The organism is Aminobacter sp. LjRoot7 (genome assembly GCF_964252895.1).
GTDB lineage: Bacteria > Pseudomonadota > Alphaproteobacteria > Rhizobiales > Rhizobiaceae > Aminobacter > Aminobacter aminovorans_B.
Genome location: NZ_CAXUPX020000006.1, coordinates 276457 through 331192, shown reverse-complemented (window position 1 = coordinate 331192; position 54736 = coordinate 276457). Strand labels below are relative to the sequence as shown.

Here is a 54736-nt window from a genome sequence, read left to right as displayed (position 1 = left end):
GGGCAAGCCCCCAACATTGAAGGCAATGGCAAGAAGTGGTGGCCATTAGGATGAGCATCCAGGGCACTTCTGTCTCGAGCGAACAGCGTGGCTATGGCCGAGGCCTCATCCTCGGCCTGACGATGGCCGAGTCTATGCTCCTCCTCGTGTTCTGCCTCCTGCTCGCGGCTGGTGCCATCATCATCAAAGAGCGCAAGGAAGCCGACAAAGCCCTGCTAACTGCCTCCGATAAACAGGCACTGGAAATCGCTTTGGCCGAGGAGAAGGCGCTAACCATCCAATTGTCCGAGAAACTCAAGCACCTAAGCAGTGCGACTCCCAAAGAGATCGACGAAAGCTGGCGTGAGTTGGAGATCGCCAAACGGGATATTGACCAGCTCAAGGCAACTGGTCTCACTCTTGACGAGGTCAACAAGCAGGCCCCAGTTATCATCGAACTCAGAAATGAGGATATTACGCCTGCCGAGGTGGTCGAAGCATCTGCCGTGATCGAAAAGCTCCAAGAGCAAAACTTGACGGTCCAAGAGATCGAAAAGTTGGCTCCAGCGATCAAAGTTCTCCGCGAGACAGTTGTTGTTTCCACGGAAGTTCCTGCGGAGGAGCAGCTCGCCGACGTCGTTAGGCAGGCTGAGGCCTTCAAAGCTACTGACGGGGACTCGAAACCGCACGAATGGCCGCCGATTATCAACCTCAGTGAAACCAAGGACTATTTCTTCAAGAGCGGCAGCGCTTTGCTCAGTCCTGGTTTCAGGAAGTTGCTAGCTGAAGACACATCACAACGCATCGCAGAAATTGCGACAAAGTACGAAGTCGATGTGATCGAAGTCATCGGCCATACCGATGAACAGAAGATCAATGGGGTCAGGTCAAACTTGGATGCCGAGATGAAAGGTATTCTCGATGGCACCACATCGGTCGGAAAGATGCGGCCAGGCGACAATGCCGGGCTTGGTCTTGCGCGAGCTATGGCCGTCGCCGGAGTGCTGGGTAGCGTCCCTGAGCTTCAAGGTCTTACGATCCTGCCGATGTCTGGCGCACAACTGATCCTACCTGGGGACAGACTGACTGACGGAGCCCAAACAGGCGATGTTCAGGATCGCCGAAGAATCGAGATCAGGGTACGGAAGCGAAACATACCAGAACCGTCGCAGCCATAACGATCCCCGCTCATCGCCAAGCGGGAGCTCTCCAGCCTGCATCCAGAGCTTCTCTCTCGCTGCAAAACCAGCGTTCGCCTTTGTCTACACTAACCTTCGTCCTTTTGTACCAAGGGCTCCAAGGCGCGTGGTAGATGTTCCCGTTGGAAGAAATGTTGCCTTTGATGGGGCAGCCCTTTGGAGCTTCTTGTGCTGCCACCTGCCACTTCATGTCGCGGTAGTCCCAAGGAGCCTGGGTCTCAGCTTGCCAGACACCTAGTCGCTGCCCACGGGCTGAAACCTCATCTGAAACGTAGTCTATCGAGTATTTTCGGAAAGCCCAAGCATATCCCTCTGCGACCAGGGTCTTATTGATGTCGGTCCCACTGGGGGTGAAACAGACTGCTAGGAGCCTGTCATAGCCGTCGTACTTTTTGCCTTTGCAGACAACGCCATTGGCTATCAGGTCACCAAGCCTATCCATGGCGGCATCGTCACAATCCCAGTTCTTGCCGTTTGACATCTTGCATCGCTGGCCAACCTCAGGCGCGTCGATGCCATGAAGCCTGATACTGATCAGGCCAACTTTAATCGTGTCGCCGTCGATAATTTTTGCGGGTCCAGCGAAATCGCCAGCAATTGCGGGAAGAGAAGAAGAAACAATAAGTACGGCCGTCTCAAAGAATTTACGCATCATCTTTCCAGCAACATTCCATCTTAAAATAAGCTTTTGTAATTTTGCAACTCACCCGAGTGGAGATAGATTTTGTCGTAAAAGTCAATAATTCGAAGCAGAACTTAACACTCAAATGCGGATCAAACCTGCCGTAAGGGTAGATCTAATAAAGAAATCGCACGCCTTCCCCCTAGCAGCCCAGGACACTATAACCGGCACCGGACTGGCTCAAGTCACTGGCGGGCGGACCGCCAGCCAGCTTGCTGCGCTTCCGCTTCTGAACAGAACCAGCGCTCGCCTTTTGCTGCAGTGACCTTTGTCTTCGCGTAAAATTTCTGGTCTGGCATGTGATAGATGCGATCGCCGTCGGCTGCGATGTTCCCCTTGATCCGACAGGACGACGACACCAAGCCATAGCTCGGCGGCGTCGTGGCCGGCTCCTCTGGTACATGGACAATCGCGGGTTCAGCAGTCTCGCCTCGTTGTTGGGCGCGCCAATCCCATGGTGGTTGGAATGAGCCCGACCAGACGCCAATGCGCTCTCTCTTTGCGGCGCTCTGATGAGATGCGTAGGCCCCATTGCTATACCGCGGCCAGTCAAGCGCGTGGCCGTTGCGGGCTAGCCATTCAGCGATGTCGTTGCCATCAGCGCGGCGGCAATTGCCGACAAAGCGGCCATAACGATCACGGTCGACGAATTCGCAACGGGACGGGGAGGATCGTTCGAGATACTTTGCAAGGGCTGCGGCTGCGACTGAGCCACAACGATAGTTCGCGCCCTTTGCATCCTTACAGATTTGGGCTGATTCCGGTGCGTCAATACCGTTGATACGGACGCGTTCACCACGGATTTCGATGGTGTCACCATCGACAATCGATGCTCGGCCGACAAGCGGCTGTGTAGGGATCTTGAGATGAGCAGGCGCCCCCTGATCAAATCCGAAATAGCCTGTCGCGGCCGACGCCAGCAACAGCAGACTCACTGTAGCTGTTGATCGGGCACGGGGCAGGCTCCACCGCGGTCGCTTCGAGGCGGATACCAATCGAAGGGGCGTTCGAGGCGACAAAGGCTCCTGCGATCGTTTCATACCCAATGCCTGGTTCCAGGGAAGACTACCCTTTGGTCTTTGCAATCTGGTGGAGGCGGATCGCCGTATTTTAGCGATCCTGCCTATTTCCCGACCTGAGAGCGTGCAGTTTTCCGTTCAACGGGTGGCTAGTTAGCGACGTGGCCACTGGCCGTGATCAAAGAGCGTGGGCACAACAACCGTCTGCCATCGACTATCTCTCGGATAAGAACCCGAGGCCCTCCGGGCCAAATTTCGGAAGGAGCTTGTCCTTGCAATAGCTTTTGCCGCTTCCCTCGAGAAAGCCGGCAGCGGTGGCGAGATAGGGCTCAATCTCTGTAGTGAACCTCGTGTGGTCGATACCGTGTTCCTCAAGATAGTCGACCAGCCGCGGCGCACTTAGTTCGTATCTGCACCGCTCGCCACCCTTAATTGTGAGGGCAGCATTGAACAGAGCTTCTTCCTCTGGCGATGTGGCAAGAGGATGGGAGGGTTTATCTGGTCCGTTGCGAACCGCCTTGGTTACCTCGTCGACCGATTTCTGTGCGCAAAGGGCAAGCCCGGCATCGATCACCGCATCGACGAGCTTGATATGTGTCCCGCGTTCGAGTTCTTCGATCGGTGCCACCTTGTCATTTGCCAACACGATGCCGTCGCCAGCCTTGTGGCGAACAAACTGCCGGGCCTTGCCATTGGCGGCAATGAAGCGCTCGCCGATGGTGAAGAAGACCGCGTTGTTGCCGTCGGCGAAGCAGATCACTTTGGTCGAGGGCTCCTGGAGCGACCAGGCACCCGCCGGGACATCCTGTTTGACCAGGACCTTGGTTCTCGGCTTGCGATAGCTCACCCGTTTGCCCAACGCCTTGTTGATGTGGGTCAGGCCGACAATTTCAGGGGCGGATGGGGTAGGAGGCGTAGTTGTGGTTGTTGTGGCAACGACATCGGTGGTTGCCAATGGCGAAGGCCCGGCATCTTCCGGCGGCCGACTTGCTGATTGAGGTTCTGGTGCAATTATAGAGCCGCCTTGGTCCCGAGGGGCAGGCGCCCAGCCCAAGGCGATTGCAATGACAAACGGCGCGATCAGGATGCCAGGCAGTCCCAGGAGGAATGCCTGGGTTCGCGATCGAAACGGCGGCACTGGCCTGAACAGGCTCGCCAAGACAAATATCAGTCCGAAGAGCCAGACGATGACGAGTAAGGCCGTCAGGTCGTTGGAAGCACCCATGATTCGTTCTCCAATGGCGTCCGGGCGTCTGGCCGGATCGTAGGCATCATTGGAGTGGACATTGGCGTACTATCGATACGATTTACAAGTCAATTCCGCAGGTTAGCTCGGTTCTAACTCCGAATGCCCGCATTCATGATACGGCTCATGGAGCTCAAACTGGCACTCGGACGACGGATCAAGACGCTGCGCGAGCTGCGTGGGCTGACGCAAAACGACTTCGCGGCCGAACTCGACCGCAGTGTCGATGCTGTCTCGATGATTGAACGGGGACTGAATTGGCCGTCAGTAGCCACGCTAGAGAGAATGGCTGCGGTGCTTAACGTGTCGACGACGGAACTGTTCAACGACCTGGGCACAACCGGCCCTGTCAACGGCCAGGATCTGGTGGTCGTTGCTCGAGAGCTGCTGGCGAAGCTCGGGCAGTCAGAGCTCGAGGTGGCCGTTGCGACACTTGAAGCGTTGGCTCGCAAATCAGCGGCAGCATCTACAGTTCGCCCATGAATGGGATCGGAGCCCGACCCGTATGACGGTTATCAGCGCCGATTGATGACGTCGCGCCTTTCGCGAACCCGCTTACCCATCACCGGATCGAATTTCGGCATACGATTGCCGAGGGCCTGCATGTAACGCAGGAATTGCTCCATACTATCAACCTGATCGTCGTGTCGCGAACCTGGGAAGGCCAACACCTCTTTCAGGAATTCATCGCGCCACAAGGCAGCTTCCGGGATGAGCACCCTGCCTTGCTCAATGAGAGAGGACACACCGGCGACACGGCTGACCTTGTCGCTGCGGGGGGTGCTCTTGGGGAGGTACGCGTCCCGATAGACTAGGGGTAGATCCTTGAGGAGCGCAAACCCTGTTCCAGCCCGCTCGATCAGAATGATGCCGGGCCGAAACTCTCGCGCTAGTCTTAGGGCCTCCTTGCGGAGATCGGGATACTCAAGCTTCTTGCGACACAGGTCGAGCAGGTAAAGTTGCTTACCTTTGACACCCCAGGTTGTACAAACGGAGAAGTCGTTTTGCTCCTCAGCGTTCGAAGCGGTGTCCCAGCTTTGGACGACCAGATCGAACTCTTGGCGTTCAGGCGGCGTCCGATAGCTCTTGAGCCAGTTACGTCGGATCAGATTGCCGGCCAGCGGGATCGGCTCTTGCTGATATTGTGCCGAGAACTGATGCGTACCGATGTCTTGTCTTAAGGCATCGAGATGGTCCTGGCCTTCTCGGTCTTGCTGGATCAGTTCGCCGGCCCGGCGGTGATAAGTACGGTTGTTGAGGCCATTGCCGGTACGGTAGATGGTATCGACTGTGGCAATCGCGGGGATATTCAGGATGGTCCAGCCATGGTCGTCACGCTCTGTCAGGTGACCCACCAGATCGTTTTCGTGGAGGCGTTGCATGACGATGACGATCGCGCCGTCCTTCTTGCTATCGAGGCGCGACACCACGGAATTGTGATACCAAGTGTTGACCGCCGTTCGTTCGGCGTCTGACATCACCGAGCCAGCCTTGATCGGGTCGTCGATGATGATGATGTCACCGCCTCTCCCGGTGAGTGTTCCATCGACTGATGTGGCATAACGAAACCCACCTGACGTGGTCTTTTGCTCGATCTCGGTGTTCTTGGTCTTGCTCAGCCGGGTCTTTGGAAAAAGACTGGCGTAGAGTGGGAGATCCAGAACACGCCTGAACTCATTCGAAAGGTTCTTCGTCAGGTCCTGCGAGTACGAGATCGATATCACCTTGCGCGCCGGATCTCGGCCCAAGACCCAAGCGGGGAAGGCAATCGATGCAGCGAACGACTTAAGGTGTCGTGGTGGAAGGGTAATGATAAGACGCTTAAGGGTACCACGTTCAACTTCCTCGAGATGCCATGCGATCGCGTCGATGTGCCAATTGGGCTGATAGCCATCGCCGTTGAGTTCGCCGAAGACACTTCCAACAAAGGCGCTGAGCGACCTCCGTCGCAGCTCTGCGAGAAACTGCGACGGGTTGTCTAGGGCGATGAGAGTCGGCTGAGCCCCACTCATCGAGCTAGTCCTTCCGCTTTCTGCTTTGAGGACCGATCGACATATCCAGTGCAGTGTCACCGAGAAGATGCCGGAGCTGGGCTTGGTCAGCGGGTGAAAGAGCCTGCTCATGAACGGGATTATCTGCAGGCTCGGCATCCTCGCCCGCGATCACGATCAGTGCCTTTATGGTATTGAGGTCGCCTTTGATGGCTTTCACCATCAACGACTTGATCAGGGCCTCTCGCTTGGTGATCTTGCGGGTTCCATCGCCGTCACGGATCTCAATCAACTGCTGTAGCTCTCGCTGAAGGATAGTCTTGAGCGACAGGCTTTCTTTCGGCCGACCTTTCGGGTTGCCGCTTTTTCCCGGTTTGAACTGCGCCGCCTTTGGCGGTTTGCCATAGCCGACATCATAAGGCTCGCTGGTGCTGTTACTGCTGCTTACGGATTGCGATGGTGCAGGCGGCGTGCTCGGCAGAGCCTTACAATAAGGACTGGGAGCTGCAGCCTGCGGCGGCGGCGGCCGACGTCGCCGCGGCGCTGCTGCATCATGAGATGATTGGACAGGATTGCCCGCGGGGGCGCTTCGCGAGGGCCCGCTCATACCCGACCTCCCTTGCTGGCAACAACGTCCGGCTCAATGAGCCAGGTCGGAACACGCCGGCGCCGCGGTACGGGAGCTTTGGACCCCGCCAAGCCAGCTTGCTGTACAGAGGCCGATATGACCGAAGAATCGTCGTAGAGAGGGCAAGTATCTAAGGTGTCGGTGCCGTCTGTCTGGCCAGAACTTTCGGCGCGACGCATCTCGCTCATCGCATGGAAGCCAAGGCCTGTCTCAGCGTGAAGCGCCTCGATGCCGAAGCGCTCTTCAAAGCGCCGTAGAGCGACATCGACATAAAGCGGATCGAGTTCGACACAGCGCGCAACACGGCCGGTTTTTTCTGCGGCGATCAGCATTGTGCCGGAGCCACAAAAACCGTCGATGACGATGTCGCCACGTTGCGAGGCATCCTTGATGATGTCGGCGATCAGCTCGACCGGCTTGACGGTGGGATGATCGGCAAGGCGTTTGTTGCGTTCTCGGCCAAAGCTGTTGAACCCAGGTACATCCCAGACATTTGTTCGATTGCGGCCATGACGACCGAGCTCGACGTTGTTGAGGTGGGAAGCGCCAGGTTTTTTGAACACGGCGCAGAGTTCATGGGCGGAGCGGTACAGACTTCCCATACCGCCCTTCATCTTGTTCCATACAGCGAGGTTGAGCAACTCGTAATCAAGCCCGCGTCCTGCCGCGAGCAAGATCTCGATGTGCTTCCAGTCCATGAAGGAATAGATCAGGCCGCCAGGCACGAGGTGCCCAGCCATTGCCGACAAGCTCGATGTGAGGAACTGCTCGAACTGCTCAGGAGACATCTCGCCTGAGGCCTCAGCAAACTCCCGGTACCGGGTCTCTCCGAGCCCCATGATGCTGGCGATCCCGACATTGTAGGGCGGGTCGATAGCAATAAGCCGTGCCCTCTCCCCGCGCAACAAAGTGGCATAGGTTGCCTGTAGCTTTGCGTCTCCACAGATCAGGCGGTGCTGTCCGACCTGCCAGACATCGCCGAGCCGAGACACCGCGACATCAGCGGGAGCAACATCCATCTGATCGGCCGGATCGCTGCCATCCCCGGCATCAAGCACAACATCGAGTTCGCCGGTTGAAAACCCGGTCAGCTCAAGCTCGAAGCTGGTGTCGAGCACCAGGATGTCTTCGAACTCCAAACGAAGCGCACTCTCGTCCCAGGCAACGCCTTCGGCGAGTTTGTTGTCAGCGATGCGATATGCCCTGATTTGAGCCTGGGTCAGGTGGTCAATCCGGATAACTGGCAGTTCCGAGTATCCGAGCCGCCGCGCCGCTTCGAGCCGGGCCAGGCCAGTGATAACCGTAAGGCCGGCGTCAACGACGATGGCGCCAATGAAACCGAATTGTTCGATGGACCGGACAACGGCTTCAACATGGCGCTCAGTTATCTTGCGCAAAGCTCGCTTGGGCTCGATCAACCGGTCGATCGCAACCATCTCGACCTCGGGATGGTTGGATCTGGCCTGAGCATCGTCAAAGCGACGTGTTCCTTGTGCGTTTAACATGGCAACGACCTCCTCGTTCCGCCGGAGAGATCCGGCGAGATTAGCAAGATTGAACTTTTCGAAAGGCCTGCCCGTCCGCACTACAGGTTGGGCCATCCCTCGGCGGGACAGCTAAATGTTGCCGATTCGGGCCTCAGAGAACAAGTATGGAGACAAGTATTTTTTCGCATGATTCACAACGGCCCGCGCCGTGACAAGAAATTGGTGAGGGGGTGAAAGCACAGGATAAAAAATAATCTGATATAATTATCACTAGTATGACGAATATTAAGAAAACAGATACACGTGCGAGCCGCCACCTCTATGATCAGGCGATCACCAGCAAGGTGCCCCAGGCTGTCATTGACCACCTTGAAACGGTCCAGGTCGATGAAAAGGACGGCGAATTCCTCCCCGCGACCGCGATTACGCCGCGCCAGGGCCTGGTTCAGTCGGTCGAGGAACAGAGCCCGGTTGGGAAGCCCGGGCGAATGCGAGATGGGAACTTCACAAGGGCAAGCATCGTTGTATGCGAAAATGAGGGTCTGATATAAACGTATCGGCACACCTTGGGTGTCGTCATGGTAGACGGTCGACGGAAACCACGAAGGGAACATAGTCCTTGGCGTGCTGGTCATGAATTAGAACTGGCACTGATAAGCGCGTTAGCAAATGGGGGGCTGCATGATCCAGGGAAGGTAGCCGGCACGACTAGTCCTTGGAAACATATTCCTCGTTCCGAGGGCTCAGCCGACCGGGAGTATCGGCCAGCCAACCGGCAGACAAGAAGCCCATGGTATCGACCCGCAAGCGAGCGGTAGACAGATCCGAAGGGGGTTCGTCGCGCATCCTAAGAACCCTGCGGTTGGCCGATAGTTGCAGACGGCGACCTTCCTCGTTTGGGCTTGGGAGGGTAATCGCCCCATCGAAACAACCCCAAATTGCGCTGTGCGTCCGGTTGGGGCGCTGTCGCTCCCGAGTGTGAGCAATTTTTCTGCTCGCCCTTAACGAAGCGATGGTGCCAGCCTCATCTGAGGCGGCGGAGTTGGCAATGCGCAGTCCGCACCTCGGTGAATGTAGGCACTGGCGAAATCGATCACCTGGCCAAGCGAAATAGGTTCACAAGGCTTCGTGACTGCTCCGATAGCACCGGCATAATCTAGCGGGATCTGGTCGGGGCTCCCGGTGACAAACACCACCAAGACGTGATGATCGTTTGCTAGCCGCTGAGCAATATGCGGCCCCGTGAGCCCGTCTTTCAGGTTGAGGTCGACAAGGGCCAGATCCGGAGCATGCATTCGAGCTAGCTCCAGCGCTCGCTTCGCATGATCCGCCATGCCGACCACGTCCAGTCCTAGTTCGAGCAATTGAAATTCCAAGTCCAGCGCGAGGAATACTTCGTCCTCAACGATGAGTACCTTTAGCGTTGGCTGACCAGATCGAACCACTGAAACGCCTGTCGCGCAAAGAAAATGTAGGCGTTCCGCGGTGCGCTGCCTGCCGCCTTTGTCGCAGCAACAAAAACCATGCTTAGCGGGAAAGGTTCCCTTGCCACGTAGAAGGGGGCGCTACGGACGCAAAGGTAGGCAACCTCTACTCAGGGTGCGTTTTGGCGCGACTGCTTTAGAGCGACCTTCGGCAATGGCGCCGATGGCTCGGTGCTGATCAGAACGCCGGCAATTCTGGCGAAGCTGACAAAGGCCTGTCGTGCCTGTTCAACGGACATTTGTCCGGCGATCGCCGCGTTGCAGCTTCTCTCGGCGCAGGTGAACACCGGCCCCCGACGACCTGTCGGCCAGTGCTTCAGGAACATCATCGCCTCCTGCACCGAGTCGATCTCGTGGACAGCGCCGTTTGTTTCAACCTGCACCGGAGCCAAGAAAGGGAGTTTTGCCATTCTTACCTCCTAACTTGTGGTTGTGTCCGGTGCCTCGGTCTGCTTTTCCGTGGCTCCCGGAGAAGCGATCGGACGTTTGGTCGAGGCCGTTCTGGCGGGGAATTCAGCACGGCATAGGCTAGGTTTTGCCTTTCAGCGAACGCTATGGCCGCTTCCTGGGTCGGAAAATCAAGCGTGACCTGGGTCAGCGTATCATCCCCTCCGGTGTAGCCCATCAAAGCGTCAATGAAGGGCGGCGTCCGCCGTTCAAACACCAGCCGCCACGGTTGAGCCCTGCCGCGGGCAGAGGTCATGACACAGCGGCCAGGCCGGAAAATCCGCGCCGAACTTTGCCCGCTCAGTGGTGGCCGCTTGGCGGGAAACATCATTGGAAGCTTGACGTTCGCCGTCCGCCCGCAATTCAACAGGATGCGGTCCGTCTCGACGTTTGGTGTCAGCGGCGCCGTCATCGACTCCTCCTCGCCTGAAGATGCCGGCCGGGACCTTGGGCCCGACCGGCCAGTCAGCCATCACTTGGTGGTATTGATCGCGATGCGCTTGGCGTTCGCCTGCGCCTTTTCCGTCTTGGGCAGGGTCACTGTGAGGACGCCGTTCTTGAATGCCGCCTCCACCCTGTCCTCATCAACCTCGCGGCCAAGAGCAAGGCGCCGCTCGAAACGCCCGTAATAGCGTTCGCTGAACTGACGATCCTTGTCTTCGGTTTCCGATTTCTTCTCGCCGCGAAGTGTGAGAACACCGTCGTCAAGCAGAACCTCGACGTCGTTCTCGTCAAGTCCGGGCATTTCCGCGACCACCCGGATTTCCTTGTCGTTCTCCGAGAATTCGACGCTTGGCCAGGCGCCGTTCCGAGGCGTCATGCGGCCAAACACCGACGGTGTGTCAAATCCCCGGAACACCTCGTCGAACAGCCGGTTGACGTTGCGATGCAGCGACATGAACGGATCCATGTCTTCGCTGCGATAGATCGTCGGAGCCTGGTTATTGCCACGGTTCCATGGAATCAGGTCACGCACACTCATTGTCGTTTCCTTTCGTCTTTCTTGTCCTTTCTCGTCAGGTCACGACGACACCCCACCCCAGATGGGGTGTCGCGCTGGCCGGTTCAGGTAAGATCATGCCGCTACGTTGCCTTCGATCCGCTTCGACGCAGACTTCTTGTCAGCGTCGGCGTTAATCGCGATCCGTCGCGGCTTCATCTCCTCAGGAATTTCCTTCTTGAGGTCGATGATTAGCAGGCCGTTCTCGAGCTTGGCACCCATGACACTGACATGGTCGGCGAGTTCGAAACGACGGTCAAAGGTCCTCATCGCCAGTCCATGGTGGAGATACAAAACCTCGCCATTTTCTGTCTTCGAGCCGTTGATGACGAGCAGGTTCGGCTCATGGGTGATCGAAAGCTCGTCTTCTGCGAACCCGGCTACAGCAAGCGCGATGCGATAGGTGTCTTCACCGAGCTTGACGATGTCATAGGGCGGCCAGTTGTCGGCCTGCGGTGAACTGGATTTCTCGAGCAGATCGAAAACCCGGTCAAAGCCGATGCTCGACCTGTAGAAGGGGGAGAAGTCCATATTTGTTCTCATAGCTACATCCTCCTTGGAGCAACATAGGTACGAGGAAGCGCCAAGAAGCCTGGCGCTCCCTGACCGTGCCGGCCCTTTGCAGCGGCCGACGAATTAAGAGTTGGGAAGCGATTTGCTCGACGTCAAGGGGCGAGCAATCGAGCCGACATTTTGACGGCGTGGTGGTGGATTCACAGGCCGGGGCGACTGGAAAGCGCTCCGTCCAATGCCCATCTAGTCCGCTGGCGAATCGATGGAGGTAAGCGATGACCATGACGCGGGAAGACGTTGTCTCGGTCCTCGGACCGGTGGACGACACAGTGATTGCAGAAGTGATCATGTCCGGCGCTTCGCTCGATGAACTCAGGGAGGCGTGGGGTTGGGCTTTCGGCGACGACGCGTTGATGGGGCAAGGCCGCCCACTTCCCGGAACGCGGGTTGCGGCACTGATTGACTTGATTGAGCCCGACGATGACGAGATAGAGGGCCCGGCCGCACCGGGCCCTGGTGCTCACTGAATCGTAAACACCCCGTCCACTGCTTGCCATTCCGCAGGTTTGATCAGGCGGTGATGGGCAACGCGCACTGAATGGAGCGCGCCTTCAAGTTCCTGTTCCCAGTAGCTGAGGAAACCTTTCAGCGTCGGGAATTCCGGTGCGAGGTCGTATTCCTGCCAGACAAAAAGTTGCAACAACCGCGGGTAATCAGGAAGGTGATAATGGATCTCCGCGGTCGTGAGGCCGTAACCCTCCATCTGCAACCGGAATTCTCTGCTGAGCACAAGCTTGTTCTCGGTCACCATCAAGCGTCCAATCTTTCCGGACGTTCGCGGTTGCCGCCCTGGTCGAATTTGGAGGCGGCGTCGGCGCGAATTTCATCGAGCCGGCGAAGCGCATCCATGACGGCATCGAAAGTCACCGGGGCCGCAACGCCTGGTGGCTTGCGCAGGGCCGGTATGGATTCGACCGCGCATGCATCCGATGCCCAGGAGGCAAGAATGGCACGCTTTTCCTGAATGTCGAGCTGATCGTCCGTCACCACATCGTCGGGATGGCCGAAGAACCGGGCCGGGAAAAGCAGACGGTCCAGTGACAGATCCGTGGTTTCAGGGGCGATCGAAGGGATAATCGTCGGGACGGTTCGTTCCATCGATGGTCCTCCGTTACAACAATCTCCTTTGGGTTGACGTTTCGACGGTGGTCCTAGGCGGACCATCGTCGGACAAAAACTTTGGAGGATTCGAACGAAATTTCAAGCCCCCTCAATCGCGCATTCGCGGCGGATAGCTGCATGAATTCAGCGCGCTAGCACTCGGCATGCCCGAGTGCCAAAATTTTTGCAGCCACCTCTTGAAACTCAAATACACCTCACCCAGATCGATTGCGTGCGATGCCGAAAAAGGGTCGCGCACCCCGCGCCGGATCCGCTTCGGATGCGGCGCGGAGGAACCTCAAAAATCTGTTTGTCCATGAGGAGAACGACATGACGTTCCGTCCATTGCACGACCGTATCTTGGTCCGCCGCATCGAGGCCGAGGAAAAAACGGCCGGCGGCATCATTATCCCCGAGACTGCCAAGGAAAAGCCGCAGGAAGGCGAGGTCATAGCCGTTGGTCCGGGCGCCCGCGACGACAGCGGCCAGTTGCTGTCGCTCGACGTCAAGGTTGGCGACCGCATCCTGTTCGGCAAATGGTCCGGCACCGAGATCAGACTCAATGGAGAGGATCTCCTGATCATGAAGGAGTCCGACGTGATGGGCGTGATCGATGCCGCGGCCCAGGCCAAGAAGGCCGCCTAAGGTGGCACCCGGCATTTAAGAAGGAGCAAGAAAAATGGCTGCTAAGGAAGTCAAATTCCATACCGAAGCCCGCGAGAAGATGCTGCGCGGTGTCGACATTCTCGCCAACGCTGTGAAGGTCACGCTCGGTCCCAAGGGCCGCAACGTTGTGATCGACAAGTCGTTCGGCGCCCCTCGCATCACCAAGGACGGTGTCACCGTCGCCAAGGAGATCGAGCTGGAGGACAAATTCGAGAACATGGGCGCGCAAATGGTGCGCGAAGTCGCGTCCAAGACCAGCGACATCGCCGGCGACGGGACCACAACGGCGACAGTGCTTGCCCAGGCGATTGTCAAGGAAGGTGCCAAAGCTGTCGCTTCCGGCATGAACCCGATGGACCTGAAGCGTGGCATAGACAAGGCGGTCGACGCCGTGGTCGCGGAACTCAAGGTCAATGCTCGCAAGGTCACCAAGAACGACGAAATCGCTCAAGTCGGAACGATTTCGGCCAATGGCGACGCCGAAATTGGCCGCTTCCTGGCCGAGGCGATGCAAAAAGTCGGCAACGAGGGTGTGATAACGGTCGAGGAGGCAAAAACCGCCGAAACCGAACTCGAAGTCGTCGAAGGCATGCAGTTCGATCGCGGTTACCTGTCCCCCTATTTCGTCACCAACCAGGACAAGATGCGCGTCGAGTTGGAAGAGCCTTATGTTCTGATCCACGAAAAGAAGCTGTCCAACCTGCAGGCTTTGCTTCCGGTTCTGGAGGCGGTGGTCCAGTCTTCCAAACCGCTGCTGATCATCGCAGAGGACGTCGAGGGCGAGGCGTTGGCTACCCTTGTCGTCAACAAGTTGCGAGGCGGCCTCAAGGTCGTTGCCGTCAAGGCGCCTGGCTTCGGCGATCGCCGCAAGGCGATGCTGGAAGACATCGCCATTCTGACCGGCGGCACGGCGATCTCGGAAGATCTCGGCATCAAGCTCGAAAACGTGACGCTGAACATGCTCGGCCGCGCCAAGAAGGTGGTTGTCGAGAAGGATAACACCACCATCGTTGACGGCGCTGGCTCCAAGACCGAGATCCAGGGGCGTGTTGCCCAGATCAAGACTCAGATCGAGGAGACCACCTCGGACTACGATCGTGAGAAGCTGCAGGAACGCCTGGCCAAGCTCGCCGGGGGTGTCGCCGTCATTCGCGTCGGCGGCTCGACCGAGGTCGAGGTGAAGGAGCGCAAGGATCGCGTCGATGACGCGATGCATGCAACTCGGGCGGCAGTTGAAGAAGGAGTGCTGCCGGGCGGCGGTGTTGCCCTGCTGCGCGCGGTAAAGGCGCTCGACAATGTCCAGGCCGACAACTCCGACCAGAAACACGGCGTTGAGATCGTGCGCCGCGCCCTCGAAGCCCCAGTGCGACAGATCGCGGAAAACGCTGGCGCCGAAGGCTCGATCATCGTCGGCAAGCTGCGCGACAAGGCCGAGTTCGGCTACGGCTGGAACGCACAAACCAACGAGTTTGGCGACCTCTACACACAGGGCGTCATCGATCCGGTGAAGGTGGTGCGCACCGCACTTCAGGACGCCGCGTCCGTCGCTGGCTTGCTGGTCACCACCGAGGCGATGGTGGCCGAGAAACCGAAGAAGGACGCGCCGCTGCCAGCGATGCCCGGCGGTGGCATGGACTTCTAAGAGACAGAGAGGCTGTGTCCGCGTCCATCCGGGCGCGGACACAGCCCCAGACGGGTGATGCCATGGATACGATCAACATCAACAAGATTGCGCCGCCGCAACGTGCGGCGACCGAAATGAATTATGAGGCCGATCTAAAAGCCGTGCTGGAGCCGGTGCTGACCGAGGTGCTCGACATGACTGAATCCGCAGGCTGGGACCGGCGGAAGGCAGCGTACACGGTGATGTTCTTGGCGGCGCGGCAGCTGTCGGACGGAAAAGCGAACCCGAAAACGGATGTTTGACGCGGTCGCAAACTGAAACTGGCGTTCGCCGGCAAATGAGAGGAACGGACAATATCGTCCGTTCACGGTAGACCCGATGGCCAGCCGGTGGCGTCGAAAGGAGAAATCTAGAGTTCGGGGCCGAAAAATGACTACGCGTTGGTCTAGCTATCTTGCGCTTTCGGCAGTCTTTCTTGTTCTGGCGCCGGCGCCCGCATTGGCAGCCGCACCGCAGCCCGTCATTAGCGCAAGCGCCGAGCGCCCTCTTCCCGATGTATTGCAAGAAGTGACACCGGCTGTCGTCAACATCTCAGTCACTTCCGGCTCCGCAGCCCAGACCAATCCGCTTTACAATGATCCCTTCTTTCGTCGCTATTTCAACATGCCCGATGCGCAGCCCAGATTGAGCGCCGGATCGGGCGTCATCGTGGACGCCGAAAAGGGGTTCATCCTCACCAACCATCACGTCGTCGCCGACGCCAGCGAGATCACGGTGACGCTGAAGGATCGACGCCGCTTCACAGCTGAATTGATCGGCAGCGATCAGGCGACCGACATCGCGTTGCTCAGGATCAAGGGCGACCGGCTTACGGCCCTCCGCCTTGGTGATTCCGATGCGCTTCGCGTCGGCGAACCGGTGGTGGCGATCGGCAATCCATTTGGTCTCGGCCAAACCGTTACCTCTGGTATCGTCAGTGCGCTTGGCCGCAGCGGCATCAACATCGAGGGCTACGAAGATTTTATCCAGACTGATGCCTCGATCAATCCGGGCAATTCCGGCGGCGCATTGGTGACACATGACGGGCGTTTGGTTGGCATCAACACTGCCATCATCGCGCCGGCCGGCGGCAATATCGGCATTGGTTTCGCTGTCCCGATCGCGATGGCGTCGACTGTGATGAAGCAACTCATTGAGCATGGCGAGGTGCGTCGGGGTCGTATCGGCATCGCCATCCAGGATTTGACGCCGGACCTCGCAGACGCGCTCAAACTCACCGAGAACTCCGGCGCCGTTGTCAGCAGCGTCGAAGACGGCTCGCCTGCTGCCCAAGCCGGGCTACTGGCCGGCGACGTGATCATCAGTGTCGATCAGCACCCGATCTCCGGCTCAGCCGATCTGCGAAACCGGGTTGGCCTGGCACCCGCCGGATCGGAGGTGGGCATCGAGTACCTGCGCGACGGCGCGCGAAAGTCTGTCACTGTGCGTATCGAACCTGAAAAGGGAGCAAAAACGGCGGCGCTGCCCGATCGTCTGGAGGGCGCGCAAATCGAAGATGCCGCTGGAAACGTGTTCGTTTCCCGCGTCGACGAAGGCAGCGCCGCAGCCCGTGCCGGCCTGCGAGCTGGGGACGTGATTGTCGCGGTCAACCGGCAGCCGGTCACAACCACGGTCGAACTGGCCACGGCACTGCGCAACACCGCCGGCACGATCGCGCTGGATCTGTTTCGTGGTGGGAACAAGCTCTTCCTGGTTATCCGCTAGGAGCATCCGAGTAGAGCAACGTGTTCATCGATTGGGAGAAGGAGATGAAAAAATCTGTTCGATGGATAATCGCCGCAGGAGCGGCCATTGCAGCGGCGTTGATCCCGGTTCCGGCGCTCGCGCAGGATCAACCAGCAAATCCTCAAGAGTTAACCGGCTTCTGGCTGACGACACCGCATCCTGACCTGGCGATCCGACCCGGCGAGACCGAGTCGATCCCGCTGACTTTGCGTAACCACAATCTGCCGCCTCAGCGTGCGTCGCTGGAGGTGTCAGGCATTCCCGATGGCTGGAAATGGTCGATCAAGGGTGGCAACCGCGAGGTTGGGGCCGTCATTGTGTCGCCCAATGCCACGGAAGAGGTCAAGCTCGAGCTGACGCCACCGGAGGGTGCGACCGGCACGAGCGTGCCGATCGACGTCAAGGCTCGCTACGGCAATCAAACGGCCGATTTGCCGATTACCGTGAAACTATCGGATGCATCCGAGGGCGGCTTGGAACTGAAACCGGAATTGCCGGCGCTGCGGGGTACTGCGCGCTCGACCTTCAGCTTCAAGGTCGAAGTGACCAACAACGGCGCCGAGGAAAGCTTGGTCAACCTGGCCGCCACTGCCCCCGAAGGCTTCCAGACACGCTTTAAGCGCGGGTATGGCTCGGAAGAAATCACCGGCTTGCCAATCGAAGCCGGCGCCACTCAAAACATTACGCTCGAGGTCACACCGGCACGCGCCGCGCCAGCTGGCAGCTATCCGATCGCCATGGAAGCTGCGGGTGGTGGCGCCAGCGCCGCGACAGAACTCAGCATTGAGGTGACGGGTCAACCGGAGGTCGCGTTGAGCGGCCCTCAGGAACGGCTTTCGGGCCAAGCGGTTGCCGGCAAGGAAACGACTTTCCCCTTTACGCTTGCCAACACTGGGACTGCGCCAGCGACGGATATCGAACTTTCGGCCTCGCCACCCACTGGCTGGAAGGTGGAATTCGAGCCGAAGACCGTTGGCACGCTTGCGCCGAACGCTACCAGCGAAGTCAACGTAAAAATCACACCGTCCGAGCGTGCTATCGCCGGCGACTACATGATCAATGTTCGCGCCAGCGGTGGAAGCGTGTCGGAATCGGCGCAGTTCCGCGTGACGGTCAATACATCGACATTGTGGGGTGTTGCCGGGCTCGGCGTCATTGCCGCGGCCGCAATCGTCCTCGGCATGGCTGTAATGAGGTATGGGCGGCGATGATGAACACCACAGTCATAACAGCAACTGGACTGGTCAAACGCTACGGCACGGCAACCGCGGTCGCAGGAATAGATCTGTCGGTTGAAGCAGGAGAAGTTGTCGGACTGCTTGGGCCGAACGGCGCGGGCAAGACAACCACAATCCTGATGCTGCTCGGCTTGACCGAGCCGAGTGAAGGCAGCGTACGCATCCTTGGCAAAGATCCTCTGCGCCAGCCCCTTGAGGTCAAAAGAGAGGTTGGCTACCTGCCGGACGCCGTCGGTTTCTACGATGCCATGTCCGGCCGCGAGAACCTGGCTTATACCTCCCGTCTCGCAGGCATGTCAAAGGATCTTGCTCGTGAACGGATCGCCGCGGCCCTCGAAAAGGTGCGACTGATTGAGGTCGCCGATCGGCAGGTCGGCACCTATTCCCGTGGCATGCGGCAGCGTCTTGGCATTGCAGAACTTCTCATGCGCAAATGCAGCGTTGCCATTCTCGACGAGCCGACTTCGGGTCTCGATCCCCAGTCGACCCAGGAATTGCTCGACCTGATCCAGGCATTGAGCCGCGACGGCATGACCATTTTGTTGTCGTCGCACATGCTCAACGTGGTTCAATCGATTTGCCATCGCATCGCACTGTTCAATAAAGGCAAGATCGGCTTTCTGGGCACGATAGAGGAGCTGGCAGCGCAAATTGGTGGCGGCGCCTTCATCGTAGACGTTGAGGCGGACGGCATCGATCTCGCCAAGGCGGCCGGGATGGCGCTGGGGGTACGATCTGTCGTCCCGGGACGACATGGACACTGGCTGGTCGAAGCGGAACGCGACGTGCGCCCGGAACTAGCTCGCTTCGTCGTTGAAGGCGGCGGAGCGTTGAAGAACCTCGACTTGCGTCAGGCAAGCCTCGACGAGGCGTACACTCGCTATTTCAGGGAGGTTGGCCATGATGCGTGAAGGCTCCCCCTTCAAAGGGGTCGCGACCATCGCCCTCAAGGAAGCGGCCGATCACATGACCAGCGCACGCATGCACCTGATCATGCTGCTTGTCCTGCTCACCGCCATCGGCGCTGTTTATGGCGCGATCGGTCGCATCAGCCAAACCACGGCTGAGGATCCCTACCTGTTCCTCAAGTTGTTGACCGTCGCTCAAGAGCCCCTACCGTCGTTCGCTGCATTCCTCGGCTTTCTGCTGCCCCTCGTGGCAATCGCGCTCGGCTTCGATGCCATCAACGGCGAGCACTCGCGCCGGACCATGAGTCGGCTCCTCTCGCAGCCGATCTATCGGGACGCTGTGCTCTTCGGAAAGTTCCTGGGTGGACTGCTGGTCATTGCGATCGCGCTGCTGACGCTATGGCTTCTCATGGTTGGCCTCGGCATCCTTTTCCTTGGCCTTCCGCCGTTGGCTGGAGACCTCGTTCGCGGCATCGCATATCTGGGGGTGACACTGGCATACGCTGGCGTCTGGTTGGCGCTTGCGATCACGTTTTCAACGGTCATTCGCTCGCCCGCCACTTCTGCGCTGGCGGCGCTGTCGGTCTGGCTGGTGCTGACAGTGTTCTGGGGAATGATCGCCCCGTTGATAGCAAATGCTTTCACTCCGATCGATCCGCTCGACCCGATGAGTGTCATCACGCAGTTTGAGACGCAGCAGGCTGTTGCAAGACTGTCGCCGCAGATGCTCTACGGTGAAGTGACAGCGATGCTGCTCGACCCAGCCGCCCGTTCCGTCGGTCCGCTGTTCTTCGATCAGGTCCAGGGTGCAATCGTCGGCGCGCCGCTACCCACAATGCAGAGCCTTCTGATCGTATGGCCACAGATCTCAGGGCTGGTCGCTGCAATGATCCTGCTCTTCACCATTGCCTATGTCGTCTTCCAACGCCAGGAGGTCAGGGCATGACGTCGACGCGTCTTAATCATTGCCTCGGCGCCCTCCGAAGGCGGGATACTGATCTCCCCGATGCCTCGGCCTACTGCATCGGGGAAGTAAGAACGTGGCTAGACGGTCGCGAGCATCCGCTATGCCTTGACGGCATGGCTCGAGGCACCGGTGAAGGCCTACAGCGCCTTGCCCCCGCTTCGCAACGTGCATGAAATATCCGAGCGCTGCGAGTTACAGACAATACCGCTTGCCAAAGCGTCCGATGAAGAAAGGAGGAAACCAATGGAACACAACCTGTTCGAACGTCCCGTCACCATCCTCGTCGGTCTCGGTTTCCCGACGGAGGTCAAGTCCGTGACTGAAGCCATCGCAGTTCTTTACGAATGGCCACCGTCAAGAAGGGATCCGGCGCATGTGATTGCTTTCCACGCCTGCAAGGCAGCGCTCGCCGGTGAGATCGAAGCGGAAACCGCCCGCGGCATGTTTGTCGCCTTTGCCCGGAGACATGACCTTCTTGCCCCACGATCCGAAAATGTAGCCCCAACCCCTTCGATTGGCGAATTCGGTGCGGCCACAATGCACTGAATGGCGGCCAAGCTCGGCGCGAGCGTGCCAACATGGTCCGCGAAGCAAACCTGATGGATAAAACGATGAACGATGTGCGCTTTCCAGATCCGGTTAAGCTGACGCTGAGGCCCTGGGGCGAACGTGTCGTTGCAAGTTCGTTGGAAGCGATCGAGTTTATGAACGAGCATTGGCCTGACTGGGCTCGCGGTCGCTCGTATCGAGCCGCTTATCGCGCATGCCGCGACGCTCTTGATGGCTGGCGAGCGCCGAAAGAGGCCCGAAAGGCTTTCATGAAAGCTGCAAGCCGTGCCGGTTTGATCTCGTCAACCAAGAGACGACAGCACCTCTGAAGGGTGTCGCGGCGGCTCAGACCATTATCCATCGCGCGGTTAAGGTGATACGGCATCTGCGCCACCTCGCCCGAAGCGATCAGCTCAACGACCGTGATCAGGCTCCGGTCGCGCGGCTTCACGTCCGGACGCAACGCGTTGAATGTCGTCCGACATGATGGGTGCCCTTTACTGAACAAGTGTAGGCCCGTCGGTAAGCCCGGCCATGATAGCAGCTGTGGCTATGCGTTTCATATGACATCCTTCCAAGTCTGCATCAGTAGCCGAACGATATTGGATGAACAAATCCGATAGGTTTCATGAATGTCACTCATAAAATGAAGGCAATCCCACGCTGACGGCACTTGAATGCTCAACGGCGGAGTTGCGCCGGACCTATTCATCGACCTCTATGCCAATTTGCGATGCGTCACCGCCGGCCAACTCCAGCAGGATGTCGCCAGCCAACAGCTCTTCCTTAGACAGCAGTCCCGCATCCTCAAGCGCTTCAAAATCCGGCAGATCGCGCAACGTGTCGAGCCCGAACTCAAGCAGGAATTCTTTCGTCGTGACATAGGTGTAGGGCGCTCCCGGCGTCGGGCAGCGCGGTCCGGAGGCGATAAAGCCGCATCTGCGCAACGTGCCGATCAGATCACGGCTGATCTCCTTGCCGAAGAAAGCGGAGAGCTCGGCGCGAGTGGATCGGCTGGAAATACGCCACGCACATCAGCACCAACGCCTCCGACTGCGAGAGGTCTATTGTGCGTTCATCGGCGCCGGTGCGAATGGCGTCGGCGTAGGCCGGCCGCGTCAGCTGCTTGCCGACGATGCGCGCAAGAACCTCGCGCGGAACGGGTTCGCTCGCCGCGAAGATGGTCGCCTCGACGCGGTTCATCCATTCGCGCCAACGAACTTCTGGGGGCGCTGATTCTACCTTTAATAGTGGCGGAGCCTGTCGCTCAAAGCCCTTCTCCGCCGCCCCACCCGTTCAAACAGATGGCATCCCGGCGGTTTGTCTTCACCCGATCGCCGGGCTTCCTCGGGATTAGCGACGAGGCGACTATGGTGCAGGCGCAATCCGCAACTGCGAACCATAGTGCCCTTCTGAACCCTGAAACTAAGTTCAGTTGAACGTCGGCACGATCCACGGGTTGATGTCGATACCGATCCGCGGCTCTTTCGTGCCGATCGAGTTGGTGGTCGCCGGGCCGCGATCGTCCCTGATCGAGCCCGTCGAACCGCAGTCGAGCTTTTTGCTGGATACGGTTTGGCTGCACACCGTGGGTTCGTGCGTCGTCTTGTTGGTGTCGTTTGCCAGCGCAAAATCGCTCGTCGCAGCGAGCGCCGCGAGTGCCAGAATAGTCCGTCGCATTGTCATCTCCTTGCGCATAAACAGATCAGGGGGGCGCTGCCCCCCTGCGTTCGTTGCATTGTCGGGAGTTGGCTAACTCCGGGAGCAGATCACAGCTGAGTTCAGCTCCAGAACTGATCACAATTCGTGACGGCAGTAGGGAGCTGCTTCTTGTCATTAGCGCTGCCGGTGTTGGAACCCGTCTGGCCATTTGCATTCTGTTTAGCAATGTTGTCGACGCAATTCGCGATTGCCTTCGCTTGGCCTTGGTCGTTATTAGGATTGGTATCACCTGCATTGAAGGCCAGCGCAAAAGTGCTGCCCATGGAAAGCGCGAGGGCAGTTGCGAGAAGTGTATTTGTCAGCTTCTTCATCATTTCCTCCATCTCACTTTACAGCCAATAGGTCTCCGGCCGATTCCGAATTCACATTCGCAATCGCGCTGATACAAGTCACCGGAAACGACGCCGAATGAACGCCCACTAATCGGCATTTGCAAGAGTTTTCAAGCATCCTTGACCCATCGAATCGATTGATTCTTTGTTATCTAGATCGTTAGATTGATCTAAAAGACAGTGACGTCCCCCAAGTGGGTCATGTTCTTGCCGCTGATATAGCTCCATTTACTTTCACGTATTCGGATTTGACGGCTTGACGAAGGTGAGCGTCTCCTGAACTTCTCTACCTTCCGCAACAGCTCGTTATGGAAACGCGCCTCGCATTGGAATAATGTGCTCGGATGGGCGATACCTCAAATGGAAGTCGATATGTAGCAGCTTGACGCAAAATGGCGGTACCGTGCTGTTTTGTCCGGCAAATGTGAGCTCAAATGAGAAAGCTGGTCGGATCCATCGCCATCATGCTGCTGGGTATCGGGGCCGTGTATGGCATGGCAAGCAGTGTCGGATGGCCTCCTTGGCGGGAGGCCGCAGCCGCGACGCGCTACATGACGGCACCCGTCGAACGAGGCGACGTGGTGCAAACCGTGTCCACGACCGGAACACTGAATGCCTTCGTCACGGTGGAGGTGGGGACGCAGCTTTCCGGACAAGTTGCGCGTCTTTTCGTCGATTTCAATACCAACGTAAAAGCTGGACAAGCGCTGGCGCAACTCGATCGCAAGAGTTTTGAGGCACGCCTCGCAGAATCCAAAGCCTCAACTGCTGTCGCTGAGGCCGCCGTAAAAATCCAACGCTCTAGATTGGAACGCGCCCGGATCGACCTTCGCAACGCTGAGGCACAGCGGGCAGTTCTCATGGCCCGACTGGACAATGCCCGAGCGCAATCCGAGGTCACAGGCAACACATTCGAACGGTCCACTTCGCTTCAGAAAATGGGCAACACATCCAAAAGTCAGACCGAACTGGCACGTGCGGCACGGGATTCAGCAGCTGCTGAAATGCGGGAGGCGGAGGAGATTGTGGCCGCGCACGAACTGGTTGTGGCCGGAGCGGCGGTTGATTTGGAACGGTCGCAAGCCGAACTCGATAGCGCACTTGAAACCGTGCGTCAGAAGGAGGCTATCGAGCACTCGATGGAGATTGACCTTGAGCGCACGACAATTCGTTCCCCTATCGACGGTACCGTCGTCGGTCGGAATGTCAGTGAGGGTCAGACGGTGGCGGCAAGCCTCGAAGCTCCCGTCTTGTTCACCATTGCTGGCGACCTTCAGCGCATGGACATCTATGCACGCGTGGACGAGTCGGACATCGGCAAGATACGTGTTGGCCAAGCGGCTCAGTTTTCTGTCGATGCCTATCCGGATCGGCGTTTTTCCGCGATGGTGCGTGACATTCGCAAGGCTCCGCAGGTCACGCAAAACGTTGTTACTTATACTGTCGTTCTTGGGACCACCAATCCTGGAGCACTTTTGCTTCCGGGGATGACCGCAACCGTCCATGTCGTCACATCACAAGCTAGGGATGTCCTCCGCATACCGATGACCGCTTTGCGCTTTGCGCCAAGTATGGTTGATGGGTCAAAGGAGCTCTCCCCCGGCAACGGCAACAATGGGGTGCAGACGACTGTGTGGACGCTTGACGGGACCCGGATTGCTGTCCCGGTAAGCGTCGTACTTGGCGACGATGATGGGAGCTACGCCGCGTTGGTCGTCGGAGACCTGAAGGAAGGGGACCAAATCGTCGTAGGCGAAGCGGAAGAGGCAGCGCGAGACCGATTGTTCGGCTTCCGGCTTGGGTTCTGAACATGCTCCTCAAAGCCATTTCCCTCTCGCGGAGCTACGACCATGATAGCACCACTACCGTTGCCCTGCGCGACGCGTCATTCGATCTGATGGATGGTGAGTTTGTGGCGATCATGGGACCTTCGGGCTCCGGTAAATCGACGCTCATGAATATCATCGGTTTACTTGACCGACCAACATCCGGCAGCCTGATTTTTGCGGGCGAGCATACTGCGAACCTGTCGCCCGATCACGCAGCGCGGTTGCGGAATTGTCGGATCGGCTTCGTGTTCCAGTCATATAATTTGCTGGGCCGCAACACGGCTTTGGAGAATGTAGAACTGCCCCTCGTTTACGCGGGCGTGCGTAGACGCGAGCGTGAGCTGCGTGCGGCGGAAGCATTGGACAAGGTGGGGCTTTCTGACAAAGCACAACGATGGCCGCTGCAGCTCTCAGGTGGCGAGCAGCAGCGCATAGCAATCGCCCGGGCGCTCGTAACAGACCCCGCGCTAATCCTTGCAGACGAGCCCACTGGAGCGCTTGATAGCCGGACGGGCAACGAAATCATGGCGCTCCTCCAGCATCTCAATGAGCAGGGACGTACCATCATCATGGTGACGCATGACGACATCGTCGGAAGTCATGCGTCACGCATCATAAGGCTGCAAGACGGCACGATCATCGGCGACCAGGACGTACCTGATCGCTTGCTGACCGGGCCGACTGGGCGCAAATTACGTGGATGGGGCGTGACCGGCTTCGGTTAGTTCCTCAAGTAGTGACTGGAGAGCGTTCGAGTGCGTGCACGGGTAGGTAGCAAGGCAGACGATGGCTGTCCCCCGCTTTTTGGGATCATGGACAGTTGCTCATTCAAGCTCACTTGACCGGGAGAATCTCGATCAGGTCAGGCGTCCCCTGTTAGCAGGAGCAGTGACTTGAACTGGTGGGAGGGGTTTCGCATCGCGCGCAGGGCGCTTTGGGTGAACAGGCTGCGCAGCTTTCTCACCATGCTCGGCATCGTTGTCGGGGTGGCCTCGGTCATCGCGATGGTCGCGCTGGGATCGGGCGCAAAAGCACAAGTCGAAGAACAGATCCGATCATTCGGGGCGAATGTCTTGGTGATCGAGCCGATCGCAGGCCAAAGCGGCGGCGGTGCCCGCCTGGGCACTCTGACCGAGCCCGACGCCCGAGGCATTGCCGGGCTCCCCCCCGTGCGGGCAGCCGCGCCTTCGGTTCGCGGCCACGCTCAGATCGTACGTGGCAATAGAAACTGGAGCACAACCGTCAATGGTACGACCGTAGATTATTTTGTGGTCCGTGATTGGCCACTTTCGGCTGGACGACAATTCTCCAGCAAAGAAGAAAGTAGTGCTGACAAGGTCGTGTTAATCGGACACACGGTCGCCCAAGAGCTGTTTCAGGGAGGCAATCCAATTGGAGCCGAAGTCCGGATTCTGAATGCACCTTTTCAGGTCATCGGTGTTCTAGCGGCCAAAGGCCAGTCCGGTGCGGGGACAAACCAAGACGACGTCGTATTTGTTCCGATTTCCACCGCAAAGAGGCGGCTCTTCGGGGGCGGCGACGATGGCGACCGCCAGTCTGTTGCCTACATTCTTGCCAAGATAGTAAGTGAAGAAAAAGTCGGACCGGCGGTCGCTCAAATCCAAGCACTGCTGCGCCAGCACCACCGCCTAGGGTCGGATCGCGACAGTGATTTCATTGTTATCAATCCGGCAGAGGCTATGGCACTGCGCAACGCCACGACAACGACATTTGCCTGGCTGCTGGCTTCGATCGCATCGGTGTCCCTGCTCGTTGGCGGCATCAGCATCATGAACATCATGCTGGTCTCGGTCACCGAACGCACTCGCGAGGTCGGAATCCGGCTTGCCATGGGCGCGCGACGCAAGGACATACGAACCCAGTTCCTGATGGAAGCCATTACGCTCTGCCTGCTCGGAGGGTTGATAGGCCTCGTTCTAGGCGCCGGGATCGCCATTGCAGCAGGCCGACTCGCCGGATGGCCCATTTTCATTGGGCTCAACGCGCCGGTGCTCGCCATCGTTTTCTCCGCCTCGGTCGGTTTGTTCTTCGGATGGTATCCGGCATCCAGAGCAGCTCGGCTTGAGCCGGTTGAAGCACTTCGCCATGAGTAATCGAGTGGCCTGCCGACCGTTTGTCGGCCTGTTGAGAGGGCCCAGCCAATCAGATGGTTGGCCATTGTGTTTCTCTTAGTTTTTGGGAACAATGCTTAGGTCGGTTTTCGCGGGGGCGTTAAGCCAGAGCGGCATCAATGAGTGAACGACCCGTTAGCGCAGGCGACCATGTCCTTGTGCGGCTTGAAGTGACCCACCGACTTAACGGCGGCTATTTGATCTTGGCTGGGCCTGGCGTCACACCGATAACCGTCCATGAGGACGAAATCCTAACATTTGCGGCAGTCCAACGAGAGGCACCTGAAGGGAACGCCTGCTCGCTTAGCTGCGGTTGAGTAACCCCCATCGTCCCACGACGATTTCACTGGCCGACGCTGCTGACTTGGCCGGGTTCCGCAATCGTCCACGACATCGGCGCTGGCGCCGCAAGAACCATCGGTGGCACTCTGACAATGGCATCCGCCGTGAGTGAAAATAGCAAGCAGATAACTTCCCGTCGTATAGGGCGCATCCGGTCTCGATGAAAAAGCCGAGCAACTATGTCCGCCTCGCGGCTTAGCCCAGATCGCCGACATCGTCGATTCAACCCGGCCAATCGTATTTCTGGGCAGCGCGAACCATTGCTGCGGTGGCCGGACTGAATTGCCTTCCCGGCACGGTTACAAGGGAAATGGTCCGCGTCACCGACGGCTCGACAAGCGGACGCTGCAGAAGTTCGGGCAACGTGACGGAGTATTCCGGCATGAAGGCGAAGCCAATTCTGGCGAGCACCATCGATTGCACCCAGTCTTCGCGCTCAGAGCGAAAACGGGCGTACAGGTTCACATTGGTCTGTCGACAAACATCCATCACCATGTCTCGCATCTCGCATGACAGGCGATCAACATACGGTTCGTCGGAGAGGTCGCTCAACCGGATGGCGTCAACGGCCGATAGCCGATGGTCGGGCGGGAATATGACGACATAGCGTTCCTTGTAGAGCTCTTGGACGCGGAAGAAATCGCCAAGGCCGTCGAGAGGATTGAGGACGGCCAGATCGAGTTCGCCGCTTTCGAGACGGCTTTTCAGATCGCCAACTTTTCCTTCGCTGACCTCAAGGTCTACTCCGTGGAATTCCTTCTGGAACCGGGCGAGAAATCGCGACAGCTTCACATGGCCGATGGTTGACATGATGCCAAGGCGAATGGGCACCTGATCTAGAAGCCTGAAATTGTCGGCGAGAGTCCGGGCCGCTTCCGCCTCCTGCTTGATGTGTTGCAAATGCGGGAGAAGCGACCGACCGAACTCACTCAGGAGAACACGCTTTCCTTCCCGGTGGAACAAGGCCGCGCCAAGTTCATCTTCGAGGGTCTTTATCGCCTTGGTCAGGGCGGGCTGCGACACATTGCATTGGGCGGCCGCCTTGGTGAAGTTCAAAGCTTCTATGGCCGCCAGCACATACCGGACCTGAGACATCTCCACGGTTGACCCCTCCCAGAGCTCCTCGGAACAGGATGATACCATACCGATCCATAGCCGTCGGTTATGGATCGATAGAAAACAAGTCGTTCCCAGCGGGCCCTGATCGTGGTCTGCTCTCCCCGCATGAAAAGAGGAGGACGAGATGAGCGTCTATATGGTGGAACGGGATCTCAAAGGGATCAGCATGGAAGCCCTTGGTGGCGCGCAGAAAGCTGCGATCAGCAAGGCAACTGAGATGTCAGCCGCAGGCACGGAGATCAAGTATCTTCGCTCAACCTTTGCGCCCGAGGACGGCCGCTGCATGTGCCTCTTCGACGCCAATTCCGATGCCGACGTTAAACGTCTGAACGACGATGCAGGCCTGCCCTACCACAAGATCGTCCCGGCACTTGATCTTACACCGTGACCGATGAGGCCGCCTTACAAAGGGCGAGCGCAACTCCGCCTACCCAACGTTGCCGTTTTGTTCCCCGGCGGCGTTTTGCTTTTGGCATAAGTCGACGGGCCGGATCGTGAAGGAAGTGCGTGCGGCGAGCGAGCCCGCAAGCGTTGATTGCGGCGCTGGCCTTGCTGCCAGATTGGTACTGTGAAACCCGCTCGCGCTTTGGACTGAACTTCAAATCACCGCGCGAGCTCATCCGTCTCAGTGCTTAAACCCAACCGCCGGCTGTCCGGCGAAACGGGGTCCACTCCAGCATCCAGAGAGTCGCTGTCGCCGTACCGGACCCTCGGATCGATCAGGTGCGCAGGCGCTTCTTCAACAGATTGAACGATGACACCTTCTACAGCCATGGCTCGGGATCGTCCCTGAGCGGCGGCCTTACCGGACTCTGACGCTGCACAGGAAAGCGCCACGCATAGGGGCGTCATACCTTGCCGAAGTGAAGGGCCTTTTCTGGGCGTGCTCAATCGGGCGGGCTCAGTCACAAGCACCATGCGAGGGTCGTTGGGGTCAATATCAACCCGAAGTCTCCTCTCTTGGGCTGCGCTGGTCATTGTGGGTTGAGGTACCCAAGATCAGCCGCCTTGATGCATTGCAGCAGTGATGGCTTAGGTTCGTGACGTTTCCAGTCGCTTAGGTGATCCGACGGTTACGCCGCCTACCCTGCACGGATACCGAAATTCCCTACTAGGCTGAAAGACATTCCCTGTTCCGTTTCATAGGGAATTGCGACGTAAACCTCTGCGCTGCCTCAACAATTCGTCGCACAGAACCGATGAAGCACCTGAAACGTGACGAAATTCCCTGAATTTGGGGTGCTATCAGGCTAATCGTCGGTTGAGGCCCGTTCGCGAGAGACTGCGCACACCACCAGCGGAATTCACCATCGACTTGTATTGCTGATCTTTCCAGAGCGACGCTGCCAGATCCCCACCAGACATGTTCGCTGATGAGCGTGCACCAAATGATTTTGATGAAAATGCAGACGATTGTCGTCGCGCCAATCGAAACGCGGCACAGACGCCCTTCAGCAGGCTGAGTGGGTGGGCGTCCACAATTGCAGCGCTGAGATCCTGCTTAATGTGCTTTGCATCTGCTTCATGCGCTTTGCAGATGCGCCCTGCGGCACCTGTCCGGCACCGGCCTGCTGAATGTTCGGCAGTACCTATCTTCCGCGCGCGACAGACGGAAGCCCGGCCACGCATCGTGTAGCCGGGTTTCTGGAACATTCGGCACTTGCAGTCGGAGACGGGATCGCTCACTCTCTGCTGTAGGGCACGCCAAGCGCTTCGGGTTGGTGCGTGCGCGACCTGAGTCCAGCCAATAGCACCAGCGAGGCGACGTAGGGCAGGATCAGGAAGAAGTGGTGCGGGATCGACACTCCGACCACCTGGGCATGGATTGCGACCGCCTCGAGCAGGGCAAAGATGAAGATCGCACCGACCACCCGGAACGGCATCCAGTTGCCGGCGATGATGGCGACGACGACCAGCCAGCCACGGCCGGCGATGAGGTCGGGCACGAAGCGGTCGGAATAGCCGAGCATCAGGAATGCGCCGCCAAAACCCGACATCAGGCTGCCGAACATGATCGCCAGGCACTGGCGCCAGCCGACGCTCAGACCCTTGACGTCCAGCGCCTTGGGGTTCTCGCCGACGCAGCGGATCTCGAGGCCGTATTTGGTACGGTAGAGGAAGAACCACACCGCGACTGGCAGCACAAAGGCGACATAGGTCAACAGCCGCTGCGAGAACAGGATCGGGCCGAGAAACGGAATATCCGACAGGATCGGAACGTCGACCTGGTCGAAGCCGGCGAATTTGGGCGGCTCGCGGCCGATGACATAGGTCTGGAACCAGAACAGCGTGAGCCCCGAGGCCAGGAGATTGAGCGCCAGGCCGGCGACGAACTGCTCCGCTTTCAAGACGATGGTGACGAACGACATGATCAGGCTGATCAGGGCACAGGCAAGCACGGCTGCAAGCAGCGCCAGCCAGGGCGAACCGGTGGTCGAAGCGACGACGTAGGCGACCACCGCGCCGAGCAGCATCGTGCCCTCGACCGAGATGTTCCAGATCCCGGCGCGCTGGGTGACCAGCTCACCCATGGCCGAGAACAGCAACGGAGTCGCGATCCGGACCATGCCGGCCAGGATGCTGATCAGCAGCGGACCTTGCAGCAACTCAAGCATGGACTTTCTCCTCGACGCGCACCAACTGAAGTTTTGTCGCGACCGCAGCGCAGAGGAAAAACAGCAGCACCAGCCCTTCCATCGCCGAGACAAGGCCTGCCGGCGTTCCGCTTTTCAATCGCATGTAGATGGCGCCGCTCTTCAGTGCGCCGAAGAAAAGTGCTGCAAGCATCACCCCGCTGGGGCGAAGGCCGCCGACCATGGCAACGACGATGCCGGAGCTGCCGATGCCAAGCAGCGTCTCGGCGCGCAGCCGATGCGAGGTGCCGAACAATTCGCCGGCACCGGCCAGGCCTGCAAGCGCACCCGACAGCAACATCACCACCAGCAACAGCCGCCGGATGTTGGTACCGCGGAAGCGCAGTGCGGTCGGGTTGGAGCCGAAGGCGCGGATCTCGTAGCCAAGCGACGTCCGTTCCAGCAGCACGGCACAGAAGGCTGCTGCTGCAAGCGCCAGGATGAAGCCGATATGCATCTTGCCGGAGCCCTGGCCGAGCAGGATCGGCCATTCGAGCAACGGGTTGACCGGCGACGACTGGTGATAGGCAACTGTCAGGCCGCTCTCCATCCACGGGCCGCCATCGAGAAGATAGGCGAGGATATAGATGACGATGTAGTTCAGCATGACGGTCGAGATGACCTCGCTGGTGCCGAAGCGGACCTTCAGATAGCCGGCGAGCACGCCGAGAACACCGCCGCCGACAAGGCCGGCAAGGGCAATCAGCAACCACGCCAGCCAATAGGGCAACGGCGCCACCCAAAGGCTCATCCAGTAGGCTGCCATCGCACCGGCGAAGACCTGCCCTTCCTGGCCGATGTTCCAGATCTTGGCCCGGAAGGCGATAACCGTGCCGAGCCCGACGAGCAGCAGCGGCGTCGCTTTTGCCAGCGAGCCATAGAGCGCGTTTTGGCTGCCGAAGGCACCGGTGAGCAGCGCGGAAAACGCCTTCGCAGGGTCACCACCCGAAAATGCTAGCAAGACGGCCGAGGTCAGGAAGGCGCACATCATCGCCGTGGAATAGCAGGTGATGTTCCAGCCCAGGCTGCTGCCCGAGCGTCGTTGAACTGAAATCATTGGACTGTCCGTTCAGGCTCTTTGGCGTCTCCCGCCATCATCATTCCGAGGTCGAGCAACGAGGTTTCCTCAGGGCGTACGATGCCCATGATCCGCCCCTTGAAGATCACCGCGATGCGGTCGCAAAGGCGCAGCAGATCGTCGAGTTCCTCCGAGGCCAAAAGCACGGCAAAACCGGCAGCGCGTTTCTCCAGGATCTGTTCGTAGACGAATTCGGAAGCCGCGACGTCGAGCCCGCGTGTCGGCTGGTTGGCAAGCAGCAGCCCGCGCGCATGCAGGAACTCGCGCGCCAGGATGACGCGTTGCGCATTGCCGCCCGACAGCCTTTCGACCGGCAGCTCGGCCGACGCTGTCACCACCTTGAATTCCTCGATCTTCTTGCGGGCAAGCAGGCCGAGCTTGCGCCGATCAAGGAACGGCCCACGGCGATATTCGGGCGCACGCTGCCAGCCGAGGACCAGGTTCTCGGCTGTGCCGAATTCCGGGATCAGCCCTTCGAGAAAGCGGTCATCGGGCACGAAGCCGACGCCACGGTCCAGCATTTCCCGTGATGTTGGTGCCACGATCGCCTCGCCGTCGAGCGAAAAGCCGCCCGAGCTCGCCGTGCGCACGCCCATCAGGACTTCGAACAGCTCCTTCTGGCCGTTGCCGGCGACACCGGCCAGGCCAAGGACCTCGTGCTTGGCGATGTCGAAGCTGACATCCTTGAGCACGTCCTCGCTCCAGTCGCCCTTGGCGCAGACATTGCGCACGGACAGGAAATCGCCAGCCGGCGTGACCGACCGGTCGCGGACGTGCTTGGTCACCTTGTGTCCAACCATCAGCGCGGTGATCGCTTCCGCCGTGCTGCCGGCCGTTTCGACGGTTGCCACGACCTTGCCCTTGCGCAGGATGGTGACCCGGTCGGACTGCATCACCTCGCGCAGCTTGTGGCTGATCAGGATGATCGACAGGCCGCGGCTGCGCATACCCGAGATGATCCTGAACAGCTGGTCCGACTGTTGTGGGGTCAGCACCGCAGTCGGTTCGTCGAGGATCAGCAATTCGGCGCCGAAATAGAGCGCCTTGAGGATCTCCACCCATTGCTGCTCGCCGACCGACAGCTGCCAGATCTCGCGATCCAGGTCGATGTCGATACCGCACTCCTGGCAAAGGGCAAGCACCTTGCGGCGCGCTTCCGACTTGTTGAGAAAGACGCCGACATCGGAGCTGCCGACGATGATATTTTCCAGCACGGTGAAGTTGGAAACCAGCACGAAATGCTGGTGCACCATGCCGATACCGAGGCGGAGCGCATCGGCGGGCGAGTTGAGTTCGGCGGTCTTGCCCTTGAACACGATCTCGCCGCTGTCGGCGCGGTAATAGCCGTAGAGGCAGGCCGACAAGGTCGATTTTCCAGCACCGTTCTCACCGAAGAGGCAGTGGATCTCACCCTTGCGCACGTCGAGGCTGACACCGTCATTGGCGGCAACCGCGCCGAAGCGCTTGGTGAGATTCTGGACCTTGAGCAGTTCTTCCGCCACCACAGGCCGCACCATTTGTGCCGCGCAGTTCACTTCACTTCCGCCGTATTCACTGCAACGACGAGTTCACGCGAAAGGATCTTCTGCCGGGTTGCGGCAATTTCCTGCTTCACAGCATCGGGCAACTTGGCTTCGAACTCATGGAAGGGCGCGATGTCGGTGCCGCCATCGGCCATCGAGAACCACTTCGGTTCCGCATTGCCGCTGAACTGGCCACCGGCCTTGTGCTTCTGCCACTCGCCGACAAGCCATTTGAGGTCAGGCTCCCAGTTGATGACCGCGCTGGAAGCAAGTGCTGTCGGTGCATTCTTGCTCTGATCGCTGATGTTGGCGAAGCACATTATGTTGTGCTCCTCGCAAGGCTTGAAGTTGTCGGTCAGCATGAACACGACGTCAGCACCGGAAGCGATCTGGACATTGGCATGTTCGGCGGCCAGCGCATTGTCAGACCACGAGCCGATGAACGACACGCGATGCTGGACATCGGGGCGGACCGAGCGCGCGCCGTCGAGATAGGCGTTGATCTGGTCGTTGACGTCGTCGGCGGCAAAGGTGCCGACCAGTCCGACCACACCCGACTTCGTCGTCCGGCCGGCGAGCATGCCGAGCAGGTAGGACGGCTCGTGCAGGCGCTTGTACAGCCAGTACTGGTTGGCGCCGATCGGCGTGTTGCCGGAGCCTGCCACCACGAACATGATGTCGGGGAACTCGGTGTTCAGCTTCTTGATCTGGTCGGAATAGCGGCCATGGCCCCAAATGATGTCGTATTCGCCGCTCTCGGCGTAGAGGCGCATCGCGTTCTCGGCGTCCTCGTTCCACAGCGGATCGGTGTATTCCCAGGAAAGGTCGATGGTCGATGCAATCTCGCTTTTGATCTTGTTGAGCGAGTCGAGAAGCGTGCTGCACCAGCCGACGTCGACGCGGCTCTCCATGATGATGGCGATCTTGAGTTTGGTCGGCTCGGTCGCGAATGAGCGGGCAAGGCCCGCCAGCAAGATTGCTCCCGCAGAGCCCAAGAGTGCCGTGCGACGGGTGATGTTCGGTGCCATGTAAGGTTCCTCCATTCCAGCTCGAAAACTGTCCCATTCCGCCCGAGTGCTCGCGCTCAGCCTGCTCCAGGCAGACCGCGCAAAGCGGCGGAAACCTGCACCAACGACGTTCCCCTTGGTCTTATCTGTCGTCGGTTTTCGGTCTTGCAACCATTAGCTCAAGCTTTCATGCCGGCTTGGGCGCAACAATGGCTGCTATTTCAGTCAGGCATATCCCTGGTTAAACACAGCGGCTGCATTTCAAGCGGCGCAGCTGGCGTTGCCCAAGATGACGCCGTAGCGAAGGCCGCGGTCGCGAAGCCAGCGGCGATAGGCAGCCGAGGCAGCGTCCGCACGGATCGGCACTTCGGCGCGCGTGTCGAGCGGCAACCGCTTCGGCACCTGGTTTTCCAGGATCGGCTTGTCCTGGCCGAGGATGGTCTGATGGAAGCTGCGCATCGCAGCAAGGTTGGTCACATCGTCGACAAGGCAGATGACGATATGGACCAGCACGCATTCTTCGCTGACCGGCTGGCCGAACAAGGCGATGACGTCGCGGCGGGTGGCGTCCGTCGAGCCTGTTTTGTAGAGCACCGCGCAAAACGGATGCGGGATGCGGTAGACATATTCCATATCCTCGCCGCTGTCAGAACCGGCATTGGCCTGCGGCTGGTAGAACTCGCATTCGGTGACCAGGATTTCCGGCGGCTCCGGATAAACGGTGACCTTGTAGGGCTTGACCTCGGTGTGAGGCTCCTCGCCGAGGATGCCGGTGTGGACAAAGGGAAAATGTCCCATGTCGAGAAAATTCTCGACGGCGCGCGGCGCCGATACGGCGACACGCGTGACGCCCTGGACGATGACACTGCGGTCTGGTTCGTTGAACTCGACGATCTCGAACAGGTCGCGTGGAGGATTGCCGAGCGTCGTCCACAGATAGCCGAAGCGTTCGATCAGCGGCAGCGCCTCATCGCCCCGCCATACGCCAAGCATATCGCCACGCCGCCCGACCTGGATCGCCTGGCCGAGCAGGATCGTCGAGATCGTCGCCTGGGCGGGCAGCTCGTCGAGGGATGCCACGACATGCCATTCGTCGAGAGCGACCGGATCTATCGAAGCGAGGTTTCCCATACTGGCCATCCGCAATACTCGTTCAGCACATTGCGGCCTCGAAACAGGCCGCAGGCGATAGTCGTTCGGTTCAGCGATTTCGGAGCGATTGCGGGCAGCTTTTGCCCGGCGCCATGTCTGGCGAGCACCTGTGTGCCTTAGACAGTCGTTCCTCCGCTGCCGGTCTGGCTGGTGTCTTGGGCCACAGCTCCGATCGGCAGGTGAAGAATTCCACGGATGACGCCCGATCCGCCATGCATGCGGTTGGCAATCGCATATCGCCAGTTCACCCGGCGGCAGATCGCGTCTACGCGCCGCGCGCCTGCTCGCGCAACTCCGTCGGCGAGCAATCGAACGCCAGCTTCACCTGGCGCGAGAAGTGGTAGGGGTTCTTGTAGCCGACCTTGTAGGCGATCTCGCTGATCGACAGCCCGGTCCGCTGCAAAAGGTGGGCGCCATAGTCGACACGGCAGCGCCAGAGATAGCGCGCCGGCGTCATGCCCATATGCTTCTTGAAGGCCGAGACCAGATATTGCGGGCTGACCCGCACCTGTTCTGCAACATGTTCGATGGTGAGGTCGCCGGCGAAGTGCTCATCGAGGTAGCGCCTGGCACGCAGGATCGTCTGCGGCACCGGCTTTTCCGCTGCCAGAACCCCGGCTTCGTAGATGTAAGCGTTGAGCAGCGCGTTGGTCAGTGCCTCGCGCAGTCCGCTGCGGCTGTCGCGGTCGCCGATGCCGAGGTCGACGCCAAGCTGCATGAGGGTCTGGACCTGGGGCGTCGCGTCGATAAAAGGCGCGATCTTGCCGGCTTCCTGGTAGAGCCAGCCGGCATTCTGCGGGCGGCCGTCGCACCAGCTGACATGCGAGAAGCCCCCCTCCTGCGCGATGTAGTTGTAGCGGTCATGCGTGAGCGAGAAGGCGCACTGCCCGGCCTCGAGCTTGGTCACTCTGTCGTCAGCCTCGATCGTGGCACTGCCGATATGGACGACGATGAAGGCGAGGTAGTCGCCCATGATCGGCCCATACTGGCCACCGGTCTCATAGGTCAGTTCCCCGAAGGTGTTTTCGCGACTGAGATCGATCGGGGGCAGACGCATACTGATCTTTCGCAATGTTCACGGACGCGCGCAGAGCGCATCCCTGCTCCGATGCATGGTGGACATGATCATCGGAGCATTGCTCCGCCGGCGCAAGCCGGCGGAGCCGCGTCTGCTGGAACGGGCAAGCGCTAGAACGATGCTTCCATACGCACGAAGCCGCCGATCATGTCGGCGCCGTCGGCGGCAAAATTGTCGTAGAAGCCGATCTCCGGCGTGACCATCAGATCAGGCACGACCTGGTAAGCGACATTGGCAACCGCGGCAAAGTTCTCGTCTTCGTCATAAGACAGCTGGAAATTCACCGAAGCCTTGTCCGAGGCCTTGATAGTGGCCCCGCCCCACAACGCCCACCGGCCGCCCCAGATACCGTAGAACTGGGAATAAGCAGCACTGTCGTCGCTCTTGAGGCCTGCCATCGCGAACGCGGAAACCGTATCGCTGAAGGTGGCATCGAGGCGCAGCTTACCTGACCACTCCTCCGACACCGAGTCGTAGGCAGCAACAAGAGCCACGCCACCCCAGGACTGGGCATAGGACAGGCCTGCCACGACATGCGGCATGTAGCTGTCAACAACGAACGGGTCGTAGCCGGTTTCGAGCGACACTGCCGCAGTGAAGCCGTTTTCGTTCTTGTAGGTGTAGGCGATCTGAGGCGTGGCAAACGGGCCGTAGCCGATGATGTCGTCCTTGGAGACATAACCTGCATAGTTGACGAAGGTGATGAACAGCGAGTCGTTCACCCCTATGCGCAAGCCGCCCAGCTCGATGATGGCGCTCTCGATCTCCATCGCTTCGTGGCCACCGTCAGAGTCGATGTCATGCTGGAAGTTGATGTGCATGTAGCGGCGCAACGTGCCGAGTTCAGTCTCCGAGCGGGCATCGATCTTCAGCGCCGCGCGGGCACGCTTGAAATAGGTATCGCCCCGGCCGTCATCGTCACGGTCCGCGCCAAACAGGTCGCCCACGCCGATCTCGTAGCGAATGTAGCCGCCGACGCGCAGGCAGGTTTCAGTCCCCGGCAGATAGTAGAAGCCGACGCCATAGGTATCGCAGATCCTGACGTAGCCGATCGGCTCCGGTTCGGCTGCGACCATGACATCAGCCGCTTGGGCGCCATGGGGCGCACCGATTGCCAGGGCGCAGCCAAGCATGACTTTCCTGTAGTTCATTGTCCCGGTTCCCTCCCGATTTGTAGCTGTTCTGGTTTCCATGCCGGGGTGGACTTCCCCGGATGCAGGCGGCAATCGTCGCGATCCAGGCGCTCCTCCCCGTTGGCGTCAGGCAGCATGCGTCGTCCCCCATCGCATGACGGAGGTGCATGATGCCTGCCGATGAACGGCCGGCCTGGATCTTGGTGTGGGCGGCGATTGCGTTGCGACGTTAGGACAGGCGCGGCGCTGTCCGAATGGCCGAGATACGCAAATCCATATCTGCAGGTAATGCGAAAAGGAGCCAATGCAGCAGCGGCCAAGCTGCCGCATTGGCTCTCAGCCGCCCAGGGTCAGATTGAGCGGCCTTCGTAGATAGGGAACTCGGCGCAGAGCCATTCCACGGCGGAGTGAATCGACCGCTCCTGCTCGGCGGCGCGATCGGTGCCGACAGCATCCAGCACGTCGGCAATCAGCGTGCCGACCTGGGCGAACTCGGCCTCGCGGAAGCCACGCGTAGTGGCAGCTGGTGTGCCCAATCGAATACCCGATGTGACCGCCGGCGGTGCCGGATCGAACGGAATGCCGTTCTTGTTGCAGGTCAGCCCGGCCCGGCCGAGTGCAGCCTCCGCGTCCTTGCCGGAGACACCCTTGCTACGCAGGTCGACCAGCATCAGATGCGTATCGGTGCCGCCCGATACGATATCGAAGCCGCGCGCGGACAAGGTCGTGGCAAGCGTACGCGCGTTAGCTACCATCTGCCTGGCATAGTCCTTGAAGCCATCCTCAAGCGCCTCGCCCAAAGCAACAGCCTTGGCGGCGATGACATGCATCAATGGACCGCCCTGCAGACCGGGGAAGACCGCCGAGTTGAGCTTCTTGGCGATGTCGGCATTGTTGGTGAGGATCATGCCGCCACGTGGTCCGCGCAGCGTCTTGTGCGTGGTCGTCGTCACGACGTCGGCGAACTCAATGGGATTGGGATGCACGCCGCCGGCAACCAAGCCCGCGAAATGCGCCATGTCGACCATCATCAGCGCCCCGACGCTGTCGGCGATCGCCCGGATGCGCTTGAAATCGATGATGCGCGGATAGGCCGAGCCGCCAGCGATGATCAGCTTTGGCCGCGCTTCGAGCGCCTTGGCCTCCAGTTCGTCGTAGTCGATCAGGCTGTCGCTCTCGCGCACGCCATACTGCACGGCATTGAACCACTTGCCCGACATCGTTGGTCTTGCGCCATGGGTGAGGTGTCCGCCTGCCGCGAGCGAAAGCCCCATGAAGGTGTCGCCCGGCTTCAGCAGGGCAAGCATCACGGCGCCGTTGGCTTGCGCACCGGAATGCGGCTGCACATTGACATGGGCCGCGCCGAATAGCCGGCTCGCCCGCTCGATCGCCGCGGCTTCGGCCAGGTCGACATACTGGCAACCTCCGTAGTAGCGATGGCTGGGATAGCCCTCGGCATATTTGTTGGTCAGCACCGAGCCCTGCGCTTCGAGCACTGCAGGCGAGACGATGTTCTCGGAGGCGATCAGTTCGATCTCCGACCGCTGGCGGCCGGTCTCCCGGGCGATCGCGTCGGCGATTACAGGGTCCTGGCGCTTCAGGTCGCGTTGGAAAAAGCCGGACATGCTTCTTTGTCTCCTGGCAATGAGTTTGGCGGACGCAAGCCTGCGCCCGCCCCTGGGCGAATGAACGGCTAGTTGACTGCGTCGGGCGGGGTACGCCCTTCGAAGAAGGCCGTGAGGTTGTCGATCACCCGCATTCCCATGGCGATGCGGGTCTCGTTGGTGGCACTTCCAAGATGTGGCAGCAGCACCACGTCGTCCCGTTCGGTCAGCGAGCGCGGCACCACCGGCTCGCTTTCGAACACATCGAGCCCCGCACCAGCGATGCGCCCGTCGTCGAGCGCGTTGATCAGGGCCCGTTCGTCGACGATATCGCCGCGCGCGGTGTTGATCAGGAACGCCGATTTTTTCATGCGGCTGAGGCGACGGCTGTCGATCAGATAGTGGTTTTCGCCGCCGCCTGGACAATGCAGCGACACGAAATCGGCCGCGGCAAGCACGTCGTCGACAGTTGCCAGCTGGCGCGCCGGCATCCCGGGATCGGCAACCGGCTGGCTGTCGTAGAAGACGACATCCATGCCGAAGCCATAATGGCAGCGCCGCGCCATCGCCTGGCCGATGCGGCCCATGCCGATGATGCCGATAGTCTTGCCGGTAACCTGGGTACCGCAGAGATGGGTCGGCCGCCAGCCGGTCCATGTTCCAGAGCGCAGCTCGCGCTCGCCTTCGCGGGCACGGCGGGCGCACATCAACAGCAGCGTCATCGCCAGATCAGCAGTGGCATCGGTGAGCACCGCAGGGGTATTGGTGACCACCACACCCGCAGACTTGGCAGCAGCAACATCGATGTGGTTGTAGCCGACACCGAAATTGCCGAGGATTTTCGCTTTCAGGCCGTCCGCAAACACCTCTGCGCCAAGCCTGTCCGACACTGTCGGCAGCACCGCATCGGCCTCCCGCAATGCCGCGCGCAGCTCACTCCTGTTGTACGGGCGGTCGGTTTCGTTGAGCCTGACATCGAACTGCCTGGCCAGCCGCTCCTCGACTTCAAGCGGCCAGCGGCGGGTGACGATTACCTTCGGTCTGGTCATCTTGTCCCCTCAAGCCGCGCGGTCTTGCTGCGGCTGCCGATCGCGAGTGAACTCGGTGCGGTACCATTCCTGGGCGGCGGCAACGCCGGAACCGGCTTCGACCTTGGCGCCGGCATCGCGCAACGACATTTCCGCCGAGGCCAAAGCCGCAAGGCACATCACCTCGTTGAGATCGCCGAGGTGGCCGATGCGGAAGACACGGCCGGCAACCTTGCTCAACCCGGCGCCGAATGAGGTGCGATATCTCGAATAGCCGTTGGCGATGACATGCCGGGCATCGATATCGTCAGGCACGACGATCGCCGAGACGGTGTTCGACCACCACTTCTCCTCCTTGGCGCAGAGCCTGAGCCCCCAGGCATGCACGCCACGGCGCACACCCTCGGCGAGGCGTTGGTGACGGACGATGATGTTGTCGAGCCCCTCGGCGAAGATCAGGTCAAGCGACGCCCGCAGCCCGTGCAGCAGCTGGGTCGGCGGCGTATAGGGGAAGAAGCCGGTGGCGGATGACGCCTTCATGTCTTCGAAGCTGAAGTAGCAACGCTCCATGCGCGATTGCTTGTGCGCTTCGAGGGCCTTTTCGCTGACCGCAAGGATGCCAAGGCCGGCCGGCAGCATCAGTCCCTTCTGCGAACCGGTGACGGCAAGGTCGACGCCCCATTCGTCCATGCGGAAATCGATCGAGCCGATCGAGCTGACGCCGTCGACGAACAGCAGGGCGCCATGGCCGGCTGCGTCGAGGGCCTTGCGCACGCCGGCGACGTCTGACGTGACGCCGGTGGCCGTTTCGTTATGCGTGGCAAACACAGCCTTGATACGGCCCTGCTTGTCGTCGCCCAGCCGCCGCTGGTATTCCTCGACCGGAACCCCCTCGCCCCACTCGACGTCGATGCAGTCGACTTCGAGGCCGAGCCGCTGGGCCATGTCGACCCACAGATGCGAGAACTGGCCGAAGCGCGACATCAGTACCCGGTCGCCGCGGTTCAGCGTGTTGGAGATGGCCGCTTCCCATGCGCCGGTGCCGGAGCCAGGATAGATGAAGACGGTGCCTGTATCGGTCCTGAATATCTTCTTCAGATCGGCAAACAGCGGCAGCGTCAGTTCCGGATAATCCGGCGCGCGCATGTCCTGCATCGAGACATTCATCGCCCGCCGAACGGCATCGGGGATGTTGGTCGGGCCTGGCACGAAAAGGTGCGTGGTTCCATTCTTCATGACGTGGTTCCTCCTGTTGGTGGCGCGGCACGAGTGATCCTCGCGCCGCGCCCATTGCCGGCTGGCATGCACTGTTTCCCAAGGTCGCGTGGTCAGGCGAAGACGACGGTCTTGCGTCCGTTCAGCATGACGCGGCCTTCGAGATGCCGTTTGACGGCGCGGGCGAGCACGCGGCTCTCGATGTCGCGGCCGGTTGCGACAAAGTCCTCGGCACTCATGGAATGCGCGACGCGCTCGGTTTCCTGCTCGATGATCGGTCCTTCATCGAGATCGGCGGTGACGTAATGGGCCGTCGCCCCGATCAGCTTCACCCCATGCTCGAAGGCCTGGTGGTAGGGTCGCGCGCCCTTGAAGCTCGGCAGAAACGAATGGTGGATGTTGATCACCTTGCCGAACAGGCGCTTGGCGAGATCGTCCGAGAACACCTGCATGTAGCGCGCCAGCACGACCAGATCCGAGCCGGTCGCCTCGACCACCGAGAGTACGCGTTCCTCTTGCTGGCGCTTCGTGTCCTTGCTGACCGGCAGCAGGTGGAAAGGCACGCCCGCCCAATCGGCCGTTTCCCGGCTATCGTCATGATTGGAGATGATCGCCGCCACCTCCGCATCAAGCCAGCCGACGCGGATCTGGTAAAGCAGGTGCAGCAGGGCGTGGTCGAACCTGGAGACCATGATGACCATCTTCGGCCGGCGCCGGCGCTCCAACAGGGTCGTCTCTATCGCGAAGCGTCCGACCACCGACCGCAAGCCATCCTCGATGGACGCCGGAGTGCCGAATGCAGTTGCGAAGGCGATGCGCATGAAGAAGCGGTTCGACGCCTGGTCCCAGTACTGGCTGCTCTCGGTTATGTTGGTACCGAGTTCCGCCAGCTGCGCAGTGACCGCAGCAACGATGCCAGGCCGGTCCTGGCACGAAAGCTGGAGCACGAAGGATTGCTGGACAGCAGCCCGGTTCATCGCAGATTGATCCGCGGTCGGCGGGCTCCCTGATGTTCGCTGTACCAGGCAAGCGTCTTTTCCCAGCCGCCAAAGGGGAAGAAATGCAGATGCAGCGGTCCCTTGGGCTCGGGATAGCTGGATACAATTGCCTCGATGACATCGGCCGGATTGCGGTCGGATATGACATTGAAGATGCCGCTCGCCGAGCGCTTCAGCGCGGCAACCGACGCGCCGACCCCGCACATCATGGCGAACTTGATGAGCTTGGCCAGGCTGGTGACGCCTGCGAGCCCAACATGGACGGGAAGCCCCGGAAACTCTTCGTGCAAACCTCGCGCCCAGGCGCCCATGGCAGCGCCGTCGAAGGCGAACTGCGAGACCACACGTGCATCGATGGAGCGGGCATCGCAGATCTCGAGCTTGCGCCACAGCGCGTCCGCGAGAGCGGCATCGGTAATGTTTGGGTGCCCCTCGGGATAGCCGGCGACGAAGGCCGTACGGATGGTCGAGTCGCGAAGAACGGGATGAGCCAGCAACTGCGCCGATTCACTCATCGGCCCGGGGAAAAGTGCCGGATTGCCGCCGAGGAACAATGCCTCGGTGATGCCATTGCGGCTGTGCGCGCGGACGAGGTCGATGAAATCCTGTTCGGTCTTGAAATTGCGGGCGCCGAGATGCGGCACGGCGATGTAGCCCATCTCCCTGATACGCAACGCTGCCTCCACCTGCATCGCCTCGGGCTTGCCGGTGAGATGGGTCAGGAACACGCGCGAGCCCAGCGGAAACTGCTCGATGTCAGGCGCGAAGCCACGCACCTGCTCCGGTGCGAGCTCGATGGACATTGCCTGTGCCACGCCCCGGACAGACGGCCTTGCGGTAACGGTTTCAGTCAGTTCGGTCATGGTCTGCCCTTGATTCCTTGCGGCAAGCCCCGGGCGTTCGCCGCCATGGCGGGCGACGCCACGTGTTCCTGGCGCCGGGCGGATCAACCGCCCGGCGGTTCTTCGGGGAGGATGCGACGCTTGCCGCGTCAGCCGTTGGCGCGCTTCAGCGACAGGAACGGCAGTTCGATGACACGGGCGTTGACGTCGATCGTCTCGCCGTCGCTGGTCCAGCGCAGCGTCAGCTGCGCGCCGATCTCGGCTGCTTTGCCACGCAGATGGCCGAAACCGATCATCTTGCCGACCGATGGCGACCAGGCGACGCTCGAGGCATGGCCCACTTCAGCCCCGTCGTGGAAGGCCGGCACCGGGTACCAGCGCACGCGCCGGAGATTGCCTGGCGCACCGCCTTCGAGGCCCTTGCCGCCGGCGGCCCGCGACCAGTCAATATCGAGGCCGACGAGCTTCCGGTGATCGCCTGCATCCGACATGCGCTGCAGTGCGGCCTTGCCGACGAAGTCGCTCTTGCGCAGGTCGATCAGGCGCCCGAGGCCAAGATCGTAAGGCGATGCGCGGAATTTGCCGGCGGCCTGGATGCCGGCGCCGCCGTGATCGGGTCCGGCGCTGGTGTAGTCGTAGCCGACGATCAGCAGCCCTGCCTCGAGCCGCGCCAGATCGAGTGCCCAGGCACCAGCAGGCAGAATGCCGAACGGCTCGCCCGCTTCCTGCACCGCATCCCACACAGCAGCGCCATCGGCGGCCTTGACCCAGAGCTCATAGCCGTGCTCGCCGGTGAAGCCCTGGCGCAGGATCTCGACCTGCCGGCCGGCAATGGTGACGAAACCGAGCCGCGAGAACGGCAGTTCGTCGAATGCATTTCCGGTCACAGCCCGCAGAACTTCCCGCGAGCGCGGTCCCTGCAAGGTGAGGATGCCATAGTCATCGGTGATATCGGTCACCACGACGTCGAGGCCCTCGGCATGGCTCTTCCACCAGGTGAAGCCGGGATCGGCCGAAACGCGGAACGTGGTTTCGTCCATGCGGAAGACAAGGCCGTCGCCGACGACATGGCCGTTCTCGTCGCACCATGGCGCGTAGTAGATCTGGCCGACCTTGAGCTTGGTGATGTCGCGCGGGATCAGGCTGTCCATCAGCTTCTCGGCGTCGGGACCGGCAATGACATATTTCGACAAAGGCGACATGTCGCCCATGGCGACCCTGGTGCGGATCGCCGCCAGTTCCTCGACCATGTCGGAATAGGCATCGACGACCATGTTCCTGTCCCAGCGCATCCACAAGGCGTTCTGGTTCAGCGGCGCCGTGCGCTCGACGAACGGTGTGCCGCGGAATGCGACCCGGGCATCGGCTGCGGCGGTCAGGCCGGTGATGAATTTGACGTCGTCCATAGAAGTCTTTCCTCCACGCGCCCCACGAGCGGGGCAGCAATTGCCGATGCTGGTGCGCACCGGTTTCCCCGACGCGATCAAATTCACCTTGGCCGTCGAAGAATTGGCGCAGGCACATGCCCGGCACTGTTCCATCGCTGCTTTGGCGAAGCCCTTTCAACGGGCCATTTCAACCGCGTCTATTGCTGTCGAGATTTTCACGGAGGAACAAAATTCGGAATGCCCGGAGTTGCCGGAGGGATACCTGAGGTTCAAGTGATGGCAGTCGACGCCGGCGTTGTTGAAAACGCGCAGGCGTAGACGAACATGTCGTCTGCCTATTGGGAGTCCGCATGCTGGCCATGAAAACATCTAATTGGCGCATGTGACGTACAACGGCTAACCGTCTGCCCATGTGGCGATCATCCTGTGGCGGCGAACGGCACACCAGGATCGTCCAGATGCTGGTCAACGCGCCGACGACCTCTACCGCTCCAGGACGGCAGGTTCGGCTTCCAGGGGATAGCCCACGCAAATGGACAAGACCAAGACAGCCTTGGCGAACCAGCGATGGGCGATGCTCGCCCTCGTCGTGATGATTGGCGTCAATCTTCGGCCCTTCATCACAGCCCCGGCGACCCTGCTCCCCTACATCGTCGAAGATACCGGCATGGGATATGCCGGCATCTCGTTGCTCACTTTGCTGCCAATGGCGCTCATGGGCATCGGCGCGTTTGTCGCGCCGGCCATTCAGATCGCAGTCGGAACGCGGCAGGGGTTGCTGGCAGCGCTCGCCTTGCTAATGGTTGGGTCATTGCTGCGGTTTGCTGCCTTTGATGGCGGCACGATGATCCTGACCGCCATTCTGTGTGGCGCAGGCGTTGCCTTCGTCCAGGCCGTATTTCCGGGGATTATCAAAGCTCGCTTCCCCGCCAGCGTACCGACAGTCACCGGACTGTACTCGGCCATGATCATGGGCGGCGGCGCGGTTGGCGCGCGGTTGATGCCTGCGTTGGCAAATGCAGGGTACAGCTGGCGGGCAGCGCTCGCCTGGCTGGCAGCTCCCGTTTTCGTGGCCTTGCTGGCCGCCTTCCGCGTCCTTGCAAATGCAAAAGCGACGGCACCGGCCAGGCCGATGACAAGGCTGCTTCTGCAGCGCCCGCGCACATGGGCACTGATCGCGGCGTTCGGGCTGGTCAATAGCGGCTATTCGTCGATGGTGGCCTGGCTTGCGCCCTACTATCAGGCCCAGGGCTGGACGGGTTCGCAAAGCAGCAACCTGGTAGCCATCATGGCTCTGTGCCAGGCGGCCTCGGCCTTCGGCTTGCCCTTCCTGGCCCGCGGCACAAGCGACAGGCGTCCCTGGCTATTGTTTACGGCCGCCGTCCAGGTCGTCGGCTTCCTGGGCCTGGCATGTCTTCCAGCACCCTGCGCCTGGTTGTGGGTCGCACTTTGTGGCGTGGGGCTTGGTGGCAGCTTCGCGCTCGCCATGGTAACCGCGCTCGACCATCTGCCCCACCCCGATCAGGCGGGTGCACTTGCCGCCGCCATGCAAGGAGGCGGGTTCCTGATCGCAGCCTTTGGACCCTATGCCATGGCAACGCTGCACGGTTTCACCGACAGTTTCTCGGCTGGCTGGGTCATGCACGCCATGCTCGTGACGGCAAGTGCAGTCTTCTATTTCCGTTTCGACCCCAGCCGTTACGGCGAGGTCATGGAGCCGATCGAACCGTATCAATCCAGTCCCTCTGCGGCGACGTAGCTCGACAGCGCATTCCAAGTGATGGGGTCGGTGAGCGCTTACTCTGGCGCGACCGGCAAGGCACGCTTGTGCGCTGTCGCCAGATGCATCGCGAGGATCCGCTGGCGGGCCGGTTCGGCAATCGATTTGCCTTCGAGAAAGTCGTCGATGTTGTCGTATGTCACGCCATACACGTCTTCGTCAGGCCGCAGCGGCGCATCGCTTTCGAGGTCTGCAGTGGGCACCTTGTAGATCAGCGACTGCGGTGCGCCAAGACGTGCGGCGATCGCCCGAACACGTCGCTTCGTGAGACCTGCAAGTGGCGTGATATCGGCAGCACCATCACCGAACTTGGTGAAGAACCCCATCAGCGCCTCTGCTGCATGGTCGGTCCCAATCACCAGGCCGCGCACGGCGCCGGCTAGCGCATATTGCGCAATCATGCGCTGGCGAGCCTTGATGTTACCCAAGTGAAAATCCAGCCGCGCCGGCTCGAAGAGGTCCCCTGCATCGCGACGGACGTCTGCCAACATGGCGTCCGCTGCCGGCTTGATGTTGATCGTCACCGTGCGATCTGGGCCAATCACATCGAGCGAAGCCTGCGCATCGGCCTCATCGGCCTGGATGCCGTATGGCAGGCGCACGGCGATGAATTGCGCTTCGTGACCGTGTTCGCGCAAGCGCCGGACGGCGGCTTGCGCAAGCATTGCCGCAGTCAGGGAGTCGACGCCGCCGCTGATGCCAAGGACATAGGCGCGCATCGCGGATGCCCTGAGGTAGTCGGCCAGAAACGTGATGCGCCGCTCGGTCTCCACACCGGCGTCGAACTCCGACGCTACGCCAAGGGTCCGGATGATATCAGCCTGTAGCTCAAGCACGATGGCCGCTCCCTGTTGTGGCCTGGCAGTGCCAGCCTTTGGCGAAAGAAGTTCGCGCAGGTAATTCGCTAAGCGCCGGCAGTGTCAATGCTCCTCCCTCGAGAAGGCATTGCCAACGTGCCGGACCTCAACGAGTCAAGCCGCGCCAGCCTCATGGGAAGCTGGCGCAGCCTGTTTTGCTCATTTCGGAGTTCGTGGCTGCTTAGACCAGCACGTCGCCGTCGCGGGCGACGATGCGTCCGCCCGAGATCACCAGCTTGCGCGGGGGGCAACGGATCAGCGCATCGGAGACGTTTTCGGCATCTACCAGCACGATGTCGGCACGCGAACCCGCGACGAGGTCATGCACGTCGCGTCCGACAAAATGCGCACCGCCCTTGGTCGCCAGTTCCACGGCAGCAAGGAGCTTGTCGTCGTGGCGCAGGCCGCTCAACCGTGCGAACTGATGCGCAACGCGCAGCATGTCGCCATCGCCGAAGGGTGACCACAAATCGCGGGTGCCGTCGGTGCCGAGTCCGAGAGGCACGGAGCGTTGCCGCATCTGCTGCCAGGGCAGCGGCGCCGTGCCACCCATGGCGACCGTCGTCCATGAGACACCCGCTTCCGCGAGCTTCTCGACGATCTCTTCCTGTACGTTCTGGGGCAGCGTACCGAGCACGAAGCCGTGCGAGATGGTGACGCGCCCCTGCAGGCCGGCATCGATCGTGCGCCGCATGACCTGCCGAAACTCGTAGACGCCAAGCGAGCCGAACTCGTGCAGATGGAAATCGAGCCCGACGTTACGCTTCACGGCGATGTCGAAGAGACCGTCCAGCACGGCCTCGACATTGCCGTCGATCGTGCCCGGGTCGAGGCCACCGATATTGTCCGCGCCCGCCTTTGCCGCCTCGTCAAGCAGTTGCATCACGCCGGGGCGGCGCAGCACGCCGTCCTGCGGGAAAGCGACTGTTTCGACCTGGATGGCATCGCCGAGTTCGGCCTTGGCCGCCTCGACGCACTCCAGTCCGCGCAGCCCGACACCCAGGTCGACGTCGACATGGGTGCGGGTCGCCGTCGTGCCGTTGCGGACGAACTGGCGCAGCACCGCAGCGCTCGATGATACGTTCGGAACGCCATACTTGTCACGCTGGGCGCGCTCGTTGGCGATCCAGCCCTCGACGGTCGGGCGGTCGGAATAGGTGTAGCCGACCCAGGGCTTGCCCCACCAGCTCTTGTCGACATGCGCATGCGTGTTGACGAAGCCCGGCATGGCAAGCAGGCCGCCGCCGTCGACATCGCCGGCTTCAGGCTTCGAGGCTGGGCGGATGCCGGCAATCCGATCGCCCTCGATGAGGATGTCCACCGTGTCAGCGCCCCACGGGCGTATGTTGGACAGCGCGTAACTCTTGTCTTTCATCGTATTGGTCCTTGAATTGTAGTCATACGGTCGCAACCGGACCGAAGCTCAGCGGACGCGGCGCAGGAATGCCGCGGTTCGTTCGTGCCTGGGGTTGTCGAGCACGTCGCGCGCCGGGCCGTCCTCTAGGACGCGGCCCTGGTCCATGAACACCACCCGGTCGGCGACCTCCCGGGCGAAGCCGATCTCGTGCGTGACGACCAGCATCGTCATGCCTTCTTCCGCCACCTTGCGCATGGTGGTGAGCACCTCGCCGACGAGCTCGGGATCGAGCGCGCTGGTGGGTTCGTCGAACATCATCAGCCGCGGTTCCATCGCCAGCGCCCGGGCGATGGCTACGCGCTGCTGCTGGCCGCCCGACAACTGGCTTGGATATGCATCCGCACGCTCGGACATCCCGACAAGCGCGAGCAGCTTCTCAGCCTTGTCGACGCTCTCCTTGCGCGGGCGCTTCAGGATCTTCACCGGGCCGTAGACGACATTCTCCAGGGCGGTCATGTTGCCGAAGAGATTGAAGTGCTGGAACACCATTCCGATGTGCTGGCGCGCCTTGGCCACTGCGCGTTCATGCTGTTCGTAGAGCACGCCGCCGCGAAGTTCGTAGCCGATGCGTTCGCCTGCCACCTCGATCAGGCCGCCATCGACGGGGTCGAGGTGGTTGATGCAGCGCAGCAGCGTGCTCTTACCCGAACCGGACGGTCCCAGGACGCAGACGATCTCGCCCTTGCGGACCTGGATGTCGACGCCGCGCAGGACATGGTTTTCGCCCAGCCACTTGTTGACGCCCTCGACCTTGAGCATCGTGTTCGTCATCGCCGCGCCCATCACGCCGTCCCTCCGCTCACGGCGACGGCCACGCTTGTGGTCGCCGGACGTTGCTTTTTCCGGCGCGCCTGGCGCGACCCCGACTGGCTTACGTTGAAGTGCTTTTCCAGGAAGTGCTGGCCGATGCTGGCGACGGTGACCAGGATCAGGTACCAGAGCACCGCGACGATCAGCAGCGGCAGGATCTTGAAGTTCTGGCCATAGACCAGCTGCGCCCTGGTGAGCAGGTCGCTGCCGCCGATGACGGAGACCAGCGACGTCGCCTTGAGCATGCCGATGAACTGGTTGCCCGTCGGCGGGATGATCACGCGAATGCTCTGCGGCAGGACGATCTTGCGAAGCGCCTCACCACGGGTCAGACCGAGGCTCATCCCCGCATCCATCTGGCCGGCCGGCACCGACAGCATGCCACCGCGGATGACCTCTGCCATGTAGCCGGACTCGGCCAGCGACAGGGCAATCAGGCCGGCGGAAAACCCTGAGATGAGGCTGTTCGTGCTGTAGCCGAAGATCGTCGGGAACAGGACCGCGAGATTGTACCACAGCAGCACTTGCACCAGCATCGGCACGCCGCGGAAGAACCAGACATACCCACGCCCGATGACGCTCGCGACCTGGTTCTGGCTCTGGATCATCAACGCGATGACAAAGGCGAGTACGATGGAGATCAGCATCGCGAGCACGGACAGCTGGATCGTCACGCCCACGCCGCCAAGGATGACGGGATGGAACATGAACTGGGCAGCAACGCCCCACTCCATGTTCGCGTTGCCGGCCTGCGAGGCTGTGAACATCGACAGCAGTACGGCGACAATCAGGGCGGAGACGATCTGCCCGTACTTCATGCGTTGCTTGGCGCGAATGGGCGTGGGCTGTGTTGCGGGCTCTTCGCCCGGCCGCCGCACGTAGTGCGCGACGACCGGGCTGACTTCGCTTTGCTCAGAGCCCTCGATATTGAGAGTCGACATGAGCGTCAGTCCTTCGCCAGATTGACCCCGTAGTCTTCAAGTTTGATGACTTCGACCTTCCAGTTGGCGAGGATTTTGTCGTACGTGCCGTCTTCGTGGATGGCCTTGAGTGCCGCCACGAAGCCATCGCGCAGCCCGCTCTCTTCCTTGTTGAAGGTCATCCCGAGATAGACCTTCGGCTCGAAGTCGATCGGCAGGGAGTCAAGCACTTCGCCGGTTTCGCGCATAAGCACGGACACGGCCAGGTCGGGCCAGATCATCGCATCGATGCGACCCGAGGTGAGTGCAAGGTTCTTGTCGCTGCTGTTGGGATAGGAGACGAGCTTCGTCGGTTCCTTGCCTTCGGCAGTGCATGCCGCGGCCATCAGGTCGACCAGGCGCTGCGCGTCGCTGCCCTTGACGTCGCCGATCGTGATGCCGCAGCCGCCATTCACCGCGCCGGTTATCCCCTTGGGATTGCCCTTGGCGATCATGAACACCGAGCCGGCCAGCTGATAGTCGATGAAGTCGACCTTTTCCTGGCGGTTCTTGCGGTCCGTCATGCCTGCGATTGCGGCATCGAACTTCTTGCTCTGCATGCCGATCAGGATCTGGTCGAAAGGAACTTTCTCCCACTGGACCGGCAGGCCGAGTTTTTCCGCCATCGCCTCCATCAGGTCGACATTGTAGCCCTTGATGTCGGACTCGCCGATCGGGGTGAAGTTCGCGGGCTCGAAGTCGGGCTGGGTGGCAATGACCAGCGCCCCCTTCTCGCGATACTTTTCAGGCACGAGCTTGGCCAGCGGGGCGTCAGGCTTGAACCCGGCCTCCGCGGCGCCAGCTGGACTGTAGGCGGCGCTGCCGAGCAGGGTCAGGCTTGCTGCCGCAGCACCGATGGCCATCCGGACGCGATGCTTCCAAGGGTATGACATTGCTATTTCTCCTCCGTTTGTTGCGACCGATAAACCGTGGGCCTCCTCCGGCCGCACGTCGGTCAGGTGGTTCGCGCTACGATCGGCTTGCGGTCTCGGCAGAGGTCTCAGGGACACGGCGGGCAGGCGTGGCGCGGACCCGGAAATGATCTGTGTCGGAACGTGCTCTGTTCATGCAGTCCAGTCTGTCCGAGATGGCTAAGGCGTTAGCAGTCAGCAATTCTCAGTAGCTTCAAATTAGAGCATTTGAAAATTAAATAGCTGGATGCTATTCATTCGGAAATTCAATCCAAAAAGCATAGGCCGCGCGTGCTCGACCCCCGCCTTCTCCGCGCCTTCATCGGCATCCTCGACACGGGCAGCTTCACCCGTGCCGCAGAGCAGTTGCACCTGACGCAATCGACGATCAGCCAGCAGCTCGCCCGACTGGAGGAAACTGTCGGACATGCGCTGATCGATCGGGATGCAAGACCGATCAGCGCCACCGCTTCGGGCGAACGCCTGCAAGGCTACGCCCGCCGCATCCTCACTCTTCAGCAGGAGGCTCAAGCTGCGCTGGGCGATCCAGCGGGTCTGACGGCAATTCGCATTGGTCTGGCCGAAGACATTTTCGACGGTCCGATGGCGGCCTTGTTCCGGGAGTTCGCGCAAGGACGCCGCGAGATCAGGATGGACGTGACGTCAGGACTGAGCCGGGACTTGACCCGGCGCTACCGGGACGGCGAGTTCGACATCGCCGTGGTCAAGGAGCCGGCCCCAAGCGCGGATGCCCGCGCGTCCTTCCCCGAACCCATGGTATGGCTCGAGGCGATGGACGCCGACCACGACTGGCCGGACCCGATGCCGCTTGTGGTCTTCTCCCCGGGCGGCCTGTACCGCGACCAGATGTTCGAGCGCATCGAACGGGAACGCCGCCGCTGGTATGTCGCCTTCTCGAGCAGCAGCCTCCCCAACATCCTCGTGGCTGTTGAAGCCGGATTCGGTATCACGCTCCTGCCCGTCGCAACCACCCCTGGAAGACGGGTCAAGACTTACGCGCCCTTCGGCACAGAGCCACCGATTGCCGTCTCCATCTACTCCTGGGAGCAGACTGGCCCGGTCAAGGAGCTTGTCGAATGGATGTCTGCCGTGCTGAGACTACGCGGCGGCACGACCAACGCCGTCGTTCAAGGCTGATCAGTACAAGCGCCACGCCCGGCGTTGCTACAGCCCGGCGCTGCCCCACCCTGTTCAGCCCAGGACGGGATAGCTCGGCGTGAAGATTTCCGATACCGGCGGATGCTGCCAGCTTCTGTCGGGGTACTTTGCGATCAGACCCTCGAACTGCCGCTGCGCCTGCTCGCGGGCGGCGCGGATGTCGAAACCGGCAAGCTTGCCGTCGAGCATCGACAGGCGTCCGTCGACGAACACCGCCTGCGTGACCTTGCCCGAACCGCCAAGAACCAGCGTGGTGATCGGATCGACAGTCGGCGTCATGTAGGGGTCGTCGAGGCGGAAGACCGAGATGTCGGCCTTGGCGTCGACGGCGAGCCGTCCGATGTCGGTGCGGCCGAGTGCCTTGGCCCCGCCTAGCGTGGCGGCATCGTACAGATCCTTGCTGAGAACGGCATCAGATGCCTTCTCGCTGATCCGGCAGGCGACCAGGCCCATCAACAGATTCATCATCATGTCCTGCGGTGCCGTGTCGGTTGCCATGCCGATGTTGATGCCGAGCTTCCTGCAGGAGGCGAACGAGTTCAGCGTGCTGCCCATGCGCGCCGACACCAGCGGCGAGTGCGCGATCGAGACGCCGTTCTCGGCATAGAGCTTAAGGTCGTAGAGCGAGGCATGGGTGCCGTGCGGGGTAATCAGCCGCTCGCTCAGCAGGCCATGATCAGCCATCCAGCGCGGCCCCGACACGCCATGCAGCTTGTGCATGGTTTCAAGCTCGAGCTTGCCCTGGGCCATATGCAGCCGCACCCGGCAATCGAGGTCGCGCGCCGCAGCCATCGTCCGCTGCAGGACTTCGAGCGTGCAGGTCTCGACCCTATCGGGCGCCAGCATGCCATTGACCAGCCCGCCATGGCGGCCGTGCTGGCGCTCGATGAAGGCGATGGCATCGTCGAGACCAGCCAGGCCGCGTGCTTCGTCGAAGTCAGGCACGATCTTGCCCGGCGCCTCCAGCACCATGCCGCCCGAGCGGTAGGCGGGGCTGAGAAAGACGCGCAGGCCGAGGTCACCGGCCGCGTCCGCTGCCGCATCGAATTCGGCGACCGTCTCGCCCCATTCGCGATAATAGAGCGAGGCGATAGGTGCTGCCGACGTGACGCCGTTGAGCAAGGACAGGCCAAAGGCAAACTTTTTCTGGAAGGCCAATTCCTCGGGCGAATACATCTCGTATGGCCCACGCCCGACATAGGAGCGCGGTCAGATACGGCCCTTGGCCCATCCGGGCTGGTTGTCGTGGACGAGCACATAGGTGTCGATGTCGGACAGCGCGTCGAGGTCTATCAGGCCAGGGCTGATCAGGGCTGCGCCGAAGTCGATGCGCCTGGCGACCTCGCCATCAAAGTGGCGGCCGGCGAAGACAACCTCGCCTCCCTCGATCACCAACTCGCCGTGCGGCACCAGGCAGTGCCCTTCGCCGTGATAGGCAAGCAGCCAGTCGGCAGTCATGAGGGTACGGCCAGCGGGCCGCTGGCCAAGGGTCAGCTCTTCGGGACGTGTCATCGCCAATCCAGTCTGAAGTCGTCGCGCCTGGCGGCGAGCGGGCGCAGCTAAAGAAAGGGCGCTTCACCTTTCAGGATGAAGCGCCCAGGTCTTCTTGGGAGTTACCGTTTGGCTGGGCTTAGTCGCCGGCCATCTGCGTCAGCCAGTGGCGCGGCTTGTTGTCCGAGCGGAAGTCGACGCTCTTTACCTTGGCCTGCGTCGCCCAGGCGATCGGCTGCTGGTGCAGCGGAACGAGGATCGTGTCGTCCTTGGCGATCTTGAGGGCTGCTTCTTCCAGCGCCAGGCGCTTGGCGACGTCAGGTTCCTGCACGGCCTGCGCAACCAGCTTGTCCAGCTCCGGATAGGACCATCCGCCATAGTTCGACACGCCGACCTTGTCGTTCTTGGTCGAGAGCACCTGGGCCAGGATCGAGTAGGCGTCAAGCGTCGGCTCGTTGGCCCAGCTCAGGTTGAACATGTCGGCCTTGCCCTGCGTGCGCTTCGGCGACTGGACGGCGCGCGGCGCAATGTCGATCGAGACGTCGAAGCCGGCGCGCTTCAGCATGTTGGCGATGCCGGCGCAGAAGTCCTCCTCGTTAATGCT

Annotated in this window: 57 protein-coding genes and 3 pseudogenes (2 of these 60 running past the window's edge); 20 read left to right on the top strand and 40 right to left on the bottom strand. The window is 60.6% G+C overall.

Annotated features, from left to right (window positions below; translation table 11 throughout):
- Window positions 1–54: the end of a hypothetical protein gene (locus ACSQ3E_RS18980; RefSeq protein ID WP_395449419.1), read on the top strand. Its footprint begins 1215 nt before the window's first position; the window shows 54 of its 1269 coding nt (coding positions 1216–1269); its start codon lies off the left edge, out of view; it ends in the stop codon at window positions 52–54.
- Window positions 51–1157, top strand: coding sequence for a hypothetical protein (locus tag ACSQ3E_RS18975; RefSeq protein ID WP_395449418.1), 1107 nt, complete (start codon window positions 51–53; stop codon window positions 1155–1157). Before ACSQ3E_RS18980 ends, ACSQ3E_RS18975 begins: the two co-directional genes overlap by 4 nt.
- A 10-nt stretch (window positions 1158–1167) precedes the next feature.
- Here ACSQ3E_RS18975 and ACSQ3E_RS18970 read toward each other — a convergent pair whose 3' ends face one another.
- The 3 genes from ACSQ3E_RS18970 to ACSQ3E_RS18960 form a co-directional block, all read right to left on the bottom strand.
- Window positions 1168–1833, bottom strand: a complete 666-nt coding sequence (locus tag ACSQ3E_RS18970) for a thermonuclease family protein (RefSeq protein ID WP_436123879.1) — start codon at window positions 1831–1833, stop codon at window positions 1168–1170.
- Window positions 1834–2045: 212 nt separating this feature from the next.
- Entirely contained in the window at window positions 2046–2795 is a 750-nt protein-coding gene (locus ACSQ3E_RS18965; protein WP_395449416.1) for a thermonuclease family protein, read from the bottom strand.
- A gap of 298 nt (window positions 2796–3093) precedes the next feature.
- Window positions 3094–4104: a hypothetical protein gene (locus ACSQ3E_RS18960; protein WP_395449415.1), complete on the bottom strand. Its 1011-nt coding sequence runs from the start codon at window positions 4102–4104 to the stop codon at window positions 3094–3096.
- A 147-nt stretch (window positions 4105–4251) separates the two neighbouring features.
- Between ACSQ3E_RS18960 and ACSQ3E_RS18955 the strand changes: the two genes are divergently transcribed.
- Complete coding sequence (locus ACSQ3E_RS18955; protein WP_395449414.1) at window positions 4252–4608, top strand: helix-turn-helix domain-containing protein; 357 nt, start codon at window positions 4252–4254, stop codon at window positions 4606–4608.
- Window positions 4609–4640: 32 nt separating this feature from the next.
- On the opposite strand, the gene terL is transcribed toward ACSQ3E_RS18955, so the two are convergent.
- From terL to ACSQ3E_RS18910, 9 genes are all read right to left on the bottom strand, one after another.
- Complete coding sequence (terL, locus tag ACSQ3E_RS18950) at window positions 4641–6137, bottom strand: phage terminase large subunit (protein WP_395449413.1); 1497 nt, start codon at window positions 6135–6137, stop codon at window positions 4641–4643.
- Window positions 6138–6141: 4 nt separating this feature from the next.
- On the bottom strand, window positions 6142–6723 hold the full coding sequence (locus ACSQ3E_RS18945; RefSeq protein ID WP_395449412.1) for a DUF5681 domain-containing protein: 582 nt from the start codon (window positions 6721–6723) through the stop codon (window positions 6142–6144).
- The gene (locus ACSQ3E_RS18940; protein ID WP_436123878.1) at window positions 6720–8249 is read right to left on the bottom strand and encodes a site-specific DNA-methyltransferase; all 1530 of its coding nucleotides are present in this window, start codon (window positions 8247–8249) and stop codon (window positions 6720–6722) included. The genes ACSQ3E_RS18945 and ACSQ3E_RS18940 overlap by 4 nt, the downstream gene beginning before the upstream one ends.
- Window positions 8250–8422: 173 nt before the next feature.
- Window positions 8423–8866: a GGDEF domain-containing protein gene (locus ACSQ3E_RS18935; protein ID WP_310325969.1), complete on the bottom strand. Its 444-nt coding sequence runs from the start codon at window positions 8864–8866 to the stop codon at window positions 8423–8425.
- 366 nt (window positions 8867–9232) lie between these two features.
- Window positions 9233–9676: a response regulator gene (locus ACSQ3E_RS18930; RefSeq protein WP_310325970.1), complete on the bottom strand. Its 444-nt coding sequence runs from the start codon at window positions 9674–9676 to the stop codon at window positions 9233–9235.
- A 149-nt stretch (window positions 9677–9825) separates the two neighbouring features.
- Window positions 9826–10125: a DUF982 domain-containing protein gene (locus ACSQ3E_RS18925; protein ID WP_310325973.1), complete on the bottom strand. Its 300-nt coding sequence runs from the start codon at window positions 10123–10125 to the stop codon at window positions 9826–9828.
- A gap of 2 nt (window positions 10126–10127) precedes the next feature.
- Window positions 10128–10490 (bottom strand): NADH dehydrogenase ubiquinone Fe-S protein 4, encoded by a 363-nt coding sequence (locus ACSQ3E_RS18920; RefSeq protein ID WP_436123899.1) that lies wholly within the window; start codon window positions 10488–10490, stop codon window positions 10128–10130.
- Between the two features lie 144 nt (window positions 10491–10634).
- Entirely contained in the window at window positions 10635–11144 is a 510-nt protein-coding gene (locus ACSQ3E_RS18915) for an Hsp20/alpha crystallin family protein (RefSeq protein ID WP_154387469.1), read from the bottom strand.
- 93 nt (window positions 11145–11237) lie between these two features.
- On the bottom strand, window positions 11238–11705 hold the full coding sequence (locus ACSQ3E_RS18910; protein ID WP_310325979.1) for an Hsp20 family protein: 468 nt from the start codon (window positions 11703–11705) through the stop codon (window positions 11238–11240).
- Window positions 11706–11950: 245 nt separating this feature from the next.
- Here ACSQ3E_RS18910 and ACSQ3E_RS18905 point away from each other — a divergent pair, with 245 nt between their 5' ends.
- On the top strand, window positions 11951–12202 hold the full coding sequence (locus ACSQ3E_RS18905; protein ID WP_310325981.1) for a hypothetical protein: 252 nt from the start codon (window positions 11951–11953) through the stop codon (window positions 12200–12202).
- Here the strand turns inward: ACSQ3E_RS18905 and ACSQ3E_RS18900 are convergent.
- Window positions 12196–12486 carry an usg protein gene (locus tag ACSQ3E_RS18900; RefSeq protein ID WP_310325983.1) on the bottom strand — a complete coding sequence of 97 codons (291 nt, stop codon included), beginning with the start codon at window positions 12484–12486 and terminating at the stop codon, window positions 12196–12198. The two genes, ACSQ3E_RS18905 and ACSQ3E_RS18900, sit on opposite strands and share 7 nt — an antisense overlap.
- On the bottom strand, window positions 12486–12833 hold the full coding sequence (locus tag ACSQ3E_RS18895; RefSeq protein WP_310325985.1) for a hypothetical protein: 348 nt from the start codon (window positions 12831–12833) through the stop codon (window positions 12486–12488). The genes ACSQ3E_RS18900 and ACSQ3E_RS18895 overlap by 1 nt, the downstream gene beginning before the upstream one ends.
- A 333-nt stretch (window positions 12834–13166) precedes the next feature.
- Between ACSQ3E_RS18895 and ACSQ3E_RS18890 the strand changes: the two genes are divergently transcribed.
- From ACSQ3E_RS18890 to ACSQ3E_RS18850, 9 genes are all read left to right on the top strand, one after another.
- On the top strand, window positions 13167–13481 hold the full coding sequence (locus ACSQ3E_RS18890) for a co-chaperone GroES (protein WP_310325987.1): 315 nt from the start codon (window positions 13167–13169) through the stop codon (window positions 13479–13481).
- A gap of 34 nt (window positions 13482–13515) precedes the next feature.
- Window positions 13516–15144 (top strand): chaperonin GroEL, encoded by a 1629-nt coding sequence (gene groL, locus ACSQ3E_RS18885; RefSeq protein ID WP_310325989.1) that lies wholly within the window; start codon window positions 13516–13518, stop codon window positions 15142–15144.
- A gap of 62 nt (window positions 15145–15206) precedes the next feature.
- A complete protein-coding gene (locus ACSQ3E_RS18880) occupies window positions 15207–15428 on the top strand; it encodes a hypothetical protein (protein WP_310325991.1) in 222 nt (73 codons plus the stop codon).
- 127 nt (window positions 15429–15555) lie between these two features.
- Window positions 15556–16890, top strand: a complete 1335-nt coding sequence (locus ACSQ3E_RS18875; RefSeq protein ID WP_436123877.1) for a Do family serine endopeptidase — start codon at window positions 15556–15558, stop codon at window positions 16888–16890.
- A gap of 20 nt (window positions 16891–16910) precedes the next feature.
- Entirely contained in the window at window positions 16911–18122 is a 1212-nt protein-coding gene (locus ACSQ3E_RS18870) for a COG1470 family protein (protein ID WP_436123876.1), read from the top strand.
- Window positions 18122–19060, top strand: coding sequence for an ABC transporter ATP-binding protein (locus ACSQ3E_RS18865; RefSeq protein WP_154387596.1), 939 nt, complete (start codon window positions 18122–18124; stop codon window positions 19058–19060). Before ACSQ3E_RS18870 ends, ACSQ3E_RS18865 begins: the two co-directional genes overlap by 1 nt.
- Complete coding sequence (locus ACSQ3E_RS18860; RefSeq protein WP_154387590.1) at window positions 19050–20003, top strand: ABC transporter permease; 954 nt, start codon at window positions 19050–19052, stop codon at window positions 20001–20003. Before ACSQ3E_RS18865 ends, ACSQ3E_RS18860 begins: the two co-directional genes overlap by 11 nt.
- A gap of 264 nt (window positions 20004–20267) precedes the next feature.
- Window positions 20268–20570 (top strand): DUF982 domain-containing protein, encoded by a 303-nt coding sequence (locus tag ACSQ3E_RS18855; protein ID WP_154387589.1) that lies wholly within the window; start codon window positions 20268–20270, stop codon window positions 20568–20570.
- Between the two features lie 32 nt (window positions 20571–20602).
- On the top strand, window positions 20603–20902 hold the full coding sequence (locus ACSQ3E_RS18850) for a DUF982 domain-containing protein (protein WP_246670945.1): 300 nt from the start codon (window positions 20603–20605) through the stop codon (window positions 20900–20902).
- 5 nt (window positions 20903–20907) lie between these two features.
- Here the strand turns inward: ACSQ3E_RS18850 and ACSQ3E_RS18845 are convergent.
- From ACSQ3E_RS18845 to ACSQ3E_RS18830, 4 genes and pseudogenes are all read right to left on the bottom strand, one after another.
- A pseudogene (locus tag ACSQ3E_RS18845) lies at window positions 20908–21033 on the bottom strand (carboxymuconolactone decarboxylase family protein); the annotation flags it as partial.
- Window positions 21034–21277: 244 nt separating this feature from the next.
- Window positions 21278–21863, bottom strand: a pseudogene (scpB, locus tag ACSQ3E_RS18840) (SMC-Scp complex subunit ScpB); the annotation flags it as partial.
- A 141-nt stretch (window positions 21864–22004) separates the two neighbouring features.
- A complete protein-coding gene (locus ACSQ3E_RS18835; protein WP_436123875.1) occupies window positions 22005–22253 on the bottom strand; it encodes a DUF680 domain-containing protein in 249 nt (82 codons plus the stop codon).
- 101 nt (window positions 22254–22354) lie between these two features.
- Window positions 22355–22606: a hypothetical protein gene (locus ACSQ3E_RS18830; RefSeq protein WP_436123874.1), complete on the bottom strand. Its 252-nt coding sequence runs from the start codon at window positions 22604–22606 to the stop codon at window positions 22355–22357.
- Window positions 22607–23061: 455 nt separating this feature from the next.
- Here ACSQ3E_RS18830 and ACSQ3E_RS18825 point away from each other — a divergent pair, with 455 nt between their 5' ends.
- From ACSQ3E_RS18825 to ACSQ3E_RS18815, 3 genes are all read left to right on the top strand, one after another.
- On the top strand, window positions 23062–24435 hold the full coding sequence (locus ACSQ3E_RS18825) for an efflux RND transporter periplasmic adaptor subunit (protein ID WP_436123873.1): 1374 nt from the start codon (window positions 23062–23064) through the stop codon (window positions 24433–24435).
- Window positions 24436–24437: 2 nt separating this feature from the next.
- On the top strand, window positions 24438–25181 hold the full coding sequence (locus ACSQ3E_RS18820; RefSeq protein WP_154387627.1) for an ABC transporter ATP-binding protein: 744 nt from the start codon (window positions 24438–24440) through the stop codon (window positions 25179–25181).
- A 168-nt stretch (window positions 25182–25349) separates the two neighbouring features.
- Entirely contained in the window at window positions 25350–26570 is a 1221-nt protein-coding gene (locus ACSQ3E_RS18815) for an ABC transporter permease (protein WP_185910278.1), read from the top strand.
- Between the two features lie 582 nt (window positions 26571–27152).
- On the opposite strand, the gene ACSQ3E_RS18810 is transcribed toward ACSQ3E_RS18815, so the two are convergent.
- Window positions 27153–28025 carry a LysR family transcriptional regulator gene (locus tag ACSQ3E_RS18810; protein ID WP_159097857.1) on the bottom strand — a complete coding sequence of 291 codons (873 nt, stop codon included), beginning with the start codon at window positions 28023–28025 and terminating at the stop codon, window positions 27153–27155.
- Between the two features lie 148 nt (window positions 28026–28173).
- Between ACSQ3E_RS18810 and ACSQ3E_RS18805 the strand changes: the two genes are divergently transcribed.
- Window positions 28174–28437 (top strand): DUF4242 domain-containing protein, encoded by a 264-nt coding sequence (locus ACSQ3E_RS18805; RefSeq protein ID WP_185910270.1) that lies wholly within the window; start codon window positions 28174–28176, stop codon window positions 28435–28437.
- Between the two features lie 857 nt (window positions 28438–29294).
- On the opposite strand, the gene ACSQ3E_RS18800 is transcribed toward ACSQ3E_RS18805, so the two are convergent.
- The 14 genes from ACSQ3E_RS18800 to ACSQ3E_RS18735 form a co-directional block, all read right to left on the bottom strand.
- The gene (locus ACSQ3E_RS18800) at window positions 29295–29702 is read right to left on the bottom strand and encodes a hypothetical protein (RefSeq protein WP_436123872.1); all 408 of its coding nucleotides are present in this window, start codon (window positions 29700–29702) and stop codon (window positions 29295–29297) included.
- A gap of 29 nt (window positions 29703–29731) precedes the next feature.
- Window positions 29732–30664, bottom strand: coding sequence for an ABC transporter permease (locus tag ACSQ3E_RS18795; protein ID WP_436123871.1), 933 nt, complete (start codon window positions 30662–30664; stop codon window positions 29732–29734).
- Window positions 30657–31739, bottom strand: a complete 1083-nt coding sequence (locus ACSQ3E_RS18790; protein WP_436123870.1) for an ABC transporter permease — start codon at window positions 31737–31739, stop codon at window positions 30657–30659. Before ACSQ3E_RS18790 ends, ACSQ3E_RS18795 begins: the two co-directional genes overlap by 8 nt.
- On the bottom strand, window positions 31736–33295 hold the full coding sequence (locus ACSQ3E_RS18785) for an ABC transporter ATP-binding protein (RefSeq protein ID WP_436123869.1): 1560 nt from the start codon (window positions 33293–33295) through the stop codon (window positions 31736–31738). Before ACSQ3E_RS18785 ends, ACSQ3E_RS18790 begins: the two co-directional genes overlap by 4 nt.
- Window positions 33292–34311 (bottom strand): BMP family protein, encoded by a 1020-nt coding sequence (locus ACSQ3E_RS18780; RefSeq protein WP_436123868.1) that lies wholly within the window; start codon window positions 34309–34311, stop codon window positions 33292–33294. The genes ACSQ3E_RS18785 and ACSQ3E_RS18780 overlap by 4 nt, the downstream gene beginning before the upstream one ends.
- Window positions 34312–34551: 240 nt before the next feature.
- Entirely contained in the window at window positions 34552–35421 is an 870-nt protein-coding gene (locus ACSQ3E_RS18775; protein WP_436123898.1) for an aromatic ring-hydroxylating dioxygenase subunit alpha, read from the bottom strand.
- A gap of 286 nt (window positions 35422–35707) precedes the next feature.
- Window positions 35708–36499 (bottom strand): helix-turn-helix transcriptional regulator, encoded by a 792-nt coding sequence (locus ACSQ3E_RS18770; RefSeq protein WP_436123867.1) that lies wholly within the window; start codon window positions 36497–36499, stop codon window positions 35708–35710.
- Window positions 36500–36630: 131 nt separating this feature from the next.
- Window positions 36631–37671, bottom strand: a complete 1041-nt coding sequence (locus tag ACSQ3E_RS18765) for a porin (RefSeq protein WP_436123866.1) — start codon at window positions 37669–37671, stop codon at window positions 36631–36633.
- Between the two features lie 332 nt (window positions 37672–38003).
- On the bottom strand, window positions 38004–39278 hold the full coding sequence (glyA, locus tag ACSQ3E_RS18760) for a serine hydroxymethyltransferase (RefSeq protein WP_436123865.1): 1275 nt from the start codon (window positions 39276–39278) through the stop codon (window positions 38004–38006).
- A gap of 68 nt (window positions 39279–39346) precedes the next feature.
- Window positions 39347–40306 carry a 2-hydroxyacid dehydrogenase gene (locus ACSQ3E_RS18755; RefSeq protein ID WP_436123864.1) on the bottom strand — a complete coding sequence of 320 codons (960 nt, stop codon included), beginning with the start codon at window positions 40304–40306 and terminating at the stop codon, window positions 39347–39349.
- Between the two features lie 9 nt (window positions 40307–40315).
- Entirely contained in the window at window positions 40316–41521 is a 1206-nt protein-coding gene (locus ACSQ3E_RS18750; protein ID WP_436123863.1) for an aminotransferase class V-fold PLP-dependent enzyme, read from the bottom strand.
- Between the two features lie 92 nt (window positions 41522–41613).
- A complete protein-coding gene (gene purU / locus ACSQ3E_RS18745) occupies window positions 41614–42477 on the bottom strand; it encodes a formyltetrahydrofolate deformylase (RefSeq protein WP_436123862.1) in 864 nt (287 codons plus the stop codon).
- Window positions 42474–43301: a methylenetetrahydrofolate reductase gene (locus ACSQ3E_RS18740; RefSeq protein ID WP_436123861.1), complete on the bottom strand. Its 828-nt coding sequence runs from the start codon at window positions 43299–43301 to the stop codon at window positions 42474–42476. Before ACSQ3E_RS18740 ends, purU begins: the two co-directional genes overlap by 4 nt.
- 188 nt (window positions 43302–43489) lie before the next feature.
- Window positions 43490–44746, bottom strand: a complete 1257-nt coding sequence (locus ACSQ3E_RS18735; protein ID WP_436123860.1) for an aminomethyltransferase family protein — start codon at window positions 44744–44746, stop codon at window positions 43490–43492.
- Window positions 44747–44792: 46 nt separating this feature from the next.
- On the opposite strand from ACSQ3E_RS18735, the gene ACSQ3E_RS18730 reads away from it, so the two are divergent.
- On the top strand, window positions 44793–45005 hold the full coding sequence (locus tag ACSQ3E_RS18730; RefSeq protein ID WP_436123859.1) for a hypothetical protein: 213 nt from the start codon (window positions 44793–44795) through the stop codon (window positions 45003–45005).
- A 255-nt stretch (window positions 45006–45260) separates the two neighbouring features.
- Complete coding sequence (locus ACSQ3E_RS18725; RefSeq protein ID WP_436123858.1) at window positions 45261–46487, top strand: cyanate transporter; 1227 nt, start codon at window positions 45261–45263, stop codon at window positions 46485–46487.
- A gap of 38 nt (window positions 46488–46525) precedes the next feature.
- Here the strand turns inward: ACSQ3E_RS18725 and nadE are convergent, their stop codons facing one another.
- The 5 genes from nadE to ACSQ3E_RS18700 form a co-directional block, all read right to left on the bottom strand.
- Complete coding sequence (nadE, locus tag ACSQ3E_RS18720) at window positions 46526–47347, bottom strand: ammonia-dependent NAD(+) synthetase (protein WP_436123897.1); 822 nt, start codon at window positions 47345–47347, stop codon at window positions 46526–46528.
- A 199-nt stretch (window positions 47348–47546) separates the two neighbouring features.
- Window positions 47547–48740, bottom strand: a complete 1194-nt coding sequence (locus ACSQ3E_RS18715; RefSeq protein WP_436123857.1) for an amidohydrolase — start codon at window positions 48738–48740, stop codon at window positions 47547–47549.
- Between the two features lie 48 nt (window positions 48741–48788).
- On the bottom strand, window positions 48789–49553 hold the full coding sequence (locus tag ACSQ3E_RS18710) for an amino acid ABC transporter ATP-binding protein (RefSeq protein ID WP_436123856.1): 765 nt from the start codon (window positions 49551–49553) through the stop codon (window positions 48789–48791).
- An 11-nt stretch (window positions 49554–49564) separates the two neighbouring features.
- Entirely contained in the window at window positions 49565–50533 is a 969-nt protein-coding gene (locus tag ACSQ3E_RS18705) for an amino acid ABC transporter permease (protein WP_436123855.1), read from the bottom strand.
- 5 nt (window positions 50534–50538) lie between these two features.
- Window positions 50539–51444: a transporter substrate-binding domain-containing protein gene (locus ACSQ3E_RS18700; protein WP_436123854.1), complete on the bottom strand. Its 906-nt coding sequence runs from the start codon at window positions 51442–51444 to the stop codon at window positions 50539–50541.
- Between the two features lie 309 nt (window positions 51445–51753).
- Here ACSQ3E_RS18700 and ACSQ3E_RS18695 point away from each other — a divergent pair, with 309 nt between their 5' ends.
- The gene (locus ACSQ3E_RS18695) at window positions 51754–52620 is read left to right on the top strand and encodes a LysR family transcriptional regulator (protein WP_436123853.1); all 867 of its coding nucleotides are present in this window, start codon (window positions 51754–51756) and stop codon (window positions 52618–52620) included.
- A gap of 54 nt (window positions 52621–52674) precedes the next feature.
- Here the strand turns inward: ACSQ3E_RS18695 and ACSQ3E_RS18690 are convergent.
- Both ACSQ3E_RS18690 and ACSQ3E_RS18685 read right to left on the bottom strand, forming a co-directional pair.
- A pseudogene (locus tag ACSQ3E_RS18690) lies at window positions 52675–54153 on the bottom strand (amidohydrolase family protein).
- 118 nt (window positions 54154–54271) lie between these two features.
- A protein-coding gene (locus ACSQ3E_RS18685) for an ABC transporter substrate-binding protein (RefSeq protein ID WP_436123852.1) crosses the window boundary here: on the bottom strand, window positions 54272–54736 show its 3' portion. It continues 1104 nt past the right edge of the window; 465 of the gene's 1569 nt are visible here — the last part of the coding sequence; its start codon lies off the right edge, out of view — the gene reads right to left on this strand; its stop codon occupies window positions 54272–54274.

What these genes read in the sequence shown, in the direction of transcription:
- ACSQ3E_RS18795 (WP_436123871.1), bottom strand. Translation starts at nt 30,664, where the DNA reads ATGCTTGAGTTGCTGCAAGGTCCGCTGCTGATCAGCATCCTGGCCGGC.
- ACSQ3E_RS18875 (WP_436123877.1), top strand. Translation starts at nt 15,556, where the DNA reads ATGACTACGCGTTGGTCTAGCTATCTTGCGCTTTCGGCAGTCTTTCTT.
- ACSQ3E_RS18935 (WP_310325969.1), bottom strand. Translation starts at nt 8,866, where the DNA reads ATGACCAGCACGCCAAGGACTATGTTCCCTTCGTGGTTTCCGTCGACC.
- ACSQ3E_RS18835 (WP_436123875.1), bottom strand. Translation starts at nt 22,253, where the DNA reads ATGCGACGGACTATTCTGGCACTCGCGGCGCTCGCTGCGACGAGCGAT.
- ACSQ3E_RS18865 (WP_154387596.1), top strand. Translation starts at nt 18,122, where the DNA reads ATGAACACCACAGTCATAACAGCAACTGGACTGGTCAAACGCTACGGC.
- ACSQ3E_RS18880 (WP_310325991.1), top strand. Translation starts at nt 15,207, where the DNA reads ATGGATACGATCAACATCAACAAGATTGCGCCGCCGCAACGTGCGGCG.
- ACSQ3E_RS18710 (WP_436123856.1), bottom strand. Translation starts at nt 49,553, where the DNA reads ATGACGAACACGATGCTCAAGGTCGAGGGCGTCAACAAGTGGCTGGGC.
- ACSQ3E_RS18955 (WP_395449414.1), top strand. Translation starts at nt 4,252, where the DNA reads ATGGAGCTCAAACTGGCACTCGGACGACGGATCAAGACGCTGCGCGAG.
- ACSQ3E_RS18900 (WP_310325983.1), bottom strand. Translation starts at nt 12,486, where the DNA reads ATGGTGACCGAGAACAAGCTTGTGCTCAGCAGAGAATTCCGGTTGCAG.
- ACSQ3E_RS18705 (WP_436123855.1), bottom strand. Translation starts at nt 50,533, where the DNA reads ATGTCGACTCTCAATATCGAGGGCTCTGAGCAAAGCGAAGTCAGCCCG.
- ACSQ3E_RS18890 (WP_310325987.1), top strand. Translation starts at nt 13,167, where the DNA reads ATGACGTTCCGTCCATTGCACGACCGTATCTTGGTCCGCCGCATCGAG.
- ACSQ3E_RS18750 (WP_436123863.1), bottom strand. Translation starts at nt 41,521, where the DNA reads ATGAAGAATGGAACCACGCACCTTTTCGTGCCAGGCCCGACCAACATC.
- ACSQ3E_RS18805 (WP_185910270.1), top strand. Translation starts at nt 28,174, where the DNA reads ATGAGCGTCTATATGGTGGAACGGGATCTCAAAGGGATCAGCATGGAA.
- ACSQ3E_RS18825 (WP_436123873.1), top strand. Translation starts at nt 23,062, where the DNA reads ATGAGAAAGCTGGTCGGATCCATCGCCATCATGCTGCTGGGTATCGGG.
- ACSQ3E_RS18735 (WP_436123860.1), bottom strand. Translation starts at nt 44,746, where the DNA reads ATGGACGACGTCAAATTCATCACCGGCCTGACCGCCGCAGCCGATGCC.
- ACSQ3E_RS18850 (WP_246670945.1), top strand. Translation starts at nt 20,603, where the DNA reads ATGGTCCGCGAAGCAAACCTGATGGATAAAACGATGAACGATGTGCGC.
- ACSQ3E_RS18740 (WP_436123861.1), bottom strand. Translation starts at nt 43,301, where the DNA reads ATGTCCATCGAGCTCGCACCGGAGCAGGTGCGTGGCTTCGCGCCTGAC.
- ACSQ3E_RS18945 (WP_395449412.1), bottom strand. Translation starts at nt 6,723, where the DNA reads ATGAGCGGGCCCTCGCGAAGCGCCCCCGCGGGCAATCCTGTCCAATCA.
- ACSQ3E_RS18800 (WP_436123872.1), bottom strand. Translation starts at nt 29,702, where the DNA reads ATGTTCCAGAAACCCGGCTACACGATGCGTGGCCGGGCTTCCGTCTGT.
- ACSQ3E_RS18905 (WP_310325981.1), top strand. Translation starts at nt 11,951, where the DNA reads ATGACCATGACGCGGGAAGACGTTGTCTCGGTCCTCGGACCGGTGGAC.
- ACSQ3E_RS18910 (WP_310325979.1), bottom strand. Translation starts at nt 11,705, where the DNA reads ATGAGAACAAATATGGACTTCTCCCCCTTCTACAGGTCGAGCATCGGC.
- ACSQ3E_RS18755 (WP_436123864.1), bottom strand. Translation starts at nt 40,306, where the DNA reads ATGACCAGACCGAAGGTAATCGTCACCCGCCGCTGGCCGCTTGAAGTC.
- glyA (WP_436123865.1), bottom strand. Translation starts at nt 39,278, where the DNA reads ATGTCCGGCTTTTTCCAACGCGACCTGAAGCGCCAGGACCCTGTAATC.
- purU (WP_436123862.1), bottom strand. Translation starts at nt 42,477, where the DNA reads ATGAACCGGGCTGCTGTCCAGCAATCCTTCGTGCTCCAGCTTTCGTGC.
- ACSQ3E_RS18940 (WP_436123878.1), bottom strand. Translation starts at nt 8,249, where the DNA reads ATGTTAAACGCACAAGGAACACGTCGCTTTGACGATGCTCAGGCCAGA.
- ACSQ3E_RS18700 (WP_436123854.1), bottom strand. Translation starts at nt 51,444, where the DNA reads ATGTCATACCCTTGGAAGCATCGCGTCCGGATGGCCATCGGTGCTGCG.
- ACSQ3E_RS18830 (WP_436123874.1), bottom strand. Translation starts at nt 22,606, where the DNA reads ATGAAGAAGCTGACAAATACACTTCTCGCAACTGCCCTCGCGCTTTCC.
- ACSQ3E_RS18925 (WP_310325973.1), bottom strand. Translation starts at nt 10,125, where the DNA reads ATGGCAAAACTCCCTTTCTTGGCTCCGGTGCAGGTTGAAACAAACGGC.
- ACSQ3E_RS18725 (WP_436123858.1), top strand. Translation starts at nt 45,261, where the DNA reads ATGGACAAGACCAAGACAGCCTTGGCGAACCAGCGATGGGCGATGCTC.
- ACSQ3E_RS18820 (WP_154387627.1), top strand. Translation starts at nt 24,438, where the DNA reads ATGCTCCTCAAAGCCATTTCCCTCTCGCGGAGCTACGACCATGATAGC.
- ACSQ3E_RS18920 (WP_436123899.1), bottom strand. Translation starts at nt 10,490, where the DNA reads ATGTTTCCCGCCAAGCGGCCACCACTGAGCGGGCAAAGTTCGGCGCGG.
- ACSQ3E_RS18715 (WP_436123857.1), bottom strand. Translation starts at nt 48,740, where the DNA reads ATGAAAGACAAGAGTTACGCGCTGTCCAACATACGCCCGTGGGGCGCT.
- ACSQ3E_RS18970 (WP_436123879.1), bottom strand. Translation starts at nt 1,833, where the DNA reads ATGATGCGTAAATTCTTTGAGACGGCCGTACTTATTGTTTCTTCTTCT.
- ACSQ3E_RS18770 (WP_436123867.1), bottom strand. Translation starts at nt 36,499, where the DNA reads ATGCGTCTGCCCCCGATCGATCTCAGTCGCGAAAACACCTTCGGGGAA.
- ACSQ3E_RS18780 (WP_436123868.1), bottom strand. Translation starts at nt 34,311, where the DNA reads ATGGCACCGAACATCACCCGTCGCACGGCACTCTTGGGCTCTGCGGGA.
- ACSQ3E_RS18790 (WP_436123870.1), bottom strand. Translation starts at nt 31,739, where the DNA reads ATGATTTCAGTTCAACGACGCTCGGGCAGCAGCCTGGGCTGGAACATC.
- groL (WP_310325989.1), top strand. Translation starts at nt 13,516, where the DNA reads ATGGCTGCTAAGGAAGTCAAATTCCATACCGAAGCCCGCGAGAAGATG.
- ACSQ3E_RS18915 (WP_154387469.1), bottom strand. Translation starts at nt 11,144, where the DNA reads ATGAGTGTGCGTGACCTGATTCCATGGAACCGTGGCAATAACCAGGCT.
- ACSQ3E_RS18895 (WP_310325985.1), bottom strand. Translation starts at nt 12,833, where the DNA reads ATGGAACGAACCGTCCCGACGATTATCCCTTCGATCGCCCCTGAAACC.
- ACSQ3E_RS18810 (WP_159097857.1), bottom strand. Translation starts at nt 28,025, where the DNA reads ATGTCTCAGGTCCGGTATGTGCTGGCGGCCATAGAAGCTTTGAACTTC.
- ACSQ3E_RS18975 (WP_395449418.1), top strand. Translation starts at nt 51, where the DNA reads ATGAGCATCCAGGGCACTTCTGTCTCGAGCGAACAGCGTGGCTATGGC.
- ACSQ3E_RS18855 (WP_154387589.1), top strand. Translation starts at nt 20,268, where the DNA reads ATGGAACACAACCTGTTCGAACGTCCCGTCACCATCCTCGTCGGTCTC.
- ACSQ3E_RS18860 (WP_154387590.1), top strand. Translation starts at nt 19,050, where the DNA reads ATGATGCGTGAAGGCTCCCCCTTCAAAGGGGTCGCGACCATCGCCCTC.
- ACSQ3E_RS18765 (WP_436123866.1), bottom strand. Translation starts at nt 37,671, where the DNA reads ATGAACTACAGGAAAGTCATGCTTGGCTGCGCCCTGGCAATCGGTGCG.
- terL (WP_395449413.1), bottom strand. Translation starts at nt 6,137, where the DNA reads ATGAGTGGGGCTCAGCCGACTCTCATCGCCCTAGACAACCCGTCGCAG.
- ACSQ3E_RS18960 (WP_395449415.1), bottom strand. Translation starts at nt 4,104, where the DNA reads ATGGGTGCTTCCAACGACCTGACGGCCTTACTCGTCATCGTCTGGCTC.
- ACSQ3E_RS18775 (WP_436123898.1), bottom strand. Translation starts at nt 35,421, where the DNA reads ATGGGAAACCTCGCTTCGATAGATCCGGTCGCTCTCGACGAATGGCAT.
- ACSQ3E_RS18730 (WP_436123859.1), top strand. Translation starts at nt 44,793, where the DNA reads ATGCTGGTGCGCACCGGTTTCCCCGACGCGATCAAATTCACCTTGGCC.